46 protein-coding genes (1 of these 46 running past the window's edge) are annotated in these 57,671 nt (G+C 41.0%); 37 read left to right on the forward strand and 9 right to left on the reverse strand.

Annotated elements, in window-relative coordinates:
- Window positions 1-273 precede the first annotated feature (273 nt).
- Complete coding sequence (locus tag ACE1CC_RS03100; RefSeq protein WP_459563790.1) at window positions 274-1,908, reverse strand: SpoIID/LytB domain-containing protein; 1,635 nt, start codon at window positions 1,906-1,908, stop codon at window positions 274-276.
- Window positions 1,909-2,061: 153 nt separating this feature from the next.
- Between ACE1CC_RS03100 and ACE1CC_RS03105 the strand changes: the two genes are divergently transcribed.
- From ACE1CC_RS03105 to ACE1CC_RS03120, 4 genes are all read left to right on the forward strand, one after another.
- Complete coding sequence (locus tag ACE1CC_RS03105) at window positions 2,062-2,325, forward strand: ParB N-terminal domain-containing protein (RefSeq protein ID WP_413267530.1); 264 nt, start codon at window positions 2,062-2,064, stop codon at window positions 2,323-2,325.
- Between the two features lie 118 nt (window positions 2,326-2,443).
- The gene (locus tag ACE1CC_RS03110; protein WP_413269013.1) at window positions 2,444-2,938 is read left to right on the forward strand and encodes a Dps family protein; all 495 of its coding nucleotides are present in this window, start codon (window positions 2,444-2,446) and stop codon (window positions 2,936-2,938) included.
- 185 nt (window positions 2,939-3,123) lie between these two features.
- Window positions 3,124-3,777: a helix-turn-helix domain-containing protein gene (locus ACE1CC_RS03115; RefSeq protein ID WP_413269014.1), complete on the forward strand. Its 654-nt coding sequence runs from the start codon at window positions 3,124-3,126 to the stop codon at window positions 3,775-3,777.
- Between the two features lie 150 nt (window positions 3,778-3,927).
- Window positions 3,928-4,290 (forward strand): STAS domain-containing protein, encoded by a 363-nt coding sequence (locus ACE1CC_RS03120; RefSeq protein WP_413269015.1) that lies wholly within the window; start codon window positions 3,928-3,930, stop codon window positions 4,288-4,290.
- On the opposite strand, the gene ACE1CC_RS03125 is transcribed toward ACE1CC_RS03120, so the two are convergent.
- Window positions 4,291-5,424: a PP2C family protein-serine/threonine phosphatase gene (locus ACE1CC_RS03125; RefSeq protein ID WP_413269016.1), complete on the reverse strand. Its 1,134-nt coding sequence runs from the start codon at window positions 5,422-5,424 to the stop codon at window positions 4,291-4,293.
- Between the two features lie 187 nt (window positions 5,425-5,611).
- Here ACE1CC_RS03125 and ACE1CC_RS03130 point away from each other — a divergent pair, with 187 nt between their 5' ends.
- A complete protein-coding gene (locus tag ACE1CC_RS03130; RefSeq protein ID WP_413269017.1) occupies window positions 5,612-6,097 on the forward strand; it encodes an ATP-binding protein in 486 nt (161 codons plus the stop codon).
- Here the strand turns inward: ACE1CC_RS03130 and ACE1CC_RS03135 are convergent.
- Window positions 6,064-6,840: a DUF1350 family protein gene (locus tag ACE1CC_RS03135; RefSeq protein ID WP_413269018.1), complete on the reverse strand. Its 777-nt coding sequence runs from the start codon at window positions 6,838-6,840 to the stop codon at window positions 6,064-6,066. The genes ACE1CC_RS03130 and ACE1CC_RS03135 overlap by 34 nt on opposite strands.
- 120 nt (window positions 6,841-6,960) lie before the next feature.
- Here ACE1CC_RS03135 and ACE1CC_RS03140 point away from each other — a divergent pair, with 120 nt between their 5' ends.
- Window positions 6,961-7,776: a DUF1294 domain-containing protein gene (locus tag ACE1CC_RS03140; protein WP_413269019.1), complete on the forward strand. Its 816-nt coding sequence runs from the start codon at window positions 6,961-6,963 to the stop codon at window positions 7,774-7,776.
- Window positions 7,777-8,156: 380 nt separating this feature from the next.
- A complete protein-coding gene (locus ACE1CC_RS03145) occupies window positions 8,157-9,635 on the forward strand; it encodes a PAS domain-containing sensor histidine kinase (protein WP_413269020.1) in 1,479 nt (492 codons plus the stop codon).
- A gap of 51 nt (window positions 9,636-9,686) precedes the next feature.
- Here the strand turns inward: ACE1CC_RS03145 and ACE1CC_RS03150 are convergent, their stop codons facing one another.
- Window positions 9,687-10,616, reverse strand: a complete 930-nt coding sequence (locus ACE1CC_RS03150; RefSeq protein WP_413269021.1) for a hypothetical protein — start codon at window positions 10,614-10,616, stop codon at window positions 9,687-9,689.
- A gap of 579 nt (window positions 10,617-11,195) precedes the next feature.
- On the opposite strand from ACE1CC_RS03150, the gene ACE1CC_RS03155 reads away from it, so the two are divergent.
- The 11 genes from ACE1CC_RS03155 (at window position 11,196) to ACE1CC_RS03205 (ending at window position 25,246) form a co-directional block, all read left to right on the forward strand.
- Complete coding sequence (locus ACE1CC_RS03155; protein ID WP_413269022.1) at window positions 11,196-11,627, forward strand: hypothetical protein; 432 nt, start codon at window positions 11,196-11,198, stop codon at window positions 11,625-11,627.
- Between the two features lie 219 nt (window positions 11,628-11,846).
- Window positions 11,847-13,205, forward strand: a complete 1,359-nt coding sequence (locus ACE1CC_RS03160) for an O-antigen ligase family protein (protein WP_413269023.1) — start codon at window positions 11,847-11,849, stop codon at window positions 13,203-13,205.
- Window positions 13,206-13,248: 43 nt separating this feature from the next.
- Window positions 13,249-14,592, forward strand: a complete 1,344-nt coding sequence (locus tag ACE1CC_RS03165; RefSeq protein ID WP_413269024.1) for a flippase — start codon at window positions 13,249-13,251, stop codon at window positions 14,590-14,592.
- A gap of 47 nt (window positions 14,593-14,639) precedes the next feature.
- Window positions 14,640-15,578: a glycosyltransferase family 2 protein gene (locus tag ACE1CC_RS03170; RefSeq protein ID WP_413269025.1), complete on the forward strand. Its 939-nt coding sequence runs from the start codon at window positions 14,640-14,642 to the stop codon at window positions 15,576-15,578.
- 39 nt (window positions 15,579-15,617) lie between these two features.
- Entirely contained in the window at window positions 15,618-16,778 is a 1,161-nt protein-coding gene (locus ACE1CC_RS03175; RefSeq protein WP_413269026.1) for a hypothetical protein, read from the forward strand.
- Window positions 16,779-16,903: 125 nt separating this feature from the next.
- Window positions 16,904-18,133 carry an RNA-guided endonuclease InsQ/TnpB family protein gene (locus ACE1CC_RS03180; protein WP_413269027.1) on the forward strand — a complete coding sequence of 410 codons (1,230 nt, stop codon included), beginning with the start codon at window positions 16,904-16,906 and terminating at the stop codon, window positions 18,131-18,133.
- Between the two features lie 42 nt (window positions 18,134-18,175).
- Window positions 18,176-19,099, forward strand: coding sequence for an NAD-dependent epimerase/dehydratase family protein (locus ACE1CC_RS03185; protein WP_413269028.1), 924 nt, complete (start codon window positions 18,176-18,178; stop codon window positions 19,097-19,099).
- A gap of 455 nt (window positions 19,100-19,554) precedes the next feature.
- A complete protein-coding gene (locus ACE1CC_RS03190) occupies window positions 19,555-20,715 on the forward strand; it encodes a glycosyltransferase (RefSeq protein WP_413269029.1) in 1,161 nt (386 codons plus the stop codon).
- Window positions 20,716-20,727: 12 nt separating this feature from the next.
- Entirely contained in the window at window positions 20,728-21,633 is a 906-nt protein-coding gene (locus ACE1CC_RS03195) for a glycosyltransferase family 2 protein (protein ID WP_413269030.1), read from the forward strand.
- Between the two features lie 244 nt (window positions 21,634-21,877).
- Window positions 21,878-24,064 carry a GumC family protein gene (locus ACE1CC_RS03200; RefSeq protein ID WP_413269031.1) on the forward strand — a complete coding sequence of 729 codons (2,187 nt, stop codon included), beginning with the start codon at window positions 21,878-21,880 and terminating at the stop codon, window positions 24,062-24,064.
- 78 nt (window positions 24,065-24,142) lie between these two features.
- Window positions 24,143-25,246, forward strand: coding sequence for a glycoside hydrolase family 5 protein (locus ACE1CC_RS03205; protein ID WP_413269032.1), 1,104 nt, complete (start codon window positions 24,143-24,145; stop codon window positions 25,244-25,246).
- 115 nt (window positions 25,247-25,361) lie between these two features.
- On the opposite strand, the gene ACE1CC_RS03210 is transcribed toward ACE1CC_RS03205, so the two are convergent.
- On the reverse strand, window positions 25,362-25,625 hold the full coding sequence (locus ACE1CC_RS03210) for a hypothetical protein (RefSeq protein ID WP_413269033.1): 264 nt from the start codon (window positions 25,623-25,625) through the stop codon (window positions 25,362-25,364).
- Between the two features lie 326 nt (window positions 25,626-25,951).
- On the opposite strand from ACE1CC_RS03210, the gene ACE1CC_RS03215 reads away from it, so the two are divergent.
- From ACE1CC_RS03215 to ACE1CC_RS03225, 3 genes are all read left to right on the forward strand, one after another.
- A complete protein-coding gene (locus ACE1CC_RS03215; protein ID WP_413269034.1) occupies window positions 25,952-27,463 on the forward strand; it encodes a NupC/NupG family nucleoside CNT transporter in 1,512 nt (503 codons plus the stop codon).
- Between the two features lie 225 nt (window positions 27,464-27,688).
- The gene (locus tag ACE1CC_RS03220; protein WP_413269035.1) at window positions 27,689-28,297 is read left to right on the forward strand and encodes a DUF3318 domain-containing protein; all 609 of its coding nucleotides are present in this window, start codon (window positions 27,689-27,691) and stop codon (window positions 28,295-28,297) included.
- A 23-nt stretch (window positions 28,298-28,320) separates the two neighbouring features.
- Window positions 28,321-29,682, forward strand: a complete 1,362-nt coding sequence (locus tag ACE1CC_RS03225; protein ID WP_413269086.1) for a NupC/NupG family nucleoside CNT transporter — start codon at window positions 28,321-28,323, stop codon at window positions 29,680-29,682.
- Window positions 29,683-29,791: 109 nt separating this feature from the next.
- On the opposite strand, the gene ACE1CC_RS03230 is transcribed toward ACE1CC_RS03225, so the two are convergent.
- Entirely contained in the window at window positions 29,792-31,021 is a 1,230-nt protein-coding gene (locus ACE1CC_RS03230) for a glycosyltransferase (RefSeq protein ID WP_413269036.1), read from the reverse strand.
- 393 nt (window positions 31,022-31,414) lie between these two features.
- On the opposite strand from ACE1CC_RS03230, the gene ACE1CC_RS03235 reads away from it, so the two are divergent.
- The 4 genes from ACE1CC_RS03235 (at window position 31,415) to ACE1CC_RS03250 (ending at window position 35,223) form a co-directional block, all read left to right on the forward strand.
- Entirely contained in the window at window positions 31,415-32,413 is a 999-nt protein-coding gene (locus ACE1CC_RS03235) for a glycosyltransferase family 2 protein (protein WP_413269037.1), read from the forward strand.
- 4 nt (window positions 32,414-32,417) lie between these two features.
- Window positions 32,418-33,077: a TVP38/TMEM64 family protein gene (locus tag ACE1CC_RS03240; protein WP_413269038.1), complete on the forward strand. Its 660-nt coding sequence runs from the start codon at window positions 32,418-32,420 to the stop codon at window positions 33,075-33,077.
- A 220-nt stretch (window positions 33,078-33,297) separates the two neighbouring features.
- On the forward strand, window positions 33,298-34,500 hold the full coding sequence (cofH, locus tag ACE1CC_RS03245) for a 7,8-didemethyl-8-hydroxy-5-deazariboflavin synthase subunit CofH (protein WP_413269039.1): 1,203 nt from the start codon (window positions 33,298-33,300) through the stop codon (window positions 34,498-34,500).
- 192 nt (window positions 34,501-34,692) lie between these two features.
- Complete coding sequence (locus tag ACE1CC_RS03250) at window positions 34,693-35,223, forward strand: hypothetical protein (protein ID WP_413269040.1); 531 nt, start codon at window positions 34,693-34,695, stop codon at window positions 35,221-35,223.
- Window positions 35,224-35,452: 229 nt separating this feature from the next.
- Here the strand turns inward: ACE1CC_RS03250 and ACE1CC_RS03255 are convergent, their stop codons facing one another.
- Entirely contained in the window at window positions 35,453-36,562 is a 1,110-nt protein-coding gene (locus ACE1CC_RS03255) for an acyltransferase family protein (protein ID WP_413269041.1), read from the reverse strand.
- 520 nt (window positions 36,563-37,082) lie between these two features.
- Here ACE1CC_RS03255 and ACE1CC_RS03260 point away from each other — a divergent pair.
- The 6 genes from ACE1CC_RS03260 to tilS all read left to right on the forward strand — a co-directional run bounded on the left by ACE1CC_RS03260 (window position 37,083) and on the right by tilS (window position 42,703).
- Window positions 37,083-38,867 (forward strand): DUF3352 domain-containing protein, encoded by a 1,785-nt coding sequence (locus ACE1CC_RS03260; protein ID WP_413269042.1) that lies wholly within the window; start codon window positions 37,083-37,085, stop codon window positions 38,865-38,867.
- A 225-nt stretch (window positions 38,868-39,092) separates the two neighbouring features.
- Entirely contained in the window at window positions 39,093-40,142 is a 1,050-nt protein-coding gene (gene ccsB / locus ACE1CC_RS03265) for a c-type cytochrome biogenesis protein CcsB (protein WP_413269043.1), read from the forward strand.
- 272 nt (window positions 40,143-40,414) lie between these two features.
- Window positions 40,415-40,783, forward strand: a complete 369-nt coding sequence (locus ACE1CC_RS03270; RefSeq protein ID WP_413265081.1) for a response regulator — start codon at window positions 40,415-40,417, stop codon at window positions 40,781-40,783.
- Window positions 40,784-40,870: 87 nt separating this feature from the next.
- Window positions 40,871-41,176: a KGK domain-containing protein gene (locus tag ACE1CC_RS03275; protein WP_413269044.1), complete on the forward strand. Its 306-nt coding sequence runs from the start codon at window positions 40,871-40,873 to the stop codon at window positions 41,174-41,176.
- 80 nt (window positions 41,177-41,256) lie between these two features.
- Window positions 41,257-41,586 (forward strand): KGK domain-containing protein, encoded by a 330-nt coding sequence (locus ACE1CC_RS03280; RefSeq protein WP_413269045.1) that lies wholly within the window; start codon window positions 41,257-41,259, stop codon window positions 41,584-41,586.
- A 130-nt stretch (window positions 41,587-41,716) separates the two neighbouring features.
- Window positions 41,717-42,703 (forward strand): tRNA lysidine(34) synthetase TilS, encoded by a 987-nt coding sequence (gene tilS / locus ACE1CC_RS03285; protein ID WP_413269046.1) that lies wholly within the window; start codon window positions 41,717-41,719, stop codon window positions 42,701-42,703.
- 57 nt (window positions 42,704-42,760) lie between these two features.
- On the opposite strand, the gene hmpF is transcribed toward tilS, so the two are convergent.
- Window positions 42,761-44,527 (reverse strand): pilus motility taxis protein HmpF, encoded by a 1,767-nt coding sequence (hmpF, locus tag ACE1CC_RS03290; protein ID WP_413269047.1) that lies wholly within the window; start codon window positions 44,525-44,527, stop codon window positions 42,761-42,763.
- A 613-nt stretch (window positions 44,528-45,140) separates the two neighbouring features.
- Between hmpF and ACE1CC_RS03295 the strand changes: the two genes are divergently transcribed.
- From ACE1CC_RS03295 to ACE1CC_RS03315, 5 genes are all read left to right on the forward strand, one after another.
- On the forward strand, window positions 45,141-46,385 hold the full coding sequence (locus ACE1CC_RS03295) for a response regulator (protein ID WP_413269048.1): 1,245 nt from the start codon (window positions 45,141-45,143) through the stop codon (window positions 46,383-46,385).
- 128 nt (window positions 46,386-46,513) lie between these two features.
- Window positions 46,514-46,879, forward strand: coding sequence for a response regulator transcription factor (locus ACE1CC_RS03300; protein WP_413265076.1), 366 nt, complete (start codon window positions 46,514-46,516; stop codon window positions 46,877-46,879).
- An 11-nt stretch (window positions 46,880-46,890) separates the two neighbouring features.
- On the forward strand, window positions 46,891-47,424 hold the full coding sequence (locus ACE1CC_RS03305) for a chemotaxis protein CheW (RefSeq protein ID WP_413269049.1): 534 nt from the start codon (window positions 46,891-46,893) through the stop codon (window positions 47,422-47,424).
- A gap of 256 nt (window positions 47,425-47,680) precedes the next feature.
- A complete protein-coding gene (locus ACE1CC_RS03310; protein ID WP_413269050.1) occupies window positions 47,681-50,476 on the forward strand; it encodes a methyl-accepting chemotaxis protein in 2,796 nt (931 codons plus the stop codon).
- 162 nt (window positions 50,477-50,638) lie between these two features.
- Complete coding sequence (locus tag ACE1CC_RS03315) at window positions 50,639-55,882, forward strand: hybrid sensor histidine kinase/response regulator (protein WP_413269051.1); 5,244 nt, start codon at window positions 50,639-50,641, stop codon at window positions 55,880-55,882.
- Window positions 55,883-55,987: 105 nt separating this feature from the next.
- On the opposite strand, the gene ACE1CC_RS36700 is transcribed toward ACE1CC_RS03315, so the two are convergent.
- Complete coding sequence (locus tag ACE1CC_RS36700; RefSeq protein WP_459563789.1) at window positions 55,988-56,227, reverse strand: Sir2 family NAD-dependent protein deacetylase; 240 nt, start codon at window positions 56,225-56,227, stop codon at window positions 55,988-55,990.
- Window positions 56,228-56,309: 82 nt separating this feature from the next.
- Here ACE1CC_RS36700 and ACE1CC_RS03325 point away from each other — a divergent pair, with 82 nt between their 5' ends.
- A protein-coding gene (locus ACE1CC_RS03325) for a prolyl oligopeptidase family serine peptidase (RefSeq protein WP_413269052.1) crosses the window boundary here: on the forward strand, window positions 56,310-57,671 show its 5' portion. The gene runs 711 nt beyond the window's last position; only the first 1,362 of its 2,073 coding nucleotides appear in the window; the start codon lies at window positions 56,310-56,312; its stop codon lies off the right edge, out of view.

The raw sequence follows: 57,671 nt of genomic DNA on the forward strand, positions 1-57,671 counted from the left end.
TCTTCTGAAGCTGTTAAGCGATATATTGACTCCCAAAAACGACGCTAATTGTTAAAGGAGGGGGCATCGAACCCCCTCCTTTAACCGTGCTTTCATCCCCACCCACTCTTGGGATGGGGTTTTACGCACGTTCAATAAATACAGCGTAGGGGTAATTCATGAATTACCCCTACGACGGTGAGAGTGTCAAAATTTCAAACTTACTGGGTAATTGGTAAATCTCACCAATCACCGAATTATCTCTCTGGTGAAATTCTCAAATCTTTAATTGCATCAAGGTTCCTGCCAAAAGATAATTGAAGGATTGAGTTGTTCGAGTTGGGCACCCGGATAATAAAAATTGAGAATCTGCCGACTTGACCAACCAAGTCTAGCCAACCCAGAAGCACCAGTTTGACTTAAGCCAACTCCGTGACCAAAACCAGCACCAACAAAAGCATAACCGATCAATTCTTGGTTTTGATTTTTGAGCGGGTCTAAGTAGAAAAAGCTGCTGCGCGGAGGTTTAAAAGCGCTACGGACTTCTTCTTTATGTAATTCGACGACTCCTTTATCGGTGTAGATATTCATTTGCAAAATTCGCCCACTTTGAGCCCGTTCTGTCACCTCCATTTTTTGAATGCTTTGCAAGTTGGCGAGGGGATGTTTTTTCGATTCCAAGTAGTTTTGCAATTGCTGAGTAATATCGGGTAGTTTACTTTCGTAGCGCCAGCGAAATAGCGGTTCCTGTTCTTCGTTGAAACCTTGTTGCAGGCTAATAAATCGGCGGACATTTTCTTCTTTGGTTAAACTATAGCGCGATAAATCCCAAACATTTTTGGTGGTATCGAGTACGGATTGTAAATAAGGTCGATCGGGCCCATTCCACACATCACTAAATCCTGCTGTAATGCCGCCAGTAGTGGAAGAATAAAGGGCATCGACTAACTCATTATTGTAGGTGAGGACTAAACCTCTAGTGGCAGCGATCGCCCGATCGGTATTCGCAGTTGCGCCCTGCAAACCGTAATAAACTTGGCAATGAACATCAGCACAAAGTTCATAACCATCGATCGCAAACCGTCGCAAATTCCGCAGTGCATAAGTTCTGGCAATAATCGCTTGCGCTTCCACTGCTGCATTCGGAGCACCTGCACCTATTTCATAAGGTACAACACCCCGCAAATAAACTTCTAGGGGCACCTGATTTACTACAGTGTAATTGCCGTAAGCATTAGGCTGAATTGTGAGCGAACCATAGTATAACCGGGCAGTACGCGCCGTCTTACCTCTATTTACTCGAACTAAATTTCTTCCTGTCGAAATTTCCACATTTTGGCGATTGTAACCCAACCCATTTACCGCCCAAAACACTTTCGGAACTCGATCGACTACTTTTGTATCTATATAAGCCGTTCGCACACCTTGAGCTTGAATCGTTTGCAGCAACAACCGCCGCACTACAGCAGTGCTGTAAACATCTCGTCTGGCCCAAACTTGCCAACGGTTCGTCGGTTGAGCAATCTCCACGTGAATGCCTCGACTGCGCCATGTATTCGCTGCGTATTCCGCTGTTTCAAAGTTTGGGTGATTGCTTAAGACAACCCGTTCCTGCAAAATTGGTTCGGGTAAAGGCTGCATGGCAATTTGCAGTTGGATTTTCTCTACCGCTAGGGTGGTGGGTCTCATGTTTCCCGCCAGGAAGCGCAGGGTTAAGCGATCGCCCCCAGTCGCCTCCAAGGTAATCTGATCCTGGGGATCTTCCCCAAATCGCTGCACAATCCCCACTTGCAGTTCCACATCATCATTGACTCCCCTTTGTTGGGCCAGTCCAGGTGTCGCCATCCCCATTACACAAGTTACTGTAACTACGACACGGCAACTATTGATTAACCACGCCCAAGCACTTTGCTTAGTGCGCTTCTGCATCTCTTTGACATTACAGGTGCGAGTTTTCATGGCTGTTTTGCGATCGCTCACTTCCGTTTAGATTACCCGATACTTGGTCAAAAAAATACTTGCAATTTAAACTCATAACGACTATGATTTAGTTAAGAGAGAAAACAACCAGCAACCAATCCGATGGTAAGAGTACAGGAAATCCCGCTAAAGGACATACGTCGTCCATTGATTAGGCAAACAGACCCAACCAAAGTCATAAATTTAATGAAATCAATCCAAGAGATTGGTCAACTTGAGCCGATCGATATCTTGGAAGTAGAAGGAAAATACTACGGCTTTTCCGGCTGTCACCGCTACGAAGCCTGCCAAAAACTAGGCAAAGAAACCGTGCTCTGCCGAATCCGCAAAGCACCCGCTTCAGTCTTAAAAATGCACCTAGCTTAGAGTAAGTTTTGAGTTTTGAATTTTGAGTTTTGAGTTGGGAAGAAAGTTTTAACTTAAATAAACTTTCCCCAGTCCACAGTCCTCAGTTTCCAATCCCTATAAATTAAAGGAGAAAACCATGCAAGCCCAAGCACAATCTCTACCCTTGAATATTGGTATTGATGAAGAAGCCCGTCAAGAAATTGCCAGTGGACTTTCGCGCCTGTTAGCCGACACCTACTCACTTTACTTAAAAACACATTACTTTCATTGGAACGTCACAGGGCCAATGTTCACTTCACTGCACGCCATGTTTGAGTTGCAGTACACCGAATTAGCAGCGGCAGTGGATATAATTGCCGAAAGAATCAGATCTTTAGGTGTGTTTGCGCCCGGTTCTTACAGCACCTTTGCCGAGTTAAGCTCAATTCCTGAAACTAAGGATGTACCGAATGCAGAGGAAATGGTACGCTTGCTGGTGGAAGGTAATGAAGCAGTAGCTAAAACTGCTCGTTCTATATTTCCGGCTGCGGAACGTGGCGACGATCAATCTACTCTAGATATGTTGACTCAACGCTTGTCTGTCCATGAAAAAACAGCTTGGATGCTCCGTAGCATTCTCACTAATCAATAAACTCTGCATAATTTAGAGCAGGGGAGCTCTTGAGCAGGGGAGTAGGGGAGATAACTCTCCTTACGAGAAACTTACCCAACTCTCCCTAACTCAAAACTCAAAACTCTCCTTACGAGAAACTCAAAACTTCCCCAACTCTCTCCAACTCAAAACTCTCTCACTTAAAACTCAAAACTTTCCCAAGAATGAATCAGTCTCCGCTTCCAGACTACACCGATCGGCTGCAACAACAAATGCAGCTAATCGGTGTTTCCAGTTTTAAAGCACTGAGTCAAAAAGCAGCGGTATCCGAACGGCAAATCAAGCGACTGCGACGCGGTGAGGTGATGCAAATGCAAGTAGAGACTATTCTCAAGCTGAGTTCTACTTTGCAAATGCCGCTAAAGGAGTTTTTAGCCGCTTTTTCTGCTTCTCAGTTCCAGTTTACTGAGTCATCAGACAAATCAACAGCACTTGAACAGGAATACCAAAGATTACAAAAGCAACTCGCTCAACAGAAACTTACTTTAGAGCAGGAATTTCAACAAAAAAGCCTGCAAACTTTGGAATCTTGGCTGATACAATGGCCTACAGCAGCTTATCGTGCTCAACAAAACCCCGAAGCGCCAGCGGTGAAATTGTTACCACTGTTACGCCCTGTGGAACAACTTTTGCGAGAATGGGGAGTGGAGGCGATCGCTTCTGTAGGTGCAGAACTACCTTTCGCTCCCCAAGAGCACCAACTTATAGACGGAGTAGCACAACCAGGCGATCCTGTCAAGGTGACTCATGTGGGCTACCGTCAAGGTGACAAACTTCTCTACCGCGCTAAAGTAAAATCTGTTTTTTCTGCAAAGTAGAAGTTAACTAAGCACTCTTTGTGGTAAAGTCAAATGCTGATAGCTTCAGCTTTAGTGTTGAGCTATTACAAAAGAGCGGCTAAATTTGAGCGAAATTTTTAGCTTGGTTATCGTTCCTAAACATTTAGACAAAAACATTTGTTAGACAATATGAATGCTCACCCTGATTTTAAAATTGTTCAACCTAGTGGAATTTTAGATAATCCCAAAGGCACTAAATTCCGGGATGAAATAACTGATTTAATAAATAATGGAGCTAAAGTTATCTTGGTGGATTTTCAAGATGTTACCTTTATGGATAGTTCGGGATTAGGCTCTTTAGTATTAGCATTAAAAACAGTACGTGCTTCGGGAGCCAAGATATTTATTTGCGCGATTAATGACCAAGTGAAGATGTTATTTGAACTCACCAGTATGGATAAAGTTTTTACAATTTTACCCAACCGCGAGGAGTTTATGAATCAATTTGATTCAATAGTTTTAGCAAATTATGATGGCTCACCTAGCGAATAATTAAAAGTTTATTTCTAATATAGATAAGTCATCATCAAAAATTGGTTTTGGGTTAATCGAGCGCACTGCTTGCAAGATTGACTCTAAATTCGACTGACCAAAATTTCTCCTATTGGCTAGTAAATTAATAAATTCATCTAAAGACCAAATACTGCCATTTCGTTGGTGAATTTCATAAATGCCATCACTAAAAATGTAGAGAACACTAGGAGATTCAATTTTACATGACTTATCAGTAAACATCACATCGGGAAACATTCCAATCGGCATACCAGGAGTTTTTAAAGGTTGCACTTGTTGATTATTAGGGGAATTTCCTGAAATCAGGACTGCTGGTGGATGTCCAGCACTAGCATAAGTTAGTTGATGATTGACTTGATTGTAAACCCCGTACCAGATAGTAAAATATTTATCGTTTTGGTAGGCTAATTGGAAAGTTTGGTTTAAAGCACTTAAGACTTCACTGGGGCGATGATAGTTGAGATTAGGAATGGTACGCGATCGCAAAATGTTAAGTACAGAAATAGATGGTAACGTAGCTCTTAATCCATGTCCAGCCGTATCCAACAAATAAATCGCTAAACAATCCGAATCTAACCAAAAATAATCAAAACAATCTCCTCCCAACCGTTGCGAAGGGATAAATACAGACTCAATAGTTACTGGTTTAGTTAAAGATTCTGGTAACAGAGAACGGACATATTCAGCTGCTTCGGCCCATTCCGCTTCCAACATTCGCTTTTGAGTTTGTAAGTCGTGACTAAGTTGGTGTAGTCGTAGCCCCGCCCTTACCCTAGCTTTTAATTCATTGACTTCTATTGGTTTAGAAATGAAATCATCTGCACCAGCATCTAATCCTCTGACTCGATCCTCGATCGATCCCAAAGAAGTTAGTAAAATAAAAAACGTAGTGGAAAGTGCTTTGTCAGCTTTTACCCGCCGACAAACTTCAATCCCATCTAACCGAGGCATCATCCAATCACAAATAATTAGGGCTGGATGTAATTGCTTTGCTTGTTCTAAACCAGATTCACCATCGCTGGCTACTGCTACATCGTAACCTTGTTTTTTCAGCAACCTTGTCAGTATTAGCTGAACAGCCGGATCGTCATCAACTACGAGAATTTGAAACATGGACTAAGAATGATACTATTGCTTTAATATAGAATCCTTGACCAAAGTTATCCAAAATTTTTGTCTGAGTTGGGGAGATGCCAATTTAAGATAATACCACTAGCAGGAGGTCAACTAGAGGATACCCTGTAATTATACATAAAATTACCAATTTAATTGGAAAATTGGCTCGGTGTAAGCTAAATTAGTGACGGGAAATTTTCTTGAAGCTAAGGGTTTGGTGAAATTGTCAACTTTAAGCAAAAATTGCCTGCAACTGAAAACTGATTTAAAAGCTTTAACCGCTCTTCTGATTTGGTTCGATCGGTTATATAATTCCGTAATTCCGAGAGAAGTGTGGTTGCGCTGTCAACTTGCTTTGGCGGAAGTTTTTACTAATGCGGTGCGTCACGCGCATAAGAATCAATCTCCTGAAGTGCCGATTGACATTGAAGTTACACTCACAGAAAACTCTGTAGAAATGCGAGTTTGGGATTATGGTTCCCCCTTTGATTTGAAGGAAAAACTCAAAATCATGCCTGTGAATCAGGAAAATGATTCTGGCGGGGGAAGGGGTTTACGGTTATTAGAAGCTATAGCAGATCATCTCAGTTATACACGCAGTAGTGACGATCGCAATTGCTTACTAATGATCAAATATTACGGTAATGAAGACAAAGGATCGAGCCAGTGAGAAATTACAAGTTTTAACTGATTGAGCTCGCGATAAACTTCTTGTTTAAACCATTGTCCGATCGCATCAAAAGGAGTAAACACCTGTCCTGTTTGCCAATTAATATCTTGTCCTAAAGGTGTTAAGTGACTACCTTTTAATGTTCTGGCAAATACCATATCGGCAAAGAGTTTTTGTAACATTTCGGTTAAGGCTGGAGTTTGGTCAATCGTATCATCGGCGAATCTAATTAATAAATTACGTCGGACTTGGTAGCCTCTCAGGATAATATTTTTAGTTTCTAGAGGCGAGGGGGTAAATTCAACATTGAAAGAGTTAGTCAAATTTAATTGCTGGACTAGGGGAATGGCATCTCTAGCAGCATAGTTATTGAAGGAAATTAAAATATTACCAGCCCTGTCTACAGGGAATAGGCTACCAATTAATAAGTGTAATTTGCAACCCATACTATGCCCAATCCCATAAATGGGGAGATATCCTTGGCGCAGTAATCCTCGACGGCGCAATTGTTCTAAAGTGCGCTCGAAATTTAGCAGCACATCTTTAGCGATCGCAGCATGATCTAAAGTATTGACAAAAGGTGTAGCTATTACTAGATAGCCCTGTTTTCCCAAGTATTCTAATAATAAACGATAGGTGATTTGCGGCGCAGCTGCGACAAATGCACCACCTAAGAAATGTACGATCGCGATCGGACGTTTGGGAATCAGCACCCAGTTACCAGAAAATTCTTGCCAGTCCATACCCAGAAAAGGTAGTTAACACTTCTTTATATTAATGCTACGACACCGAATTTGCCGCCAATGTCGAAAATAGATGTTAATCTATTCGTAGATAAATTTTCTGCCTACCCATGAATAAAGATGCTTGAGTTAGCATTTGCCGTTATAGCTGTTATTGCTGCTATTTACGGCTTTCAATTAGCAATAAAGCTGATTTCACCTCTATTGCGGTTACTATTCGCATTAGTACTTGGTGTTACCTTGTTTTTGGCAAATATTCTGTTAATTGTTGTTCTCACTCAATGGTTGATCTGGTTTGTGTTTTATCCACTTCTGAAAAATCACTTTAATTGGTTGGCTTTCAGTATATCTCAATTATTCATAGTTATAACTCTTACTGGTATTGTAGCATTATTTCTAGTTATTGTATTTGGCAGGTCATCAAGCTTTAAGCAGTATGGAGCATTGGCTGCGATCGTCAATACTCTCATACCAATACTTGTAAATTTATCTATCTATCATATAGATTATAAACATAGAACACCTAGTTTAACAGAACCGAAGCTTGATTTCTTTTTCGCTCTTTTCACTCTATCTGTCTATTTGACCTTTATTAATATATCCACGTACTTATTTTATGGTTATGACAAATTCCGCGCTTGGATTTTTCCCAAACATGAAAATTATGGAGATCCTGAACTTCCCCCTTTAAATCACTGGGGACAAAAACTAGCGCGTTGGGTTGAGCGATTCGCACCTTGGGTAAAAACATCAAGAGTGCCTGAGTGGGTTTTACATTGGCACTCAATTTGTGGAGGAACTTTAGGAGCTTTCCTTGGTCAAAAATATTTTAGGCACAAAACTAGTAAGAGTTCATTTCAATTAGTGTATAGGATAACTGCACTAACTCAGATAGTTTTGCTTGTAGCTACTTTCTTCCTGATTCAAAGGATTTAAAATTTGTTTGATACGTTTTATTTGATCCAGATGATTTGTATAACTTTGTATGTAAACTCACAATTTGCCACTTTCATCAGAGATAGTGCGTTTTCTCACGGCATGGAATTAAAAAATACTTCGTATGCTAATATTCTTAAAATAAATTAATATCTTTTAAAAAAAGTTGTTGGTAATTTATTTTAACACCTAATAATATTTCTATTAAGCAACATAGCTTGACAGTAAATACTAAGGCGAGATTATGCTGGTAGAATAGGGCGCATTTGATGACACGCCAATCAGACAAAAGATCAAAGCGTGTAAATTTTGATCTGACTAGGTAAAAAATTTAAATATTAAGATAAAAATTTCCCATATATTTGCAGGAGCAAAGCCAGATGAAGCCAAAAAGAGTCAGTAAAGAAAATGTATTAAAAATCACAGATTTTCCGAAGGGAAAAATGCTAAACAAGAAAGAAGATGCGCTACAAGCTTACGCTGTTTCTGTAGCAAAGCACAAATATAGTGAAGAATTAATTAGGCAAACCATAAAAGAATTAGCAGACATCAAATTTGCATTAGATCGAGCAGCGATCGTAGGAATAACCGACGCAAAGGGAATCATCACTTATGTTAATGATACCTTTTGTGAAATTTCTAAATATTCGCCAGAAGATCTGATTGGAAAAGATCACCGAATCGTCAATTCTGGTTGTCACAGGAAAGAATTTTTCCGGCAAATGTGGTCAACTATTAGCGCCGGAAAAACCTGGAAAGGGGAAGTAAAGAACAAAGCGAAAGATGGAAGTTATTATTGGGTAGATACTACCATTGTACCCTTTTTAAATGAAGCAGGAAAACCAGTACAGTATTTGTCAATTCGATTTGAGATTACCGAACGCAAGGAAGCGGAGGAAGCGCTAAAGCGATCGCAAGCAGAATTAAGAGAAAAAGCCGAACAGTTGGAACAAGCAATGAATCAACTAAAACAAACCCAATCCCAACTAGTTCAAGCCGAAAAAATGTCATCTCTCGGACAATTAGTAGCTGGTGTCGCCCACGAAATTAATAATCCAATTAACTTTATTTATGGCAATTTGACTCACATCAACGAATATGCCAAAAGCCTATTTCACATTTTCGATCTATATCAACAATACTATCCCGATCCCGTACCGGAAATTAAAGCGGAAATAGAGTCACAAGAGTTAGATTTCGTAGCTGAAGATTTGCCAAAATTGCTAGATTCGATGAATTTGGGAACAAATCGCATCCTGCAAGTAATTGTTAGCTTGCGAAACTTTTCTCGCCTAGACGAAGCACAGAAGAAAGAAGTCAATTTACACGAAGGGATTGATAGTACGCTGCTAATTTTGCAAAATAGGTTGAAAGCAAGAGGAAAATATCCAGGGGTTGAAGTTATAAAAGAATATGGCAAATTGCCCTTGGTGGAGTGTTATCCAGGGCAACTTAATCAGGTATTTATGAATATAATTAGTAATGCGATCGATGCAGTTGCATCTCGCTTCACTAACGATGCTTTAGAAATCGAAACTGGCAAATTAATCACCAAGGATGGGAACGATCGCCAATCCTCTTTACTAAAACCAAAGATTTCCATTTCTACTGAAGTAGTGGGGAAACAATGGGTGAGAATTGCGATCGCAGATAACGGAATCGGGATGACAGAACAGGTAAGCCAAAAAGTATTCGATCCCTTTTTTACTACCAAACCTATAGGTTCTGGAACAGGACTTGGTTTGTCAATCAGCTATCAAATTGTAGTAGAAAAACACGGGGGAAAAATAACTTGTATTTCCACACCCAAACAAGGAACCAAATTCACCATTGAAATCCCAATTCAGCAGTCTAAATAAAGTACAAGGTACGTTGTTGCGCTTTAGCGCTAAAGCGCAACAACGTACCGATTAACTAGCAAACCTAGCTAACAACTCCTCACGAGATAATTGCAGCAATAATACTGTTGTAAATTCCTCTGGCGATAACTCCAACAAAGGCTGAACAATTCCCGATAATTCCTCATCCAAATCACCAAATCGCACACGCAAGAAATTTTCTATGATAGTGCGGCGTTCCATCCTTGCGCCTCGCTGTAAACCTTGCTGCAAACCTCGTTCTTCACCTTCCTGTAAAGCTTCTTCTCGCCATTGCAAAAGTAGTGGTGATAATTCCATAACTAACTCCTGATCTTCGATCTCGATATCTTTACTTGTTTGAATGGTTGCTTGCAAATTAACTAATAATAAGAGAGCGTTTGCACGTAAGGGATGATTCGGTAGAAGCGCACCTATTTCCTTAATAGCTTGTTTTTGTACACTTCCTTTACCTAAAAGTCTCAACCATAAAGTTTCTTCCCTGCACGGTAACTCGTGAATTGCCACAATTCCTGTCTTTAAGTATTCTCCCAAAAAGTAAACTCCAGGGAGCCAGTTCTTTGGGTTTTGTTCAGCTTTGAATCCATTTAAAACCGTTGCCGAAACAGTAGGCGAAAGAATCCACAACCAAGGTAAATCAGCTTCCTCAAGGCGGCTGTTTTCCCGCTGCCGCTGACGTTGTAAATTAGCGTGGATGTCAAATAGTTTACCCAGAGAACCGCGAATTTGGTAGGGGTTTATCTCATTGCGGAAGGGTTCAAAAATGGATGGGGTACTGGCGAGTTGTCCCAACAATCCTAACACTTTGGCATCGCCTCTTCTTTCTAATGGGTAAGGTGTGAACCATATATCTATTTCTTGCACTTCCCCAGGAACATCTCGGCTGGTTTCTACGTCCCCAAGAGGAGCCAACAATTCTTTTAGATAATCTTTGGCAAATTGATCGTAAACAAGTGTCGTCATTTATCGTCATGTTAACAACTGAAGTTTATTATCAACCCAGATTCCACATAACAGCAATTAGTATAAATATTTACCAGTATATTCCAGGAAATATTGTATACAAAAATTGGGAAAACTAAGTTGAGAAATAAATAATTATGTAATAAAGGACAGGTGGAAATAAAATCTAAAAAGGCGATCGAGCTTACCTTCCATCTACTGACTTTAGAGTGCGGAATGTGGGCGATCTAGGCGGTTTTCTTGTAAAGTTACGGAAAAGATGATAAGGTTCCGAAAATCCGATCGTCGAGCGAAAGGATGATTTATGTTACGAAAAAATGATAATCTCCAAAAAGGATGATAATCTAGAGAAAATATGATATGCTAAAAAAAATTAACCAAAGGGAATACCCTGAAGTTAACTTTCATAAGTAAGTTGAGTCCAGTGTGCATCAGTGAAATGGGGTGAGCTTTTGATGGTCATTTAGATCTCAGTTCCTCCTATAAGCTTCCTAATTTTTGCTTTAAATGTAGCAGAGGAAGTAAATTCAAGGAGATCGTGTATCAAAATTTGAAACATTGACCTAACGGTAGTACTCCATGCAAAATGACTCATCTTTGTTAACTTTGGAATGCCAAAATCGGGAACGGCACAAACGGAATCGGAAACGCTCTAAGCGACGTAGTATATACTGTCCTATTCATGCTTGCTATCTCGATAGTGTGAGCCAAAAACATCTACTTTTTGCCAGTCAGATTAGTGAACTTCGACAACGTGGTATTTCGCGAAAAAATGCTCTACTGTTGATTGCTGAGCGAACAGCAGTGCAATTGGACAAAGAGTGGTTAGAAGCTTTTTGGTGTGAGCATTGCCAGCAAAGCAAATGGTACTATATTCGCAAAGTAGATACCTCTTATGAGGTTTCAGTTGCACCTCCTGAATTATGGCAGTCAGTAACTGGTGTCATCGACCCATACGGTAATCCCTCTGTCAGCCAATTTACGAAAAGACAATCTCGAATGGCGAAGTAAAGGTAGTCGCTTAATCTATTAGGCAACTTAATTTCTGTATGGTTATATGGCAACATCCGCTGACAATCCCCTGATTTCAAAGAGGGGAGATTTGACGCTCCGGGGCTTGAAGGCATGAGGATTCTTGGTTCATCGACACTCCATAAGAATATACAGAAGAATACCTAGAAAAATTAGCTAAAGAAAAAAATTTTTTAAATTATCTTATTATATTTGCCCATGAGAAATTTGATTCTAAATCCACCAATTCTAATTATCTTAATAGGCATTTTTATTGTTTACTTTTTTTTATTACTTCGTTTGGCTAGGATAGAAAAGATAGCCGTAATTTTTGAGAAAGTTACTATTGTTTTATTTTTATTAGTTTTAGTTAACCCCACAATACCTCCTCTAGTCTATCTTCAACCGGATGCACTTGCTGGTCGCGACAAAAGTTTTATATCAGCAATTGTTCAGTTAGCAATATATGGCTTTTTCATAGTTTTATCTAAACCATTATTTCGGGATTTTTCCCAAAGCTTATTTTATCTGTTCAAAGATCCTTTTTTAGCAGCTTTACTATTAATTTCATTTTTGTCCAGCCTATTGTCAGAAACCCCTTTAGTCTCTCTTAGGTTTGCTACAGTACAATTTTTTATCAGTTTGTTTGCTGCTCAAATTGCTCGAAAAAATGACTGGGATGCACTAGGAAAATATGCTAGATGGATGTGTTTTGTGGCAGCAATTCTAAGTATTTTCACTGCTTTAGCTATGCCTTCAAAAGGCATCGGCATAGAAGATACTCCTCCCTTCGCAGTTCGTTGGGTAGGCATTTTCCCATTTCCAATTAAATTAGGAACAGGTATGGCTTTTAGTATTACGCTCTGGCTCAATTACTATTTATATGAAAAGAGCTTATTGAGCATTGGTGTAATTGCTCTCTCATTTTTTCTGTTAGTAAAAGCCGTTTCTGCACAAGCATTCTTTACCCTAATTGTACTTTTAGGCTTTCTCTTTGTGCTTAATTTCATCAAAAAGTTTCATCCAAAACAGTCTTTATTGATAGTGATGCTGCTAATTTTTGTCTCTGTCTTTGGCTATATAGTAGTGACTACAAATCTAGAAGCGATTTTTGGAGTTTTTGGTAAAGATACAACCCTGACAGGTCGAACAGAATTTTGGCCTCAAATGCTTGATGCAATTGCCAAACGTCCGATATTAGGTTATGGAGTACAAGGATTTTGGCAATCTTGGCGAGGAGACGAAAATCCGGCTGGACATATTAGAGCAGTTCGGGGATTTATTCCGCCGAATGGTCACAATGGGTTTCTAGATTTAGCTTTGGAAACGGGCTATCTTGGATTAGCACTGTTTTTAGTTTCAATGATGCTAAATTTGGTTCTGGCATTTAAATTTTGGGTGCGATCGAAATCCGCTGAATCAGTATTTCCATTGCTAATAATTCTATATGTCATCATGTCAAACGTTTCAGAAACTCAGCTTTTCCTGGCAAATTACATCTGGTTCTTCTATGTTATTATTGCAGTTAGATTAAACTTGGGAATGGTAAAACAGCCTTCATTAAGTGCCATTTTATAGCAAGCGATCGTTATAATAATTGCTAACTTATAGCAAAAACTCAATGCTTACTAAGATTCTAAAAATTCAGCAAAAACTAAGCCCAAATTTTCGTAAGGTCATCGCCAACATATTTTGGTTGATGGCTGATAATGTCCTACGTCTGGGCATTGGGTTGATTGTAGGGGTTTGGGTGGCTCGCTATTTAGGCCCTCAACAATTTGGACTGCTTAACTACTCAGTTGCTTTTGTGGGTTTATTCAGCGTTTTTGCTAAATTAGGACTTGACAGTATTGCAATTCGTGAACTTGTGAGAAATGTTGCCTCTGGAAATGAGATTTTAGGTACAACATTTATCCTCAAGCTGGTCGGAGGAATTATATCCTTTCTGCTGGCAATAGCTACTATTCTTTTAATACGAACTGACGATCCAGAAAGTCTATGGGTCACAGGTATTATTGCTCTTAGTTTAATTTTTCAGATATTTGATGGGATCAATTTGTGGTTTCAATCCCAGGTGCAATCGAAGTATGTTGTTTATGCTAAAAATGGTGCATATATTCTAGCTAATGCTATTAAAATTTTATTAATTCAAGCAAAAGCACCGTTGATCTTTTTTGCGGTCATAACTTTGGGAGAAGTTGTTTTCAGCGCCCTTGGTTTAGTCATTGTTTACCGTCTCACTGGACATTTATTTAAAACCTGGAAGTTTAACTTTCCTTTGGCAAGGGATTTATTAAAGGAAAGTTGGCCTAATATTCTCACTGGTTTTTCGATCGCAATTTATATGCGAGTTGACCAGTTGATGTTAGGTAGCATGATTGGGGATGAAGCAGTAGGGATTTATTCAGTGGGTGTCAGACTCGCAGAAATTTGGTATTTCGTGCCCGTTGCCATCTCAAGTTCTGTGAACCCAGCTATTATTCAAGCCAAGCAGGAAGGAGAAGAAAGTTACTATCGCCGGATTCAGAAAGCATTAAATCTTGTAGTGGTTTTGGGTTATGCTCTTGGTATCGGGACAGCATTTTTAGCAAAGCCAATAATTACACTGTTATACGGTGCAAAATTTATTGATGCAAGTGCAGTATTAAGTATTTATATATGGGCTGGAGTTTTTGTATCTTTAGGACTAATTAGAGCTATCTGGATAACGACTGAAGGTATGTTCCGCTTTGGCTCTCTAACAACATTTATGGGTGCTGGAATGAATATTTTGCTTAATTTTTTGTTGATTCCACGTTATGAAGGAACAGGAGCAGCCATTGCTACCGTTATTTCCTATGGTTTTTCCGACTATTTAGTTCTTCTAATTTACCCACCGAGTCGAAAAATAGGTTGGGCGATGACAAGAGCTTTGGCGCTTGATTTTATAATTAGTAAATTGCCTTTCTTCAGAAGAGAAGACTAATTATTTCTGTAATTCATACCTATTAGATATCAAAAAGAATCTCCATTATGATTGAACACCCATTTAATGTTCCAATAGCAGTAATTATCTTCAAGCGTCCAGATAAAACCAAACAATTACTCGAAATTATTCGACAGGTTCAACCAAGTCAATTATTTGTAATTGCTGATGCTCCTCGCCATGACCAGCCTGGGGAATTAGAGCTATGCAAGGCTACCCAGATGATTTTCGACAATATTGATTGGGATTGTCAGGTTTACAGAAATTACGCTCAAGAGAATTTGGGTTGCGGATTCCGCCCTGCAAGTGGAATTAGTTGGGTTTTTGACCATGTGGAAGAGGCTATTATTCTGGAGGATGACTGTATGCCAGATCTCAGCTTCTTTCAATTTTGCCAAGAACTATTGGAGAAGTATCGTGATGACCAACGAATTATGCACATCACTGGTAATAGTTATTGTGTTATGGATGAGCAGCAACCCTACAGTTACATATTTTCCCGCTACATTTCTTCCTGGGGATGGGCAACTTGGCGACGGGCATGGCAGTATTACGATTTTGATATGAAGAAATGGGACGAGATCCGAAAGACAAATTTTTTATGGGATATCTTAAATGGCGATCGCCATGCAATTAAGAACTGGCAAACTATTCTTGACACTGTTTATGAAAAACATGATGATTGTTGGGATTATCAGTGGATGTTTACTTGCTGGTTACAAGGGGGATTAAGCATTATTCCAACGGTTAATTTGGTATCAAATATAGGAGATGATGGTACTCATACAACGATTGATAATCAACCTTATCTTCTTAGACCTGCTCAAGCAATAGAATTTCCGCTCAAACATCCGATCGCAATGGTTAGAAATACAAAAATCGATCGGCAAATTCAAAATGATTTGTATGATTGGTATCCTCCTCTGTGGCAGAAAGTGCAACAACGTCTCAAGAGAATTTTTAAGAAAGTACCTCAGACTATTTAGAATTTTTATGAGGATAAAAAGGTCGTTAATGGAGTTTTTATGCAACCCCTGAAAATATTAATTATTCCTGGTGCTAATGCCATGCGGAATCCTATGTGTGGTAATTGGATTAATGGGCTGAAGCGGTTGGGGCATTCTGTAGTTACCCTGTACTGGGAAAATCAAAAATTAACTAATCAGCAGTTGCGTGACTGGGGAATTGATGATGGTGCTCATGTTTTTCAGTTCTTTGGCGAGTTATCAGACTCATTACGTCAAACAATTGTCTCTACTTTGGGAGGACAACCTGATATTTTATTCTGCTGGGAATCAATCCCCCCACTCAAGATTCTGCCAAAATTGACTCCGCTTTTCCCAACTGCAAAAGCAATTTTACTGATTGATAGTTATCCCAATGCACCTCATTTACTGACTGAACTATTACATATTCTACGTTATCGAAAGAGCGATCGATTAATTGATGGCTACATCTTCTATTCAAATGCTATGCGAGATGCCTTTTGTCAGCACATCCCTAGAGCGCTGAAAAAGCCATACTTGTTGATGGTTCATCCTTTCTTTGAATCTGCGTTCTACTCTAAAGAGGTCAGTCTTACTGAAGATTTGCAGCTGAAAAGGTTTGATGATAAACCGCATATTATCTTCACAGGAAATGCTCTTAAGCTCTGGAGTCGTCGCTATGATAATTATGCCAAGGATGCGCTGGGTGAGTTTTTAGCATTATTAGCATCCAAGGATGTTCATGTTTTTGTCAACCCAGTTGCTGATTTAAAGGGAATTAAGGGATTGCATCATTATCCTAATTTTTCTAATGCCAATATCCTCAATGGTCTATTCGCTAATTATATTTCCCAATTTGATGCTCATCTTATAGTCTATAGAGAGTATAATGGTACAAATCGTCGGCGCTCTGCTAGGAGTTTGTCTACACGATTCGCATTTTCTCTAACATCTACCTGCCCGATTATCGTCAGTCAAACCAGCCAGTTCGTCCATGAATATTGGGGAGACAAACCCTTTGGTTTCATGTTTAAAGATGTGGATGACCTCGTTGAGTCGTTACATAATTCACAGAAATTGAGTGTGTTGCGATCGAACATGGAACAGGTTCATCGATCGTTTTCCTTTGAAGCGCAGATCGATCGCATTCATCAACTATTTAAAGAAGTTATCTCAATGGAGCAATTCATCTCCCGTTAACCCTAGCGGGTGTAACGGGAGATGAATTGCGACCAAAAATTCAAATTGAGCGTAGCGAATCAATATAATTTGACATCGCTATTATCCCAGGCTACACTATTAACAATTCCCGAATCAATAGAGTGATGCTAACAGCTTTTAAGGTAAGACTATACCCGAACAAAGAGCAACAAGCAGCCCTGATCCAAAACTTTGGTTGTTGTCGCTTCGTTTGGAATTATTACCTAAACAAAAGCAACACTCAATATCAGGAAACAGGAAAAGGATTAAGCTATTGTGACATGGCGACGGATTTGACGCAGCTAAAAAAGCAAGAAGAGTTCTTGTGGTTAAAAGATGCGTCATCTTCGGCATTACAGCAATCACTGAATAACCTAGAAGTAGCATTTAAGAACTTCTTTGAACATCGGGCTAAATTCCCGAAGTTCAAAAGTAGACATAAGAAGCAATCGCTCAGATATCCAGCAGGTTGCTCAATCAAAGGTAATGGCATTCAACTCCCTAAACTGGGAATTGTGAAAGCAGTAATCTCTAAAAAGATAAGCGGCAAAATAAAGTCCGTGACTGTCTCAAAGGACAGCACAGATAAATATTTTGCCGCTATTTTGTTGGAAGTTGAAGATGTTTTAACTAACAAAGAGGGAAAGATTTCAGGGATTGATTTAGGTCTTAGCTCCCTCGTCACGGTGTTTGATGGGGAGACAACTTATAAAGTTGACCCGATTAAGCCTACTAGAAAATACGCCAAGCGATTAAGGTGTAGGCAGAAATCATTGTCTCGGAAAAAGCTTGGCTCTAGTAACCGGAAGAAACAGGTTAAGAGAGTAGCTAAGGTTCATCAAAAAATCGCAAATACTAGACAAGATTTCCGACCTAATCTCTCCCATCAGTTAGTGAGTGAAAACCAAACTCTTGTAGTAGAAAACCTTTGTATAAAGGGACTAGCTCGAACTAAATTAGCTAAATCTGTATTAGATGCTGGATTTGGGACGCTAGTTAATTTCTTGGGCTACAAACTGGAAAGAGTTGGCGGAATTATTGTAGAAGTTGACAGACTCTTCCCCAGCACTAAACTTTGTCATTGCTGTAAATACAAAAATGATTCTCTCACCCTAAAAGATAGAAAATGGGTTTGTCCGAAATGTCAAACCCATCACGACAGAGATGACAATGCGGCGAAGAATTTGCGGGAAGAAGGTATCAGGATTCTGTCAACAAATACGGTAGGGCATACCGAATTTCAAGCTTGTGGAGAGACAGTAAGACTCACTAGCAATTCTGCTAGAAAGCGTGTTTCTAAGAAACAAGAATCTCCCGGTAAGCTACGCTGTACCGGGAGAGTGTCAAGGCAGTAAGCCCATAGCCTAAGAACTATCGTAGGAGCGAGAATAGAAAGGTTGAAAACAGTTTTAGTTACAGGTGTAACAGGTTTCATTGGGCGATACGTGGCTCGGCAATTTTCTGAGGAGGGATGGAAAGTCGTTGGCTTGGGGACTCGTCCGGCTGAAAATGCCCCCATGCAGTATTTATCCTTTTATCAGCCCTTGTTACTACCTTCAAATGCTCTAGCTGATTTAGTTCAACAAATTCAGCCTGATGTCTGTATTCATTGTGCAGCAAGAGCCTCGGTTGGTCTTTCAGTCACCGAGCCAGACCAGGATTTCCAAGCTAGTGTTGACGTTACTTTTAATGTCGTCAATACTTTACGGCTCCATGCACCCCAGTGTAGACTGATCTACGTTTCCAGTGCGGCTGTCTATGGTAATCCCAAGACATTACCCATTAGTGAAAGCCAAAAGCCCCAACCTATTTCTCCCTACGGTTTTCATCGGCTGATGAGCGAACAGATTTGTGCGGAATTTTTTCAGATTTATGGCTTGCCAACCTCGATTGTACGAATTTTTTCTGCTTACGGCCCTGGATTAAGGCGACAAGTACTTTGGGATATGTGTTATAAGGCATTGACCCAACCAATCTTGAAATTGCAGGGTACTGGTAATGAAAGCCGCGATTTTATTCATGTTCGAGATATCGCCAAAGCGCTTTATTTTCTGGCTGAACAAGCTCCCTGTCAAGCAGAGGTCTACAATTTAGCCAGAGGTATTGAGACAACGATTAAAGAACTAGCAGACATGGTGCTCGAACATATAGAGCGAAAAATTCCCATAGAGTTTGATGGAATTATTCGATCGGGCGATCCACTAAATTGGAAAGCCGATGTGTCAAGTCTGACACAGATCGGTTTTTCGCCTGAAGTAAACTTACAACGGGGTATCAGTGTGTATGCTCAATGGTGTCGTGCTGAGGTGATGGGATGGTAAAACCGCCAAGGATGGGAATCCTTTCAAGTTTTCTTTCAATCGAAATCGAATGATGACAGAACTGTTTTTACGACAAAGAAGGCATTATAGCTAACTTTCAATAAACTTAAACTTACTGAGAGAGAAGATTGCCTATGTTGCACGCTACGACTCCAGATCCATTAATGTTGGGGTCAAGTTATGGGCAATATCAATCGCTTGCTCTTTCTTCATTCCACGAATACAAATCGCAATATGGTTTTTTTGTTAAGCAAGTTAGGCAGTTTATGGAGGAATTACTTTGATTAATGCCAACTTATCTTTAGGTCTCAAAAGCTGGTTAAAAAGGTTCCCAATGATTCAGGGAATTAAGAGTGGCTAATTCTTTTTGAATCTAGCGACTACATATTACCTAATCTTTGTGCGGCAAAATAAATATCACATACGAACTTGAAAAAAGGATGGTTGAAAATTCCATGAAAATTCTAAACTTGACAACAGCAATTCCCAGTAAATATGGCACAGGAGCAGATATTGCATCCCAGCATTTTATTAATGCGATGAAATCATTGGGACATTCTGTTTCTGTGGTTGGCTATCGACGTTGGGGCGATACTCACCCATATAGCGAGGGTACGATCGAAGTGGGAACACGCCATATTGAAACAAGAGCAGCTGGTTATTATCCCCTAATTTGGGGTGCGATCGCTCTAGTTCACCAACTACCTTATACATCTGCTAAGTATTATTCAAAGCAGTATATTCAAAATGTTAGAGCGTTGCTATCTAGAGATCGCTATGATGTAGTAATCCTAGAACATTCATCCCAACTTTATTGGCTGAAATCTGCCCTGAAAAATCACAGTCATATAGCAGTTTTAGCCCATAACTTAGAGCATCAAATTTACGAGGAACGGCTCAAGGATTCCTCAAATCCTCTGGGACAGAAAGTGTATCAGCGCGAGGCGCGATTAGTTAAACAAATTGAGGATGAGCTTGCTGTAACCAGTAAAGCAATTTGGGCTTTGAGTCCGAATGATGCAAATTACTTTATGCAGCCCGGTAAAGCAGCTAGTGTACGAGTATTTGAATTACCTAGTAGCGCTGCTGTGCCGATCAATCCAAACTATCCGAAAACATACGATATTGGCATGATTGGTAGTTGGATCTGGAAACCTAACATGGATGGATTAAATTATTTCTTCGATCGGGTTTATCCCCTTCTACCACCCCATCTATCCATTCGAGTTGCTGGACGAGGTGCAGAATGGTTAAAAGACAAATATCCCAATGTGGAGTATCTAGGGTTTGTGGAAGATGCTGAAAAATTTCTTGCCCAAGCGAAGGCAATAGCGATTTCTTCGATTCGAGGTAGTGGTGTCCAGATCAAAACTCTAGAAGCGATCGGACTGGGTAAACCTGTTGTAGCCACACCCTTTGCTCTACGTGGAATCAAGACTTTACCGACAACGGTGCAAGCAGCTGAATCACCAGAACTATTTGCCGAATATTTACACTCAGCTATCAATAAGTCTGTCACCCCTGACGATCTAGAATCAGTCAAAGCTTGGGTGCAAAATCGACACAGCCAATTTCTGCATAGTGTAGAAACAGCATTAGAGACTCTGGTTAACTAGGATTGAAGAACTATGCAGCCAACAAACATTGCCGTCCTCCTGACCTGCTACAATCGGCGCGAAAAAACCCTACCATGCTTGCAAGCTCTATACCAACAGAGCCTGACCACCGGAATCGCATTGAAACCCTACCTGGTTGATGATGCTAGCACCGATGGAACGGCAGAGGCAGTAGAGCAGGAATATCCTGAAGTTCATTTGATTCGAGGAACAGGAAGCTTGTTCTGGAATGGGGGGATGAGATTAGCCTTTGCCGCTGCACAGGTAGAAGATCCTGACTTTTACCTCTGGTTAAATGACGATACCGTGCTTTACCCCCATGCCCTGAAGACCTTGCTCGATGTTTTTACCCAACTAGCTAGTCAAGGACAGGATAAGGCGATCGTCGTTGGTTCTACTCTCGATCCTGAAACCAATATACCTAGCTACGGTGGGTTGAAGCAGACTTACTGGTGGCATCCCGTAAAGTTTCACCACATCCATTCCGACCCCAACCAACCACTTCTGTGTGATACTTTACATGGAAACTGTGTTTTGGTTCCGCGTGCCGTTGCCACCAAGGTGGGAAACTTCAGTCCAGAATACACCCACAACTTAGGGGACTACGATTATGGACTCAGAGCAAGGCGAAAAGGTTGCTCTGTGTGGATGGCACCGGGTTACTTGGGAACTTGCGCTGCCAATCTCCCCAGTAGTCGGATGATCGAAGCTGAACTGGCTCAAGCTAACTGGAATCAGGTCGATCGCCCTAAAGGATTACCCTTAGAAGATGTCACTTTGCATTCATTTCAGGAATGGAAAGCATTCTGCCGTGAACATGGCGGAGCTTTCTGGTTTTTCTACTGGTTATTACCCTACCGTAGATTATTCTGGTTAATGTTAACCAAACATTTATCCTTTGAAATGTCTGTTAGTTGATACATATCCCAATTTATGTCACTGTGGAAAGACTACTTCCCTGTGAGTCTTTCCATTTTAGTTCCTTGATCTGCCTTTTCCTCCCCGGATAAATCCTCAAACATTAGCAGCGGAACTAATCCACATTCAGATCCTCCACTTCCCCTGACACAGTTACCTAGCCAATAACGATTATTATTATAATTGGGCCGATCTACAGATATATCTCACTTGTTATGCGTACTTAATTTAATTCAAAACCAAGATGGATAGACAGCCAGATTCTTTGCCAACACTGACCAAAACAAACGGTAAATCGCCCTACCCTCCAATGCAGAATGCTGATGCTACTGACACTGAGGAGGAAAAGTGGGACTTAGGTTGGCTGGTAGCCGTCACCCGCCGTCGGGCGCTATTGATGGCAGGAGTTGTAGTGGGAACAACCCTGTTAGCTGGAGGACTATTCTTATTTTTAACGAGGTTAACCCTCCCTGAATATGAGGGGAAGTTTCAACTCCTGGTTGAACCAATTACTACGGAAGAACAACTGGCGCGTTCTTCTACCCGTGCTCAGGGTTCAGATGTTGACATACAAAGAATTAATATTGAACAGTCCAACCTGGATTACGAGTCACAAATTCGGATTCTGGAAAGTCCCAAGCTATTGGATAGTTTGATTAGCCAGGTACGCCAACGATATCCAGATATAACCTATGAAACCTTAATCAAAAACTTAAAGATTTCGCGAATCACCAGCCTGTCATTAGATAAGAAAGAACAAGGCACGAAACTGATTGAGGTTCGCTACCAGGACACCGATCCGGAGAAAGTCAAATTTATCCTTGATAAGTTGTCCCAGATTTATCTAAATTACAGCCTGAAGGAACGACAATCTACAATTCGACGCGGCATTGAATTCATTGACACTCAGCTTCCCCCTCTGCGCCAACGGGTTGATTCCCTGCAACAACAAATTCAAGCTCTCAGGCAACGCTACAACATTTCCGATCCCGAACAACAGGGTAAACAGTTGATCGAAACCATTGGGCGATTAGATCAACTCAAAGCGGAAAACCAAACCCAGCTTGCAGAAGCACAAGCCAAACGCGATGCCCTGGTACGATTATTACAGAATGCCCACCCCCAGACGGTTTTGGGCAATCAACCTCTTTTGGGCGAAAAAAGCTATTATGAGGAATTATTAAAACAGTACCAGCAAGTTCAGAGTCAAATTGCTTTAGAATCTTCTCGGCTCCTACCAGAAAACCCAGCAATCCAGGAGCTATTGGAGAAACGGAAAAATCTGCAAAACCTTTTGAAACAAGAGGCAAATCGAGTTATAGAAACGGCAACGGACTCGATTACTGTTGCACAAGCGCGTCGTCAGGCAATTAACCAGGCGGAGGCAGAAACGAATCAGAAAATTCGACAGTTGTCTGGGATTACCCGCCAGTATAGTGATTTGCAGCGCGAGTTGCTCTTGGCAATTGATAGTCTTAATAAGTTTGCGGCTCGCCAGGAGGCATTGCAGATTGACGCGGCTCAGCAAGAAATTCCTTGGGAGTTAACCATTCCCCCAAGATTAGAACTTGATAGCTTAGGTCAACCTCTTAAGGTCAACAGTGTTAGTAAGGTTCGGTTTTTGGCATTAATTTTTGTACTGGCGGTGTTGTTGGGTGTGGGAGTAGGATTCCTGGTGGATATCAGCCAGGATTTGTTGTACACCACAGATGATGTTAAACGAGCCACCCGTTTGCGATTGTTGGGGGTGATTCCCCATAACAAATCCCGGTTTCTGGCGGTTTCAGTTCCAGCAAAAGAGGCTTTTCGATCGCTGTCGAAAAATTTACGCCTCCTGAGCAAAAACCACACTCCACTCCGTTCTCTGACTATCACCTCAGCCGAAGAAGGAGATGGCAAATCGACCATCGCTCTACATCTGGCAATGACCGCAGCTGCAATGGGGCAGCGGGTGTTACTAGTTGATGCCGATCTTCGCCATCCCAAAATTCACGAACTATTAAACTTGCCCAAGCAGCCAGGATTCACTAACCTGCTTCAAAGCGACCAAGATATACAAAGCTTACTCCAATCGCCTCCCGAGTGCCCTAACCTGATGGTTTTGACTGCCGGAAATCCTGCTTTTGACCTGGTAGAGCTTTTCACCGCTAATCGAGTCGAGCCTCTGTTCCAAAAACTGCACACAATGTTCGATCTGGTGATTTTCGATACGCCGCCCCTGTTGAGATTGGCAGATACGGGGTTAGTGGCGGCTCAATGCGATAGTTTAGCTCTGGTGGTGCGCTTAGGCAAAACCAGTCGTCCATCTGTCCTGGCAACCCTGGAGGAGTTAAAATTTTCCTCTACAGCTGTGGTGGGGGTGATTGCCAATGATGCACCCGAAACGGCATCCTTGACTCACAGCCATTACCATCTCGCCGGCAAGTCCTGATAGACAAGAATTGGCTAATTTAATCAAGCTCCCAATGGCAGGAAAACTAATGTCCGTTGTCGATGTCACGACAATTCTATGAACGCAAACATTCCATTGTTATTAACTGCCCTGTTGTCCCTGACTATGCTACAGGGAACCAAACTGTCCGCTCTCTCCAGTTCACTTGTCAGCGATCGTCCGCGAGTTGCGATCGTACAGAACAAGTTTGGCAAGTCCGTGCGTGCCGCAGATGGCACAGTGCTGCGAGGTGGGGCAGCCTGGGTGTATCAATACGGGCGAAAGACAGGTGCTACGAACTACATCAACGATGCTGCCTATTGGAAGGCTATACAGGACAAAGGACTCAACGCAGTACGCCTCATTGCATTCGACCCCTGGCAACGCGCCCACGGCGACCCCGCCCAATATCCCAATGGTTATGAACACGCGGATTTGCAGAAGCCAGAAGATGTCGCCGCGCTTTTGAAAGACATAGACACAGTGGTGGATATGGCCTCGCGTCACGGCTTGTATGTGCTGATTAATTACCATGATGTGGGCGGCTACCGCGACCCAGACCGGAAAAAACAGGGCAGTTATGGCCCGACTATACACTACATCACCCGCTTTTGGAGTTTAGTTGCACCGCGTTATGCCAACCGCACTCATGTCTTCTATGAGTTAACCAACGAGCCAGTGCAATGGTATCCCCAAGATTACAAAGACGAACACCTGCGGGATTTCAAGGTACTCTACGACCTGGTGCGGCGTTACGCGCCCCAGACGCATATCGTGCTGCTCTCCTTTGCCAACACTCACTCTGATAACCCCAATGTTTCTATGCTCACCGTTGCCCGACGGCTCAAAGTACTTGGAGTGAACTTTACAAACGCCTCAGTCGGCTTCCATCCCTACAACACTGGTGGCACGAGTGCGCCGATTCTCGCCTTGATGAAAGAGTTTCCAGTCATCAATACGGAGCAGAATTTTCCTGACAACTTTGGCGTAGTTACAGATGGTGATTCGGATTCTCTGGATGGGGAGTTACTTGGAGTGCAGACAATGGAACGCTTGGGCGTTAGTTGGTTCCACTGGAAGATAGATGGTCCAAAAAATCTGAAGAATAATCTAGAGAAACTGCGGCAAGACGCACAAGAAAAGGGTTATCTCTGGCGGCTGGTATCACCGCTTCGGCGGTAGGTATGTTGTTGCGCTTGATCGCTAAGATTTTAAATCCCCAAATTTCATTTCGGGAATAGATAATTTAGATCCCCGACTTCTTCTGTGAAGTCGGGGATCTGGGTAGCAAAGTTATTTATTCTGGGATATCAATCCGATCGCGATTAGCAAATTCTGAAGGTGGACGTTCCGTACTCCAAGCCCACCAAGCAGTACCACAACGGCAGTGATAAAATTCCTGCCATTTTTTTCGATAATCTTCAGTGTAGACAGGCGATCGACGATTGATCCAAACTCGTTGCGCCTCCATACTGGTAGCTTGACAAGTCGGACAACAGAAATTTTGTGCGTGAGTCGCTTTTTCAGTCCATTCGGGCGGAACAGGGGCAAAAGCTTCCATGATTCATTTATCTAGGGTCTTATCGCCCATTATTAACTTTAGTAGACTAGATCTGCTACTGAATATTGCCTTGCCAGTAAAAGAGCCAAATCCTAGTTTACAAGATTTAAGCGAAAATTAGCTAAAAATTTGCTCAAAGTTAAATAACAAATTCATCAATCATACCCTGTTTCGCATTTCGTAAGTTAAAAGTTAAAGAGTATAATTTTTCTCATCTTTGACCTGTCTGATGCTGTACCCTCTAATAAGGCAATCTTTCTGGTAAACCCCGGAACTTTTGTTTTCGGGAATTTATCATCCAGATTATTCTCAACAACGGTGTCATCATGTCTCACCCGATTTACCTAAACTTAATTTCCTTTTTGGGAATATTCGGATTGTGTGTAGTCGCTTGGATCTTCTCCGAACATCGTAAAGTTATCCCTTGGCGAGTCATTATTGGCGGCATACTATTACAATTAGTTTTGGGTTTTTTAGTATTTCAATTCCCCCTGACTAGAAAAATATTAGAAATATTTAGTAGTTTACTAGACAGTGTATTTTTAGCAGCAGATGTAGGGGCAAACTTCGTTTTTGGTAAAAATATAGTCCCTTTACCAGGAAGACCAGCAGATGTAAATTTAGGCTATATTTTTGCCTTTCGCGCTTTACCTGCGGTAATTTTCTTTTCGGGATTAATGGCATTACTTTACAATTTAGGAGTCATCCAAGTAATTACCAACATCTTTGCCAAAGTATTCTACAAAACCATGAGATTAAGCGGCGCAGAATCTCTCAGTGGTGCGGCTAATATTTTTGTGGGCATAGAAGCAGCGATCGCAGTTAAACCATTTATTGCTAAAATGACTCGCAGCGAAATCTGCGCCATTTTAGCCTGTTGTTTTGGAACGGCTGCTTCCTCTACATTAGCAATTTATGTGAATTTCCTCAGACCAGTATTTCCCAACATTTTGGGACACTTGGTATCAGCATCAATTATGGCGATACCTGCTTGTTTTGTCTTATCAAAAATCTTAGTACCGGAAACACTAGTTCCGGTGACAGCCGGAGGAATTCCAGTAGAAGAAAAACCCAAAAAAGCAACAACAGAAGCAGAAGAAAAAGCCCCAACTGAAACAGTAGGCGGAGAACCAATTGAAAGAGTTAGCCCAATGGATGCAGCAATTTTAGGCGCACTTGATGGCGTGAAAATGGCTGTTTCTATTGCGGCGGTATTAATTTTAATTCTGGGTTTGGTTTCTTTAATAAATCAAATCTTTGGCGGGTTGGCTACTTTGCCCGGTTTGATCGGACAAATTTTTACTGTAGTCACTTTACCAAATATTTTGGGAGTTCTTTTTTACCCACTAACATTATTAACGGGAGTTCCTTTTGATGAAAGTTGGACAGCTTCGGTAATTATTGGACGCAGACTTTTAGAAACAGCAATTCCACCTTATCAAGCATTAGCACAGGCAGCAGCGGAAGGAAAGGTGAGCGATCGCACGGTGTTAATTGTCAGTTACGCCCTTTCCGGTTTTGCTCACATTGCTTCCGTTGGCATCTTTGTTGGTGGTACGATCGCTTTAGCACCCTCCCGCAGAAAAGACATTTCTGAGTTAGGTTGGAAAGCTTTATTTGTTGGTACTTTAGCAACTTTAATGATTGCTTGTATCGCAGGTTTTTATGACACTGGTAATCCCAGTATTCTAGGAGACAAGCAAGCACCCGCCCCTGCTGTCGCCCCAGTGAAAACTCCCGCACCCACCAAACCACCCGCAGCTAGTTCGACACCCCAAGCTGCACCCCCAGTCACCCCCAAACCTCAACCCACTCCCACAGTTAAACCTTCTCCTTGATTAGTTGTTAATCTTTTAAGCAGCAGGCACTCTCGGAGATGGGGAGATGGGGAGATGGGGGGATGGGGGGAATTTAACTAACTCAAAACTCAAAACTCAAAACTCAAAACTCAAAACTCAAAACTCAAAACTCTCCCCACCTCCTCTAACCGAACCCACCTCCTCTAACCGAACCCAGTTCCCAGTCCCTAGTCCCCATTCAAAACTCAAAACTTTCTTCTTTTCATGGAGCCAAAAACGGAAATTAGTCGCCTTCTAGATATTATGCCTGCCTCTGGTCGGATGATGTGTAAAATCATCAGTAAACCAGAGCAAAAAACAGTCATAGAAAGCCCATTACCTTTACCTTGGACTGGAACAAGAGAAATTTGGATTAACTTTGATTTGTGGAGTCGTTTATCTCTACAACAACGAGATTTATTGTTGTTGAGAACGGTTTCCTGGCTGATCGGAATTAAATGGTTTAAACCTGATGTTTATCAAGGTTTGGTCGTGGCTTCACTTTTGGGGGGAGTATTTGAACTGGTACAGCGGGATGTAGTTGGTGTAGTAGTTGCGGGTGGATTAACTGCATTAGCAAGTAGGCAAATTTGGCGGAGTAATCGCAATTCTCAAACTCAACTTTCTGCCGATGAAGCTGCTATTAAAGTGGCAATTCGTCGGGGTTATTCGGAAACCGAAGCTGCCCAAAGTTTAATCCGTGCGATCGATGCGGTAGCGCAAATTGAAGGGCGTTCTACCTTAGATTTTATGGAATTATTGCGCCGTCAAAATTTAAGAGCGATCGCAAATCTTTCCCCAATAGGTGTCCCAGAAACAATCAAAAAAGATTGAACAACATTATTTATAACTTGGAAATGTCTCATCCGATTTACCTTAATTTAATTTCCTTTTTGGGAATATGGGGATTTTGTCTCATAGTTTGGTTCTTTTCCGAACAGCGCAAAATCATTCCTTGGCGAGTCATAGTAGGCGGCATATTTTTACAATTAATTTTGGGATTTTTGGTATTTCAATTTCCCCTAACTAGAACAGCTTTAGAAATATTTAGTAGCCTATTAGACAGCGTATTTTTAGCTGCTGATGTAGGAGCAAATTTCGTCTTTGGCAAAAACATTGTCCCTTTACCAAATAGACCAGCAGATGTAAATTTAGGCTATATTTTCGCTTTTCGTGCCCTGCCAGCAATCATATTTTTTTCGGGTTTAATAGCATTACTTTATAACTTGGGAATAATTCAAATTATCACCAACTTTTTCGCAAAAATTTTCTACAAAACCATGAGATTAAGTGGCGCAGAATCTCTCAGTGGTGCAGCCAATATATTTGTAGGAATTGAAGCAGCTATAGCCGTTAAACCCTATATTCCCAAAATGACACGCAGCGAATTATGCGCCATTTTATCTTGTTGTTTTGGGACTGTTGCTTCTTCCACATTAGCAATTTATGTGAGTTTCCTGAAACCTGTATTTCCCAATATTTTAGGACACTTGGTATCAGCATCAATTATGGCGATACCCGCTTGTTTTGTTTTATCTAAAATCTTAGTACCAGAAACGGAAATTCCTCTGACAGCCGGAGGAGTACCTGTAGAAAAGAAGCCGGAAAATGAGGCGGAAAAAGTACCAACAGAAACAGTAGCCGGAGAATTAATTGAACGAGTTAGTCCAATGGATGCCGCAATTTTGGGTACACTTGATGGGGTGAAAATGGCTGTTTCTATTGCAGCCATATTAATTTTAATTTTAGGGTTAGTTTCTTTAGGAAATCAAGTATTTGCAGGGTTGGCTACTTTGCCTGGTTTTATCGGAGAATTTTTTCGGTTAGCCACATTACCAAATATTTTAGGAGTAATCTTTTTTCCTTTGACTTTATTAACGGGAATTTCCTTGGATGAAGCTTGGGTAGCTTCGGTAATTATTGGAAGGAGATTGTTAGAAACAGAAATTCCTTGTTACTTAGCTTTAGCAGAAGCAGCGGAGGCGGGAAAAATTAGCGATCGCACTATCCTAATCCTCAGCTATGCTTTAAGTGGGTTTGCTCATATTGCCTCAATTGGCATCTTCGTCGGTGGTACAATTGCTTTAGCACCTTCGCGTCGCAAAGATATTTCCTCAGTCGCTTGGAAAGCATTATTTGTTGGCACTTTAGCAACTTTAATGATTGCTTGTGTCGCTGGGTTTTATGATACAGGAAATCCCAGCATTTTAGGCAAATAAATAATAGGTCTGTTGTGAGGACTTTAGTCCTTTTCCGCTTAAGCGAGGAAGCACTGAAGTGCTCACAACGAACCAAGAGGTAGCACTGAAGTGCTTACAACGAACCTGATTATTTATTTACTGCTGTGACTCGCCAACTTAATTTTAAGTTAATCCAGAAATTCCAGAAAGTTACTATTCCAATGGCAATGAAATTTGCTGCATAGCGACCGTAGGGTAAGCGATCGAAGCCAAAAATATTATACAACAAATTCAGCAGTAACACATTTAAAATTAGTCCTGCTAAACAAACCAAATTGAATTTTAAAAACCTTTGGAAACGTTGGCGGTTGCCTCTTTGTTTTCGGGAGATGTCGCCAAAAGTCCAAGCATCATTCCACAGGAAATTATTCACAATTGCTAACTCGGAAGCGATGATTTTACTGCGAGTTAACCCCCAACCTAAAGTGCTTGGATCGCTTAAAAAGTAAAGCATTAGCATATCAACAAATACGCCGCTAAAACCGACTATAGCAAAGCGCAAAAAGCGACCCACAGGCCAAAGGGAAAAGCGCAATCTGAGCAAATGTTGAATATATTCTATGTATTCTTTTCCGGTAACTTTACTTTCACCATGTTGGCGTTCTTGGAAAACATAGCCGACTTCAGCTATCCAACGGATTTTTCCTCTACCTAACACTTCAATGAGGATTTTATAACCCAAAGGATTCATTTCTCGACCAGCAACACAGGCGCGACGTACTAAAAAATAACCTGTCATGGGGTCAGAAACTCGACTTACCACTTCTGGACAAATAACTAATCCTAAAAGTTGTGCGCCACGAGATAAAAACCGCCGAGTAATACTCCATTCACTCACACCACCGCCTTCTACGTGACGACTGGCGATCGCTAAATCTGCCCCCCCTTCAATTTCTCCCCAAAGCTGCAACAATAACTCTGGGGGATGCTGAAGATCGCCATCTATCACTCCTAAAACATATCCCCTCGCCACTTGCCAGCCACGAATTACCGCTGTTGAAAGTCCCCTTTCTTCCACTCGTCGCATCACTCGCAATTGTGGGTACTCCGAAATTAACTGTGCTGCCAATTCCCAAGTACGATCGGGACTATTATCATCCACCACAATTAGCTCATAAAGTCCCGGCATCACTTCATCGAGCAAATGGCACAATTGTTTAATTAGCCGCTTAATGTTTTTCCCTTCGTTATAAGTCGGAACAACCAAGGAAAACAACAGCGACTCACCCCCCACAAACACAGGCGCAGGTGGTAAAGCCGGAACTACCAAAGCGCCTGAAGGTGTTGTTACCAGTAAACTAGATTGGCTAATATTCATTAGAGCCAGATTTTAACTATCCAAAAATACGAATTCAGACTTTAACGATAAACCAATCCAGGTTCACAATGCTACTTTTTTTCCTCTTGCGACAATTTAGAGGATAGAAGACAAAGATAATTTGCAGTTTTTAGTCTGAATTTTCATGAGGCTAACAAAAATCTGTATAAAGATAGATTCTCCAGTTTTTATTTACTCATATTCTTATTTTATTTAGTCGTATTGTTTATTTTTTTTCGGAATCATCACTTATTAGATAAAGAGGTACTGCCTGTATAGTGACATTGGTTATTAAGGTTCAAGGTGATTAAAATTGATGAGCTAATCAAGTATTATTACTTGGCTGATGCTGGGAATTTTCGGTACAAAGACTGTTTTCTAGAGATGTTTACCATGGCTGATCGCACTAATCCTCCACAACTGTCTATAGTAGTGCCTCTGTACAATGAGGAATTGAATATTGATTATCTATTTCAACGTTTAGAATCGGTACTGGAACGGTTGGGAAGTACTTATGAAATAGTTTGTGTAAATGATGGCAGTAGGGATAATACTCTTAAATGTTTGATAGACCATCATTACCGTAATCCAGCGATTAAAGTAGTCAATTTGTCTCGCAATTTTGGTAAGGAAATTGCTTTGACTGCTGGGATTGATTACGCTGTTGGTGCAGGAGTAATTCCGATCGATGCTGATTTACAAGATCCGCCAGAATTAATCGGTGAATTGGTAGATAAATGGCGATTGGGTTATGATGTGGTTTATGCGACTAGGCGATCGCGCCAAGGAGAAAGTTGGCTAAAACGCTTTACTGCTCTAGCTTTTTATAACACAATTGGTAAAATGAGTCGCGTTCCCATTCCTTCTAATACAGGCGACTTCCGTTTATTAGATCGTAAAGTAGTAGAAGCCTTGAAACAATTACCAGAAAGAACGCGATTTATGAAAGGTTTGTTTGCTTGGGTAGGTTTTAAACAAACGTCTGTAATGTTCGATCGCCTTCCCCGATTAAAAGGTAAAACTACTTGGAATTATTGGAAACTGTGGAACTTGGCGATCGATGGCATTACCTCTTTTAGTTTATTACCTTTAAAAATTTGGACTTATATAGGTTTCGTTATTTCTTTAATTTCCTTCCTTTACGCCTCATTCTTAGTAATTCGTACCTTAATTTATGGAGTTGATTGGCCTGGTTATGCTTCATTAATGGTAGCTGTACTTTTTTTGGGCGGCATTCAATTATTAACGCTAGGAATTATTGGCGAATATTTAGGTCGAGTTTATGAAGAAGTCAAAAATCGACCACTTTATTTAGTAAGAGAATTGTATGGTATTGAATCACAAACAGAACTAATTACTCCCAAAAGTCATATAGTTATTCACAAGGAGTAGTAAATTGAATTGGAAAAGCAGTATTTTTTTATTGACCTTAATCTGTCTAGTAGCGACAGGTTTGGCGATTTACTTATTGGGTGGAATTAACCCAAATCAATTACAACTTTGGGTGAAACAAGCTGGAATTTGGGCACCAATAATTTACATACTAATTTATACGATCGCCACCATTTTAGTCATGCCATCCACAGCATTAAACCTCACAGGCGGCGCAATATTTGGCCCTTGGTTAGGTACACTTTGGACAAGCATTGGCGCAATAGTTGCAGCGATAGTAGCATTTATTTTTGCCCGCACCTCTGGCAGAGAATTTGTCGCCCGCAAACTCGCAGGAAAAGGGGAAGCAATGGATGCTCAAATGCGTCAAGGTGGCTTATTTTATATGTTTGCCATTCGCTTATTACCCATTATTCCCTACGGATTAGTTAACTTTGCTGCTGGCTTAACTTCAATTAAGTTTCGTGACTATCTTTTAGGCACAATTTTAGGCACAGTTCCCGGAATTTTACCCTTTGTACTATTAGGAAGTTCGGGTTTACAAGCCATTAGAACAGGTGATATTCTACCTTTATTTGGTGCATTGGCATTAACTGGAATCCTAGTAGGTGGCGCAACTTGGTATCGTCGTCGTCGCCGCGATCCGAGAGCAAAATCAAAATAAATCTTCCTAGATTCAACTGCTTTTTCTGCTCAAGTTAAGTCTAGGGCTTGTATCCTGCTTAGGATTTGGTCAAAATGAATAAACTTAGATCTTGCAGCAATGGAGGTTCTACCTCCTTTCACCTCGTTCCCTGGTTGAACAAATGGAAAGAGAAACTCCAGGCTCCGCTCAGGAGTGCGCTGATCTCAGTAAAGAAGTTCCGATCTCCAGAAGATATGCCATGATTACTAAAACAGTTGATGCAATTCTCGATCGCGCCCTCGCAGGTTACGATATATCAGAAGCAGAAGGAATTTTACTTTTGCAGCAAACAGACGCAGATATTATTGCTGCTATTCGTGAAACTGCTGACGAACTGCGAAAACGCCAAGTCGGAGACACAGTAACTTACGTCATTAATCGCAACATTAACTTTACCAATATCTGCGAACAGCATTGTAGTTTTTGCGCCTTTCGCCGCGACGAAGGAGAAACAGGCGCTTATTGGTTAGATTTACATCAAATTTTAGAAAAAACTACTGATGCAATCCAAAGAGGTGCTACCGAAATTTGTATGCAGGGAGGACTTAACCCCAAAGCTAAACTTAATGGCACTTCTTTAGATTACTATCTTAACATAATTAAAGGCATTAAAAACGCATTTCCCGACTTACATTTACACGCCTTTTCCCCGCAAGAAGTACAATTTATTGCTAGAGAAGATGGATTAACATATACTGAAGTAATCGCCGCTTTGCGAGATGCGGGAGTTGGTTCAATACCCGGAACCGCTGCGGAAGTTTTAGATGATGAAATCCGAAAGGTAATTTGTCCTGAAAAAATTGATACTGCGACTTGGTTAGAAATTATTGGTACTGCACATAAATTAGGATTGCCTACAACTAGTACCATGCTTTCGGGACATATTGAAAAACCCGAACAGCAAATCAAGCATTTTAGTTTATTACGAAAATTGCAACAAACTGCTAAAGAAAAAGGATTGATTGGTTTTACTGAATTTATTCTTTTGCCTTTTGTGGGACAAGAAGCACCGAAGCCACTACGCCGCCGAGTTGGAAGAGATCAACCAGTTTTGTCAGATGCACTTTTACTAACTGCGGTAGCGAGAATTTTTCTAGGAAATTGGATTATTAACCATCAACCGAGTTGGGTAAAACTTGGTTTAGCAGGTGCAACAACTGCCTTAACTTGGGGTTGTAATGATATTGGTGGGACGTTGATGGAAGAACATATTACCACAATGGCAGGTGCTCAAGGTGGTACTTGCATGGAAGTAGAAACTTTACAAGCTGCAATAAGTTCTTTAGGACGTAATGATCAGCAACGAGATACAGTTTATCAGCCATTAACAAAAAGCACATTTTCTATTCCAAATGGTGCGTTACGCTACGCTAACACACCCTACGGTGACTTTGGGGCGTAATTATCAGCAACAAGATACAGTTTATCAACCACTAACAAAAAACAAATTTTGTAGGGTGCGTTAGCGCAGCGTAACGCACCATTTGGTAAAGGTCCATTACGTTAAGCAGTTTTAAGAAGATTTGATGAAGTTGTTAGCGCAGAGATGCAACCGGGAATTCTAAGAGTGTGACACTCTAGTTCGGTTTTTTGTATGTCCAAGTTGTTAAAGTTTGCCTTATTAACTCTAGCGCTACAACCTTTACCAGCACTAGCCCAAATTCAAACAGAATATGGTTTTCCCATCACGGAAACTTCAAGGTGGGATTTACCATGTCACATGATTACTAGTAAGGGAAATACTCTCGACTTGGCAAGGTTGTGTGGTGGTACTTCCAGTACTCCCAGAACAGTAACAAGATCTGTAACTCGAACGGCGCAGCGTGTTCCTGTTCGCAGAAAAAGACTTGGTTCTTCTGAATATGCAGCGCAATATGAGAAGTTGGCGGAAACTTATCCAGATGAAAGGGTGAGAAATATGCTTTCGTCCAGTTCTTCCGATCCTGAATCAGTATGTAAGCGATTGGAAGCAGGTAAAACTGTTGAGGAAATCCGAACTGAGGATATAGGAGAGTTAAGCCGAAATCCTTCCGGTAACTCAACTCGTGATAATGCGCGGAAGCAGGATATAGAAATTACTTTGAAAGTAGCACCTCAATATTATTGTCCAGAAGACAGAGATTAGGTTTCTGCGAATACGCTACGAAAATCGATTAACTTTTGGCAAAATCCGAGTAAGTACGATCGCGCAAACTGTCTCTTAGGCTACTGCGCGATCGTTTTTTTTCATCTATTTCAGGACTTACGCAGTCAGTCGGAAAAATTCTAAATGTACTGTCAATTCATGAATTGACACTACATTTAAATATTCTGCGTAATTCCTCTATTTTTTCCTAGCAAAATCGTAGGGTGCCTCAGAAAGAAACTTCCGATTTCTTTTGCTTCTCTGCTATAAATTTTTTGAGAATTTTGTTACTTTTTAACGGCAACCAAAGCAGGGCTAAGTAGTCATTCTTTTTGACTAACTCCCAAATAAGTAAAGGAATTGCACAAGCAATAATGAAGGCACTAACGTTATTGAAGTAGGTGTAATCATGAAATATCTTGGATAATAAACCCGATGCTTTCAATTGAAAGAATTCATGGAATATTAAAATAAACATACTTCCAGCACCAATGTATGAAAGTGTCTCTCTTATGGCTTTATATTGGGAAATTAACTTAGAAAAACATAAGACAATATATATTCCACAAATTGCCTCTAAGGTAGATATTAGCAGATTGTCGTATCTTCTTTCACTCAGATCCATTGTATAGTTAAAGTAATAATGGCAAAACCAAAATCCGAACAAGCTCAATGCCAAATATTGGTTTTTAACCTGGAAATCAAAAACCTGTTTTTTTAGCATAAATCCTAACAAAAAGAAAAATAAGCTAATTAGCAGGATATCCAAACTAAGAGGAAGACCACGCAGTAAATGTTCGCTAAAAATTTTGTCCAGAATAGTTGTATTATCAATCGGAATTTCCCAGAAACAATTAATACTGAGTATTCCTATTAATAGGACAAATGACATCACACAAATCTGCAATAATTTGTTAATTTCACACAGATTAGTTACCTTTATAAGCAACCAGGAAAATATGAAAATAGCCCAAAGATGTGGGAGAAACCACAAAGGAGCCCATTCAGCAAGAATTGTATTCTCAGTTTCATAAACGAGTCCAGCGAGATATCTTATTGGTGAATAATTATGCGACGGTACATAAATGGCTCCCACTATCATCAATGTCACTAAATATGGTTTGATAAGTGAGTCAAATTTGACCAGCATTAATTCTGTTATTTTGCCATTAACCTTAAAGAACAATCCTGCTATAAAGAAGAACAATGGCAGATGAAAGGAATATATTATGTTGAATAATTCTCCTTTTTCGTTTAATACAATCTCGTTGTGACCAAATACCACCAATAAAATTCCTAAACCTTTGGCTATATCAATATACTGTAGTCTACCATTCATCACTTTTACCTCAAAATCTCACATTTGTGTTCCTGTTTGGTAGTTGCACTCTAGAATGAACAATACTTATTTATGTGTATATATTACCAGGTTTGCTTACAGTATGTATAAAAAGTTACGAAGATCCATTAAAGAAATGATTCTAAATATAAGATTTTTTTAAAGTTATAAATATAGGGAAATTTCTCGAACAGCTACACCAAATATACAATCTCTTAACCAAATTTTTGGGAATCTAAATACATTGACGAAGGAATTTTGCTTGGGTTTGAGTGCAAGCGTAAAAGCCAGCTTGGTATAATTGTTTCAAGTTAATTACCGAAGATTGTTGTTGAGTCATTGGCTGATAGATTTTAGGTTTTAGATTTTCATTCCTTCTACCTTGGAGCCGGGGAGTCTTGGAGCCTTGTTGCACCAATTTTGGGATGACTTTGGCTTGGGAATGGTAACATTATCAGGATAAGCCGATTCTATTGAAGTAAAAATCCCAAGCTTTGTCGGCAGTGGGAATTTCTTGATAATGAGGAAAAAAAATAAATCTTCTCTAATCCTAACTGTAGCTGCGATCGCCGCAATTATTAATGGCGGTGTTGCTGCTTACTGGGTAATAATGCAGGAAAAATCAATGCAGGAAAACTTACCTGTAGGTGCTGCAATAATTCCCCAAGATGCTTTAATGGCGTTATCTGTTTCGACAAATGAGCGACAATGGCAACAGTTGCGCGAGTTTGGTACCTCACAAAGTCAAGCTGGTTTTGAGCAAAGTTTAGCGAAGTTGCGCTCGCGCTTTCTCACTGCCAATGGTTACAATTATCAGCAACATATCCAACCTTGGCTAGGTCAACAAGTAACTATAGCTTTTTTGTCACCGCCGAAAAAAACCTCCCAGGGGAAACTTACTAAACAAATTACCCCTGCCACAGAATCAGAAAATTCGGAAACAGAAGCGCCAGAACCAGAAAAACAATCAGTGGTGATGGTATTACCAATTGATCACCCACTTCAGGCAAAACAAATATTAGAACAACCCCAAAGTCCGGTTAATAAAAATCAGTGGACTCAACGGGAATATCAAGGTGTGACGATTAAAGAAACCAAAGTAAATGAGGATGAAAGTTACTCAACAGCCGTTATTGATGGGCAATTTTTAGTAATTAGTACAGATAGTAGAGGGATCGATCGAGTAATTGATACCCACAAAGGAGGAGCATCTTTAGCCAACACTCCAGGTTACAGCGAAGCTTTGCAAAAAATCGCTGACAACCAATCTTTTGCTAAATTATATGTGAATATTCCCGCCGCCGCAGTAGCCGCAAACATCCCGGGGCAGGAAATTTCTCCCCAAGGATTAGCACAAATTCAACAACAGCAAGGTTTGGCATCAAATATTATTTTAGAATCTCAAGGGATTAGGTTTAAAAATATTTCCTGGTTAAAACCAAATAGTCAAAGGAAATACCAAATAACCAATAATGCTGGAACGATGCCTCAACTATTACCAGCTAATACTTTAATGATGGTTTCGGGCGGAAACTTCAAACTGTTTTGGCAAGAATATGTCCAAGGTGCCGAATCAAATCCGATGACACCTTTTAAACCAAAGGAGTTAAGAAGTGCGGTAAAAAGTTTCACTGGGCTAGATTTAGAGCAAGATTTGGTTTCTTGGATGGGAGGAGAATTTTCTTTATCATTAATTCCGGCAAAGCCAGCAAATCAAGAAAATTCTCAATCGCCAAATATTGGCCCAGGTGTGGTGTTTATGGTGAAAACTAGCGATCGCCAAACTGCCGAAAAAAACCTGGCACAACTCAATGAAATAATGAGTGATAAATACAAATTTAAAGCTGAAAAAAGTCAATTAGCTAATCAACCAGTAGTTAATTTAGTCTCTCCAGAATTAGGAGTAAAAATTTCTCAAGGTTGGTTAGATGGCAATATTGCCTTTCTAACTTTAGGCGCACCAATCACAGAAGAAATTCTGCCTCGACCCAAAAACAATCTAACTCAAAACGAATTATTCCGCAGCACAGTTCCTTCAGAACTTAAACCGAATAACGGTCACTTTTTCCTAGATATTGAACGAATGGGGGTAGATACTACAGCTAACTTGCTGAGTTTTCTATTGCGACTTTCACCCGATATAACTACTCAAAATAACCTGAGAAATCAGCTTTCTCCCATGCAAGCAATAGGCGTTACCGCAGCAGTCAGCGACGAACGCAGTAGCCGCTTCGACATTTTCGTGAAGTTGAAAAAAGTCAACGAAGGAGGAACTTTGCCAGCGCCTAATGCGCCGCCGAAGTAGGGGAGATGGGGAGATGGGGGGATGGGGAGATGGGGAGATGGGGAGATGGGGGGATGGGGAAGTTTATTAACTCAAAACTCAAAAAACGAAGCCAAGAACTCTCCCTACCTCCCTACCTCCCCTAACCGAACCCACCTCTTCTTCCCAGTCCCTTATATCTTTGTGGTAATAAGCTGCCAGAATTAATACAGCGACAGATAAGACAAGATGGGGGAGAACACTTTTATGAATCTGGTTTTACTCCAGAATTGGTTGGATAACACCAGTTTTGCGATTTTATTCATTACCATGCTGGTTTATTGGGGTGGGGCAGCATTTCCCAATATTCCGGTTTTACCAGCATTGGGAACAGCGGGGATGACTGTAGCCAACATGAGCATCGCCTGCTTACTGGGGGCACGCTGGATAGAAGCGGGATATTTTCCCTTAAGCAACCTCTACGAATCTCTATTTTTCCTGACTTGGGGAATTACCACAATTCATTTAATCGCGGAAAATATGAGTCGTAGTCGGTTGGTGGGAGTTGTCACCGCACCTGTAGCGATGGCGATAACTGCGTTTGCTGCATTGTCTTTACCCGCGCAAATGCAAACCGCAGAACCTTTGGTACCCGCACTCAAATCAAACTGGTTAATGATGCACGTCAGCGTCATGATGTTGAGTTATTCTTGTTTGATGGTTGGGTCGTTATTAGCGATCGCATTTTTAGTTCTCACCAGAGGAAAAAACATCGAATTGCGAGGCAGTTCTGTAGGTACAGGGGGCTTTCGGAACAACCATTATCAACTGCGTCGTTACGGAGATTTAGTAACACAAACCGCAGGTGGTAAAGTCGAACAAACTGCTGCCATCAGTAGCGAAATTCAATATAACAGCAACAGTAAAACAGCGGTTTTAGAGGTAGTCAAAACGGCAGCAAAAGAAACAACAGTCGAACCACTTTCGCCCCAACGTTTGAACTTAGCCGAAATATTGGATAATATTAGTTATCGAGTAATTGGCTTAGGATTTCCGCTGTTAACAATAGGGATCATAGCTGGGGCTGTTTGGGCCAATGAAGCATGGGGTTCTTATTGGAGTTGGGACCCGAAAGAAACCTGGGCATTAATTACTTGGTTAGTATTTGCAGCTTACCTACACGCCCGAATTACTCGTGGATGGCAAGGGAGAAAACCCGCAATTTTAGCAGCTACAGGCTTTGTTGTCGTCTGGGTTTGTTACTTAGGAGTTAACTTGCTAGGTAAAGGTTTACACAGCTACGGCTGGTTCTTCTAATCTTCAAGTTTAAGCGATCGGCACTCAATTATTGTTAATTGTCAGCTGGTCGCTAACCTTTTGCAAATTTATGCAAAATTACGCAGAAATATAGAATAATTTAAATATTTGTGAGTTATTCTAGAAAGTTGTGTATTTAATTTGCTAATTAGCTGTCACCGAGAATTGAGCGCAGTTGTCTTCCTAGCTGCAAAAGCTGATCCCTCTTACTGACTAAGGCGTAAATTAAATCCTAAAAAGCTGATTAACGTTCAGCTAAGTGTAAGCTCCTTATGATTACAATTCTACTGGTCGATGATAGCCCTACAGTCAGGGTTATGGTTTCAGAACTACTTAGAAGTAAAGGTATAAACGTTATTGAAGCAGGTGACGGCATTGAAGCAATGGAAAAAATGCAGGTTCAATGTCCAGATTTAGTAATAACTGATATTGTTATGCCTAGAATGAATGGTTATGAACTTTGTCGTTGGATCAAGACACAATTTAAGGATAAATATATACCAGTAATTATGTGTACAAGTAAAGATCAACAATTCGATCATTACTGGGGAATTAAGCAAGGTGCAGATGCTTATATTACTAAACCATTTGAACCTGTGGATTTGATTAGAGCAATTAAAAAGCTTTTAGTTAGGAATTAATAAAAAATTACTAAATGACAGGTAAATCAATTATAATAAACAGCCTATGTGGTAGTTCATTAATTAAATTATACCTAAACTACTGTTATGGAAAATAAATTTGAACCCCTAGACCTAGAAAATGACATTGTATCTGGAATTACTGAAAAAATTCTGGGTGGTCGTCGCACTTTTACAGCCGAAGATTTACTGAAATCTCTCAAGGAATACTTGAGTACTGAAGGCTACAAAGGTTTCTTTGAGAACGGAATAGATTGTAAAATTTTGAAACCTGGCAAAAATTGGCAAAAAGGAAAAATTAGAATTACCCTAGAATTTTGCCCAGACGAACAAACCCAACCACCCTCTCCACTCGATGATCTTCGTAAACAATTGAAAGAAACCGAAAACTAACTCTTCTCTTCTCTCTTCATCTTCCTTCGTGCCCTTCGTGTCTTCGTGGTTCAATCTCAAATAAAATAGGAGTGTTATAAATGGATAATTTTGAGGAACTTAACAAAAACGATGTAGTCTCAGTTGAGAATTTTAATGTAATTAGAATAGGTGTTATACCTCAACAAATGCTAAAAGTAGAGCTATTTGAAGAACAAGTAATAAGACATCTCATAGGAAATCCGGGAGATCAAAGGATAGAACAGTGGCTAAACAAAGGAGTGAAATGTGAAGTATTACAACCAGGGGGAGATTGGCAAAAAGGGAAAGTAAGGATGAAAATAACCCTAGAATTTTGCCCAGATGAACCTAAACAACCACCTTCTCCACTAGATGATCTTCGTAAACAAATGAAAGAAACCGAAAACTAACTCTTCTCTTCCTCTTCCTCTGTGTCCTCTGCGCCTCTGCGGTTCAAAAAAAGCTATTTCCCAAATCAATAAAATTAACTCTTTCTCTTTCTTAGCGTCCTTTGCGTTCTTTGCGGTTCAAACCTCTTAAATGCTTTCCTCCCAACCTTGGACACCCATTCACGCACAAATACATCGCACCTTGCGACAACGCCGACTATTACCCAAAAACCAAAGCATATTAATCGCAGTATCCGGGGGACAAGACTCCCTTTGTTTAACCAAATTACTAATAGACTTACAATCAAAATGGCAATGGAAACTAGCAATTTGTCATTGCGATCATCGGTGGCGGAAAGACTCAGAAGCTAACGCCAATCATGTAGAAAAACTTGCCCAAAATTGGCAATTACCCTTTTATTTACAAATCACAAACCAAGAATTAAAGAGTGAAGCAGCAGCGAGAGAATGGCGTTATCAAGCATTAATAAATATTGCCCAAACGCATAATTACAATTATATTGTTACTGGGCATACAGCGAGCGATCGCGCCGAAACCCTACTCTACAACTTAACTCGTGGTAGTGGTGCAGATGGATTACAAAGTTTAACTTGGCAAAGATCTTTAACCCAAAAAATCCAATTAATTCGCCCACTGTTAGAAATTACTCGCCCAGAAACAGCCCAATTTTGTGCAGATTTTCAACTACCAATTTGGTCAGATTCTACTAACGAAGAGTTAAAATATAAGCGAAATCGCATCAGATTAGAATTAATCCCTTACTTAAAACAAAACTTTAATCCCCAAGTGGAAAAAGCCCTATCTCAAACAGCGGAAATCCTGCAAGCAGAAGTAGAATTTTTAGAAAATACTGCTCAAGAAATCCTGCAAAAAGCTACTTCTAACTCTCCTATTCCGCAGATAAATCGTTCAATTTTACGCTCTACATCTTTAGCGATTCAAAGGCGAGTGATGCGACAATTCTTACAGCAAAATTTAGGATTTGCTCCTAGTTTTGAGCAAATAGAAAAAATAACAGCTTTAATTAGGGCACCTAATCGTTCTTGTAGCGATCCATTTCCCGGAGGTGCGATCGCCCAAGTAGAAAACGACTGGATTTATTTGAAAAGAGTCTAGACTTTAGATTCTGGTTAAAACCTCAATCTAACATCTAAAATCCTCTCATCCAAAATCTTAGGAGACTGCCAATTGTTGTAACTCACTAGGTATCAAATTATAGATAATTTTTCGCATTTCAGCGATGCCATGAAATTGATAATCGCCAACTTCTTGGACATGATTAAGCAGACCAGCGATCGCTTCTAACTTTTGCCGCATTTCGTTAACTTTATCTTGAATCTGTTGCAAAAGTTCCTCATAGAGTCGTACTTTGCCCCAAGATTCTGCTAAAAAAGCCTTTTGACTTTGGGTATTTTGTTCGCTGCTTTGTAACTCTTGGCGTTGATTTTCCTGTTGCTGTACTTGAGCATCCACCATTGTTTGAGCTTGCCCAATACTAGAGCGCATTTGCTCAATTTCCCGTTCCAAGCTTTGTAACTCATCTGCCAGTTGTTGACGAACAGATTCGATCTGAGATAAAACAGGCCCTAAATCAATTTTTTGTCCATCGATTACTCCAGTATCAGCTATTCCTTGACGACGGCGTAACACCTTCAGATGTTGAGAGAAAATTTCCTCTCTTTCTCGAAGAGTTCGACGTTGACCAACCAAAGTTTCTTCTAACATTTGGTAACGGTCTTGTTCATCTATTAATTCTGTTTGTAAGCGCTGACGTTCTTGGTCATTACCCTGTTGTAGCTTTTGTTGTAATTCTGCGATCGCCTGACGTTCTAACTCCAACTCTTCTTCTTGATCGCTCACAAAACGCTTCGCCTTATCCAACTCCAACTTCAGATTTTGGACAACTCCTTGTAGTTCTCCTATCGCCATCCTTTCTAAAGCTTCCAAATCCATTTCTTGGCTAATCTTCACCTCAGAAGACATCGCCGCCAAACGTTGTACTTGTTGATACAAATCATCTTGATTTCGCAAGCGAGCGCCCAATCTTTGAGCATATTCTTGCTTCAAAGATAAAGAATTTTGTTGGATCTTTAAAGCCTCCCTTGCTTGCTCCACAGAGCTCTGAGCTTGGTAGAATTCTTGCCAACGACTTTGGAGATTGCTAGCTTGGCGATCGACTCGTTCTTGGAGAGCAGTCGCCGCTGCTCTTTGTTGCTCCAACTGTTGCCAATGTTGATCTAAGATAGCTTGTTCTTGATTGAGTGCCTCAAAAGCCCAACCTAGCTCTTCCCGAATTGGTTCTGGAGAAGCGATCGTCTGGGATAATCTTTCTAAAATCTCTTGAATTTGCCTTGCTTGCTGCTCGTCGAGTACCGCTTGCGGTTTATATTGAGCTTCCAACTCTTTGATGCGTTCTTGTTCACCCTTCAAATGTGCCCAAGCGCCTTCCAACTCCAAGCGATTTCGCTCAATTTCTTCCTTTAATCGCTCCGTTTCCTCACGGGAACTATTAATTTCTTGTCTTTGCTGTTCAAAGCGCTCTACCTCCTGCTCCATTTGCGCCAACTCTTCTTGACGAGCTTGAATTTCCATCTCTCGACGGTTCAACTCATGAGCTTGGTAAGTCAGCGACTCCTTCCACTGTTCAATCTCTTCTTCCTTAGTTTTGTACTTTTCTTGTAACCGCGAGAAATTTTGCAGAATCCCCACTAAATCTCGCCCCGGATTAATGCGCTGCACCTGACGATTGCCACCGAGTTCTACTAAAACCAGTGCCCCGTCACCGTACTTACTTCCCTCTTCAGGAGAAAGAGCAATTACTTCATCACCTGTTATGGCACTCCAACTGTCGCTTCGCTGACAAGCCAGCAGTTTCAGATCCGTTTTATTGCCCCCGAACGGGCCAGATTTTTTTTGTAATACTTCCGCTAGATACAGCACGCCTATATTCCTCTTGATGTGTCTAGGTTCGAGCTTTGGCTAAACCTTTACCGGATATTATTTATTTCTACTAACCCTAGTTTAGGCAGACAACGCTCATAAAACAAATTGAATTGACTTGTCCGCATATTCCCCGCCCTCTTCAATCGACCCAACCCATCGAACGGAATCAACCTTGACTACTGGTTAAATTTAGCGCGAAACGGCAGATGAAAACACCTTACCGCTAGAGCCGTGAATTTTGCCTACGAACTGCCATGATTATCTGCACTTATGACCACTAAGTAAAGTTAAGAACTGTGAGTTGAGGACCATAAGTTTAATTTTTGTAAACTTGTCACTTCAACTCCACACTCTTTACCCAGAGGGCAACAGTAGCAGGCGAATAAAGTTTACAGCTTTCGTTAAATTCTAACCTAGACTAAATATATCTATACTGCACTAGCCAGACATTCAAGTGTGGTAAGTAAACCAAAAATTAGCCAGACTTAACAAATTCTAGGAGATACTCATCCACAATTAAAGGGTAACTTTTATAATTTTTTGGGCTGGGAAACTCAGTAGCAGCACGAAATTAGTAAGAAACACTTTATTAGGAGAGCGTTATAGTTCCATGCAGGGAACGTTAAGTGAAATTGATATTCGTAGTATTCTGCAACTTATCGAATTAGGTCAACGAACGGGGTACTTAGAAGTACAGGCGTTTCGTGACTCAAAATTCCGAGTAGCAGAACAGTTTTGGATTGTATTTTTCCTCAATGGGCAAATTGCCTACGCGGCAGACAGCGACAGCAGTTTGTCTCGCTTGCGGGATTATTTGCGTCGTTATCGGTTGGATTCTGCCGTAGATCAGCTGTATGTACCTGCGATCGCCACCACCAATGCACCCGAATACGGCTACCTGTGGACATTACTAGAAACTCACGTCCTCACGCCAGCCCAAGGCAGGAACATCATTCAAAGCATGGTACAGGAAACCCTGTTCGATCTGCTCAGTTTACACCAAGGCTCCTTTGTTTTTGAAATTGGCCCCGCCCTTGCCCCGCAACTCACCACCCTGGAAATTGGCCCGCTTGTCACCCAAATTATGAAACAGGTACAAGAGTGGAAACAATTTCATCCCCATATTCAATCCCCAGAACAATGCCCAGTGCTGGTAGAATCGTCACTTTTACAGCAAAAATTACCAGCACGCACCTTTAGAATTCTGGAAAGTTGGGCAGATGGTCAAAACTCCCTGCGGCAATTGGCACGTTACCTAAATCGACAAATCCACCCAGTTGCCAAAGCCATTTACCCATACATCAAAAAAGGTTGGGTGCAACTAGTTTATCCTAGTAATCCCAGCACCAATCCAGCGCCGGGAGAATTCACAGCCGAGGCGAAAACTGGGACACACAGCGTAGTGTTCATTGATGATGGGATTGCCACCTGTAAAGCTGTGGAACAAACACTCAAACAACATGGTTACGCTGTATCTGCCATCAGCGATCCCCTGAAAGCACTGAGCTTGGTATTCCAGATGAAACCAGACCTAATTCTTTGTGACATTATTATGCCTGAATTAGATGGATTTGAAATTTGTGCCATGTTGCGACGGTCTACAGCCTTTCGCCAAACTCCGATCGTCATGTTAACAGGTAAAGATGGCTTTATCGATCGCGTTAAAGCCAGGATGGTAGGTGCAACTGACTACCTCACCAAACCCTTTGGCGAGGGGGAATTACTGATGCTAGTAGAGAAATATATTGGTAAGAGCAACAACGATGTAACCAAAGCCACCCAATTATTGATCGATGCGTTAGAAGAGGAAATAGGACTAACCAACAATTCCGACTTGAATGTAAGTTGGTCATAGTGGGGAATACTAAACCAAGGTGCCTAATACTTGACTAAATTGATAGGTGGAAAGCGGCAACCTTGATTGCTTGATAGATTTTTACTGTAATGTAATGCACGCAAATCAGTAGGTCAGGTAAAAAAATTATGAGTACAGTTCTAGTGGTAGAGGATAGCGTTACCCAAAGAGAGATGATCTCCGAGCTCTTACGTGGCAGTGGACTTAACGTTACAGTTGCCACTGATGGAGAAGAAGCACTCCAGTTCATCCAAGGTCGTTGTCCCGATCTAGTAGTCTTAGATATTGTCATGCCTAAAATGAACGGCTACGAGGTTTGCCGTCGCCTCAAAGCCGATCCGAAAACGCAAAAAGTCCCTGTAGTGATGTGTTCTTCTAAAGGCGAAGAATTCGATCGCTATTGGGGCATGAAACAGGGTGCAGATGCCTACATTGCCAAACCGTTTCAGCCAAAAGAACTGATCGGTACAGTTAAACAACTATTAAGAGGATAGGGAAAACCATTATGGTTGGTAGCCCGGACTTTTTAACCGGAAAAGGTCAAGACCAAAGTTCAGAATTTCAAGAATTAGAAAGCCCAGAAGGTGAGTTACATCTGCGGTTTTATATTACACCGACCACAGAATTAGCTTTACCCGCAATCGGCATCAAAGAAGTAATTTCTCGGACACCAGATACAATTACACCCATACCCAATGCCTCTCCCTTACTTTTGGGAACACTCAACTTTCGAGGTAGAGTGATTTGGGTAGCTGATTTAGGTCAATTCCTGGGAGAATCTACATCATTAAATACTGACCGCCCAGAAATTCCAGTGATTGCCATAGAAGACCAAGATACTATGCTAGGCTTGGCAGTCGATCAGATTGTGGGCATGGATTGGTTGGATGTAGAAACAGGTTTTCAAATGCCAAATAATGCACCAGATAGTATGGCACCCTTTCTCCGGGGTGAATGGGTATTAGACACCCAAAACAATAAAACTCTGCAATTATTAGACCAAGTGGCGATTCTGCGATCGGCACGCTGGGCAGCATAAAATTCTTTCGAGCAGTGTTGAGTGCCGATCTAAAAAACAGATATTCTACTCTGGTCGAGAAATTTAGAGTTCAGTTAATAACTCTTCTTTCTGCCTTTAAAGCTCAATTCAATTCTTGAGTTCAAAATCAGGAAAGACAAATTTGGTAAATAATTATTGGGTAACAGCAAATGATTTATGAGTATAAAACCCGCTCTAAATAATTTCCTACTAACTCTAACTCAGCACTCAGTACTCATTTAGCGGGAGGAGGCAAATGCCATTTAGCACACACACACAGAAATACCAACAAGCTCAAACAGCATATATGCAGGGTAAAGACGAGGAAGCGGCAGAAATTGTCGATCAACTCGTTTCGGAGTTCCCAGAGGAACCCAGTATTCGATTACTCCGAGGTCATATTTATTGCAACCTGAGAGAGTTTGATACAGCCAGGGAAGAGTATGAATATGTGTTGACCCTGACAGATAATCCAGAATATATTGATTACGCCAACAGTGGTTTGGCTTACCTGAGTGAATGTGAAAATTCCTCAAGTTCCAATGGTGCTGGGGAAATGGATTATGGAGCGGATTATCTTCCGCCAGAAGATGAAGAATGGAATCAACACGATCGGGCTACTCTAGCTAATGATTTTGGCTTAGATGACCTGGGTTTAGACGATATTGATGATATTCCCTCCATGCCATCTAACTATCAAAGTGGCAGAGGTGGACAATTCGAGCATGACAACCCCTTTGGCACTAATCCTAGTGTCAATGGCTACGATAACGGCAATGGTGCTGATGCTGGAGAACTGTTTGTCGATCCCTTTGCAGTAGGTTCCCCAGAACAAACATACTTCGATCAAGAATCAGCAGATGTATCCTCTGGGTGGTTCGCCCCAGATCCAAATCAACAAGATAATTACTACCAAGAAGAAGAATCAGAAACCAATAATTACGTATTTAGTGCTGATTCAGCCGCCTATAGCGATGAAGTGGCATTTGACTCCCAAGCTGATGCTTTTGACCAAGAATACAGCAATGAATACAACAATGAGTACAACAATGAGTACAACGATCGAGACATAGCATATCCCTCTTCAGAATCTCCTGGCTGGTCAAACTCACAACCGACTTTTCCCTCTGGGCATCCAGTAACAGGTAGCCAGGGAAATTCTCGTCCGCCTTATTCTAGAGGTGTGGTTGGTGATGATGAAACAATTCTCCTGGGCAATGAACTAGGTCCCAATAGTGACGAATTTGATGCCTTTAATGTGGCTTTTGGGGAAGAAAACGACGATGATGCAACTTTTGCTATGCCTGTTTCCGGCTCCCGGCAGCGAGTTAACAATGATATTCTCCAAGAATTCGATGAATTTGATGATGATTTAGGGAATCTGCCTAATTTTGACAACTTGGAAGATTCAGCAGCCCTAGAACCTCATCCGCAAACGGGTTCTTTTGGGATAACAGGGGGAATTTCTACCGGGGGAATGCGATCGAACTTAACTGATGCAGGCGATCCATCGGGCTTTACTTATGATGATAATTTCCCCACCACAGAACCCCCAATATTTGTTCCCCCATCAGCCAGCGGCAGCACAGAACCAACTGTTACTGTCGATCAGGGTTTTTTAGCTTTCTTTGAAAATGCTCCTCTAGCCCGCAAACGCACTTATTCCGCCATCACAGTAGGCATTGTATCCGCAATTTCCGTCGCTGCGGTTAGTTTAGGCTCACAACTGGCTTTCCGTCCCCCAAGTAAAGAAAGCCTCACCCAAATGCAGTTTACAGGTTTGGCAATGGCGGGAGTCGCCGGAGTAGTCAGTTTTGGTACTACCATACTCGTTGGGGGGTTAATGGCTCGGCAAATTCGTCGCCAAACCGTAAATTTACAAGACCAATTTGATTCGGTTTCTCAAGGCAATTTGTCAGCCCAAGCTACAGTTTACTCGGAAGATGAACTGGGCAGATTAGCTTCAGCATTTAACCAAATGACTCGGATTATGCTGACTCAAACCAGCGAAGCACAACGGAAAGCGGAAGAACAAGAACAGGCAAAAGAAGATTTACAACGGCAAGTTATTCGCTTGCTCGATGATGTGGAAGGAGCCGCTAGAGGTGATTTGACTGTTCAAGCTGAGGTAACTGCTGACGTGCTGGGTGCGGTGGCTGACTCGTTTAACTTGACAATTCAAAACCTGCGGGAAATCGTAGTTAAGGTAATTGAAGCGGCTAAACAAGTTAATAAAGGTGCTTCGGAAAACGAGAAATTTGCCCGTCAACTCTCGGCTGATGCTTTGCGCCAAGCGGAAGAGTTGGCTGTCACCTTGAATCAGGTGCAGGGAATGACGGAGATGATTGCTAGAGTAGCCGATAGTGCGGCTGAGGCGGAAAAAGTCGGACGAAGTGCTTCGGCAATGGCTCGTAAAGGCGGCGATGCGGTAGAACGGACTGTGGGCAGTATTTTGGGGATTCGGGAAACTGTGGCAGAAACTACCCGCAAGGTGAAACGGTTGGCGGAGTCTTCCCAGGAGATTGCTAAGATTGTAGCTTTGATTGCGGCGATCGCATCGCGTACCAATTTGTTAGCATTAAACGCTAGCATTGAAGCAGCAAGAGCAGGCGAGGCGGGTCGGGGTTTTGCGATTGTGGCTGATGAAGTACGACAGTTGGCAGATCGATCGGCAAAAGCACTCAAGGAAATTGAGCAAATCGTTTTGCAAATTCAAAGCGAAACTGGCTCGGTGATGATGGCAATGGAAGAAGGTACTCAGCAGGTAATTGAAGGAACAAAAGTTGCCGAGCAAGCGAAGCGGAGTTTGGATGACATTATTCAAGTGTCTAACCAAATTGATGTTTTGGTGCGATCGATTACTGCTGATACAGTTCAGCAAACTCAAGCGGCTCACAATGTAGCACAGGTAGTTCAATCTGTGGAACTTACCGCCCAAGAAACCTCCCAAGAAGCACAACGGGTGTCAGGACAACTACAAAATCTGGTAGGTGTGGCACGCAATTTGTTAACTTCTGTGGAGCGTTTCCGTGTAGAAGCAAGCGATCGCTAAACAAACTCTCTCTAACCTGGCTATATTGAATAAATTAACGCTAGGAAAAACTGACAATTATTACTTTTGATAGTTGAGTTTTGCCAAAAATAAAAACGGTGTAGGGGTAATTCATGAATTACCCCTACACTCAAAACTCACAACTCATTGAGGAACAGAGCTATGCTGCCAGAACAACAACAGCGCATCCTGGGATACTTTATTGAAGAAGCTAAAGACCACCTGAATACTATTGAGCAGGGTTTGCTGACTCTCCAAAATACAATTAATGACCGAGAATTGTTGAAGGAGGTCTATCGTGCTGCTCACTCTGTTAAAGGGGGAGCAGGAATGTTGAGCTTGCAAAGTATTCAGAAAACCTCCCACCTTTTAGAAGATTGTTTTAAATTACTTGAAGAGTCGCCAGTGCAAGTAGACCAAAAATTAGAGTCTCTGTTCTGGCGAGTATTTGATGCTCTCAAAGAGCTATTAGAACAGCTACAAGGGCCTTTTGGTTTAACAGAAGATGTCTCAAATAATGTGATGGCATCTGTAGAGTTAGTTTCTAATGAACTCAGACAACACTTAGAAAAATTAGTAAGTTCTTCGGCTGCTAAAGTAAGCACAGCAGCCAAGCAAAGGAATTCACAGCAAGAGTTGTTAATTTCTACATTTAAACAGGAAGTGATGGAGCAATTGCGGCAAATGTTGCAATTGTTTAAACCACCAGCTTGGCCCAACAGTCGCCCACAACTAGAAGGTTGCTGTGATACTTTGGCGCAGATGGGCAATCACTTTGAATTGTCTAATTGGTGTAGTTTAATTGAAACGACAAAAAGTGCGATCGCTAATCAAGAAAACACCTGCCAAACTCTAGCTCCCATTGTCATTAAAGAAATTAAAGCGGCTCAAGAGTTAGTTTTGACAGGAAAAGCCACCCAAATTTGCGTAGGCGAACAATTGCTAGCACTTTTACCTGTGATACCTGATCAAGAAGAAGAATTAGACTTTAACGATTTATTCATCGAAGAGTCAGTAGCTAGCAGTGAAGCAGATGTTGATTTAGCAGAAATTTCCTCAGAACAAGAAGTAGATGCTGACTTGTTCGCTCAACCATTAGAATTTACTGAATCTGAGCCATTAACAACTACATCTAATTTGGGGAGAACAGCAAAAGCGACTAGATCGATCGCAGACCATACCCCCCGGATGGATGCGCCAGAAAGCAAAAAAAATCCAAGATTTGCCGACAGACATGGCCCAGAGGTAGGAGCCGAAGAACTCAATACCTTAGCAGACCTATTTCAAGAAGCAGTAGACCTCGACGACAGCTGGCATCAAGAAGAAAGTTTTAGCGAGACTAAAGTTGAACCAGTAGGTTTAGAAACAGCAATAGGCTTAGAAACAGATAGCGAATTTGCCGATCTGTTTGATGATATTTCTGCCGAACAACAAGCAACAGATGAAGACATTTTAGATTTTTTCAATGATGACTTTGAAGCAGAAACATCTTCAGTTAGCAGCGCAAATTTAACAGATTTGGGTTTAGATGAGACCAAGGATAGTTTCGGTGAAAAAACATCAGGAGAAGCTGAAGATAATCTCACAGAACTATTTGCTGATTTACCAGAAGAATCGGCAACTTGGGATGAAATTACAGAAATTAATGAAGCTAATTTAACAGCAGAAATTGACCAATTTGATGGAGGAGAAACAGCAAATAGTTGGGATGAAGCAGATTTGGCCACAATAGAAGAGGTAGAAAATGTAAATTACGACAATTCTTTAGAGATTTTGGACTGGGATACCCAGGCAGATTTTAATTGGGAAACCGAAACTACTGAAGCAACAACAGCCACAGATTCTCAGCCTGAAGCAGAATTTGATTTAGCCAATCTGTTCGATACAGATGAAGAGATATTAGATTTTGCTATGGAAACTTCTCCCACAAGTGAATCAGAAGTAACGGAAGCAGCTTTAACAGAAGATTTTGGATTTTTTGCCTCAGCAAATGAGTTGTTGAATGGCGAAGTTGCTGAGGAGGAATCTGTAGCAGATACCTTTGATTTTGGTGCAAGTAATGATGAATTTTGGAGCGAAGAAACTCCAGAAGCGATCGCCACAACAGAGGAATTAAACGAAAATTGGTTCGCCGAAGTCGCCAATGGAAATAACCAAGAAATACCTGTAACAGTAGATGATTTCTCCTTTGATGCTTTTGATCCCTTTGCTTTAGATACCTCAGCTAGTAACCAACAATCAGACGATCGGTTTTCTTGGGATGTTCCAATTACAGCAAATAGTACTGGAACTTTAGAAGATCTGTTTGTCTTGGAAACAGAAGATTTCGGCAATTTTGCGGCGGAAAGCATCGATTTTGGTGATGATTTATTTGGTGTCGATTCATTTACTGAAAACCCAAATTTAAACAACACAGCAAATGTATTGCCTGCCGATGAATTTACCACTAATATCCAAGATTTCGACAACGAAATAGGTGCTTATCTGGCAGAAGAACCGGAAATCGAATGGTTAACAGACAACTCGACAGAACCATCTTTAGAGTTGTTTGAGTCAACACCAACAGCCGAAGAAACTTTTGATTTTGGCAATTTTGATGAAGAATTAACCGCCAATTTAGAATTGAAAACAGATAATTTATTGGCAGATATTTCTGATGATGGTGGTTTTGATTGGGATGCTCAGTTAACTGAGGAAATACCGAAAACGTCAGAAGCTACTGTGTGGCAAGATTTAGCAGAATTGTCCACAGATGAAAGCTTTGATTTTGATGGGTTAAGTGGGGAAACAACGGAAAGTTTTGCCGAATTGTCCACAGATGAAAGTTTTGATTTTGATGGGTTAAGTGTTGAGCAAACAGAAGAATTTGCTGATGTTGATGGATTAGAAGCTAACGCTTTGGATCTCGATAGTAATAGTTTGGATAGTTTCGATAATTTTGATTTGGAACTACCGGGAGAATTAGACACAGGATATGGCGCTGGCGATTTTGATTTTGCTGCTGATGTGGGCGGAACAGATGAATTTAGCGATTTAACGGCGTTGTTGAATGAGGAAGAAGCGCCAGCTGCCCGCACCGAAGAAGTTGCCAATTTTGCTGATTTAGAAGCAATGCTGGGTGATGAAGAACCTGCGATTGCTGCTGCGACAAATAATAATGTAGATGCAGGTGATGATTTAGATTTTGCTGATTTGGAAGCAATGTTGGGTGATGAATCGCCAAGTGTTACTCCAGCGATTTCTACAGCAGCGGCGACGGCGGCGGTAGCAGCGGTAGAGAGTCAAAAGTCAGATGATGTTGACTTTTCTGACTTGGAATTTATGCTAGTGGACATGGATAAAAAACCGGGTTCGCCTGCGCCTAAACCTAGACCTACCCAGTCTGCAACGCCGAAGCGTTTGACTAGAGGAATTCTGGAACAAACGATGAAAGTGCCAGTTAAACAGATGGATAATCTGAGTAACTTGGTTGGGGAATTGGTGGTAAACCGGAATACTTTAGAACAGGAACAGGAAAGGTTACGGCAATTTTTGGATAATTTGCTGACGCAGGTGCAGCAACTCAGCGATGTGGGGGCAAGGATGCAGGATTTGTATGAACGATCTTTGCTGGAAGCTTCGCTGTTAGCTTCAAGGCGGCGCGATCGCTATTACACTTCTAGTTTTAGGAGTTATAATGACAGCGATTCTGATGATTCATCTAATAACGAGAATTCCAATCATAACGATCATTCGGTAGATTACGATCCTTTGGAAATGGATCGATTTACTTCTTTCCACACCATTTCCCAAGAGATGATTGAGTTGATTGTTCGGGTAAGGGAATCAACAGCTGACATTGAATTTGTGACTGATGGAACTGAACAAGTTTGTCGTCAGTTCCGCCAAGTTACTACTCAATTACAAGAAGGTTTAACTAGGGCAAGAATGGTGCCTTTTGGGGAAATTGAGCGAGTTTTCCCGTTAATTCGTTATGTGCGTGATAAGGCGGCGGAATTTGGTAAACAGGCAGAAATCAAGATTGAAGGGCGAGAAACGCTGATTGATAAATTGATTTTGGAACATTTTTCCGATCCGTTAAAACATTTGGTAAATAATGCGATCGCTCACGGAATTGAAACCCCAGAAGTTCGCCAAAAAGCTGGTAAATCTCCGATGGGTAGGATTACAATTAAAGCCTTCCACCAAGGGAACCAAACGGTAATTTCTTTCTCGGATGATGGTGGGGGAATTAATGTCGATCGAGTTAAGCAGAAAGCGATCGAAAAACGCTTAATTTCTCGCGCCGATGCTGAAAGTATGACCCGCCAAGAAATTTACCAATTGATTTATCATCCTGGTTTTAGTACCAAGGATGAAGCAGATTTACTCTCTGGTAAAGGTGTGGGAATGGATGTGGTTCTTACGTCTTTAAGCGAAATTCGGGGGACTATTACCACTGATTCTAATCAAGGTAAAGGTACAACTTTCACGATTCGTTTACCACTGACTTTGAGTATTTGTAAAGCACTTTGTTGTTTGAGTGACAAAGCCAGAGTTGCCTTCCCAATGGACGGGGTGGAAGATGCTTTAGATATTCCTAAAGATCGGGTTCAAATTAATGCCGAAGGGAACCCTTGTATTCCTTGGCGCGATACAACTTTACCCTTCAAACCACTCAGCGAATTGTTGGCTTACAATCGGCAATTAGGTCGGGCTGGTGTGTATGGTGGGACTAAAGAAGAAGATGTAATTTCGATCGTGGTTTTGCGGAGTCCTAACAATTTAATTGCTTTGCAAGTGGATCAAGTTTTGGGCGAACAGGAAATAGTAATTAAGCAATTGGAAGGGCCAATTCCTAAACCATTGGGCATCGCTGGTGCTACAGTCCAAGGGGATGGTCGAATTATGCCGATCGCTGATGTACTAGAATTAGTTGACCTGTCACTCGGACTAATCCGCAATGAAGGCATTAAAGGCTGGCTTTCCGATACAGATGCAAATTTAATACCAGATCAACCCAAGTCAGATCCTACAGTATTAATTGTCGATGATTCGATTACTGTTCGGGAATTGTTGTCCATGACATTTAATAAGACTGGCTACCGAGTTGAACAAGCACGCGATGGTCAAGAAGCTTGGGATAAACTAAAATCTGGTCTACCTTGCGATATCATTTTCTGTGATATTGAAATGCCCAGAATGGATGGTTTAGAATTACTTTCCCGCCTGCAAAAAGACCCAGAATTAAATCATTTGCCAGTGGCAATGTTAACTTCTCGCGGTGCAGATAAACATCGTCAAATGGCAGTTCAATTAGGCGCAAGTGGCTATTTTACTAAGCCTTATCTGGAAGATTCGCTGTTAGATGCAGCCTCAAGAATGTTGAAAGGTGAGAAGTTAGTTACTAGCAACGCTAGTGCTTGATTAAGTGTTGAATTTTGAGTTTTAAATTCGACTCAAGACTTTGGTAGCATTGGGGTAGGTCTGACCAATAATGGTTGAGTACCTACCCCTTAAAACTTTTCTCAGCTACGCTGCATTCGGGGTAGCTTGGGAAGCAGTTATCCGAAAGTTGCTAAAGTACTGCCACAAACCAGCCGGATCTTCTTCGACTGCCTGAACCGATGTATATTTTTTTAAGGAAGAGTCTTCACCTAAACTGCCTTCTTTGCGAAAGGTAGGCAGTCCTGATGCTACCGAAATCCCCGCCCCGGTTAACACAACAATATTTGCATAGCTGGAGAAATCGATCGGAATAAGCTCACTCATTGTCAATACCCGCGTTGGCGTTTAGATAACTAGTTAAAAGGTGCGTTACACTGGCGTTAACGCACCCTACATATTTCATGTTATGACTGATTCAACTTGGTCTTTTAATTATCCGAAAAGCACAAAAATCGATGTAGTTGATGATTATCACGGTACGAAAGTTGCCGATCCTTATCGTTGGTTAGAAGATCCTGATTCGGATGAAACAAAAGCTTGGGTAGAAGCACAAAATCAAGTTACTTTTGGCTTTCTTAATGAAATTCCTGTTAGGGAAACCCTGAAGCAACGCCTGACTAAACTTTGGGATTATGAAAAATATAGCATTCCGTTTAAAAAGGGCGATCGCTATTTTTACTTTAAAAATGATGGGTTACAAAATCAAAGCGTGCTCTACACTTTAACTTCACTTGATGGCGAACCTAAAGAACTACTCGATCCAAATAAACTATCTGAAGATGGAACAGTTGCACTTTCGGGAATTGCTATTACTGAAGATGGCAGTTTAATGGCTTATGGTTTATCAACTTCCGGTTCAGATTGGCAAGAATGGAAAGTGCGAAATGTGGAAACAGGGGAAGATTTACCAGATCATATAAAATGGATTAAATTTTCTGGTGCTGCTTGGACTAACGACAATCAAGGGTTTTTCTACAGTCGCTACGATGAACCGAAGGAAGCAACCAAATTAGAAGATGTTAACTATTACCAAAAACTCTTTTACCATCGGTTAGGAACTCCGCAATCAGAAGATATTTTAATTTACCATCGTCCTGACCAAAAAGAATGGGGATTTAGTGGTGATGTCTCTGAAGATGGCAAATATTTAATTATTAATGTTTGGCGGGGAACCGATCCAAAGAATCTAATTTTTTCCAAAGATTTGACCGATACAAATGCCAAGGTTGTTGAACTAATTAACGAGTTTGAGGCTAGCTACGGTTTTATTGATAATGATGGCGAAACTTTCTGGTTCCGCACTGATTTAGATGCACCCAAGGGAAAAGTAATTGCGATTAATATTAACAACCCAGCTAAGGAGAATTGGCAAGAAATTATTCCCCAAGCTGAGGAAGTTTTAGAAGGTGTGACTTTACTAAATAATCAGTTTGTCACTGAATATTTAAAAGATGCCCGCATTCAAGTTAAAATCTTTGCATTAAACGGTGATTTTGTCCGAGAAGTCCAATTACCCGGAATTGGTTCTGCGGGTGGTTTCGGTGGGAAACGTTATGACACGGAAACTTTTTACAGTTTTACGAGTTTCACTTTTCCGACTATTATCTATCGCTACAACATGGTGACAGATGAAAGTACCGTTTTTCGCCAACCAAATGTGGATTTTAATCCCGAAGATTACGAAACTAAACAGGAGTTTTACACCAGTAAAGATGGTACGAAAGTGCCAATGTTTATTACTCACAAGAAAGGTTTGGAATTAAAGGGA

The sequence above is a fragment of the Floridaenema aerugineum BLCC-F46 genome, from assembly GCF_041929345.1.
In the GTDB taxonomy this organism is placed as follows: Bacteria; Cyanobacteriota; Cyanobacteriia; order Cyanobacteriales; family Aerosakkonemataceae; genus Floridanema; species Floridanema aerugineum.

Excerpts from the sequence above, each read along its gene's own strand:
- ACE1CC_RS03100 (WP_459563790.1), bottom strand. The coding sequence starts at position 1,908 with ATGCAGAAGCGCACTAAGCAAAGTGCTTGGGCGTGGTTAATCAATAGT.
- ACE1CC_RS03105 (WP_413267530.1), top strand. The coding sequence starts at position 2,062 with ATGGTAAGAGTACAGGAAATCCCGCTAAAGGACATACGTCGTCCATTG.
- ACE1CC_RS03110 (WP_413269013.1), top strand. The coding sequence starts at position 2,444 with ATGCAAGCCCAAGCACAATCTCTACCCTTGAATATTGGTATTGATGAA.
- ACE1CC_RS03115 (WP_413269014.1), top strand. The coding sequence starts at position 3,124 with ATGAATCAGTCTCCGCTTCCAGACTACACCGATCGGCTGCAACAACAA.
- ACE1CC_RS03120 (WP_413269015.1), top strand. The coding sequence starts at position 3,928 with ATGAATGCTCACCCTGATTTTAAAATTGTTCAACCTAGTGGAATTTTA.
- ACE1CC_RS03125 (WP_413269016.1), bottom strand. The coding sequence starts at position 5,424 with ATGTTTCAAATTCTCGTAGTTGATGACGATCCGGCTGTTCAGCTAATA.
- ACE1CC_RS03135 (WP_413269018.1), bottom strand. The coding sequence starts at position 6,840 with ATGGACTGGCAAGAATTTTCTGGTAACTGGGTGCTGATTCCCAAACGT.
- ACE1CC_RS03140 (WP_413269019.1), top strand. The coding sequence starts at position 6,961 with ATGCTTGAGTTAGCATTTGCCGTTATAGCTGTTATTGCTGCTATTTAC.
- ACE1CC_RS03145 (WP_413269020.1), top strand. The coding sequence starts at position 8,157 with ATGAAGCCAAAAAGAGTCAGTAAAGAAAATGTATTAAAAATCACAGAT.
- ACE1CC_RS03150 (WP_413269021.1), bottom strand. The coding sequence starts at position 10,616 with ATGACGACACTTGTTTACGATCAATTTGCCAAAGATTATCTAAAAGAA.
- ACE1CC_RS03155 (WP_413269022.1), top strand. The coding sequence starts at position 11,196 with ATGCAAAATGACTCATCTTTGTTAACTTTGGAATGCCAAAATCGGGAA.
- ACE1CC_RS03160 (WP_413269023.1), top strand. The coding sequence starts at position 11,847 with ATGAGAAATTTGATTCTAAATCCACCAATTCTAATTATCTTAATAGGC.
- ACE1CC_RS03165 (WP_413269024.1), top strand. The coding sequence starts at position 13,249 with ATGCTTACTAAGATTCTAAAAATTCAGCAAAAACTAAGCCCAAATTTT.
- ACE1CC_RS03170 (WP_413269025.1), top strand. The coding sequence starts at position 14,640 with ATGATTGAACACCCATTTAATGTTCCAATAGCAGTAATTATCTTCAAG.
- ACE1CC_RS03175 (WP_413269026.1), top strand. The coding sequence starts at position 15,618 with ATGCAACCCCTGAAAATATTAATTATTCCTGGTGCTAATGCCATGCGG.
- ACE1CC_RS03180 (WP_413269027.1), top strand. The coding sequence starts at position 16,904 with ATGCTAACAGCTTTTAAGGTAAGACTATACCCGAACAAAGAGCAACAA.
- ACE1CC_RS03190 (WP_413269029.1), top strand. The coding sequence starts at position 19,555 with ATGAAAATTCTAAACTTGACAACAGCAATTCCCAGTAAATATGGCACA.
- ACE1CC_RS03195 (WP_413269030.1), top strand. The coding sequence starts at position 20,728 with ATGCAGCCAACAAACATTGCCGTCCTCCTGACCTGCTACAATCGGCGC.
- ACE1CC_RS03200 (WP_413269031.1), top strand. The coding sequence starts at position 21,878 with ATGGATAGACAGCCAGATTCTTTGCCAACACTGACCAAAACAAACGGT.
- ACE1CC_RS03205 (WP_413269032.1), top strand. The coding sequence starts at position 24,143 with ATGAACGCAAACATTCCATTGTTATTAACTGCCCTGTTGTCCCTGACT.
- ACE1CC_RS03210 (WP_413269033.1), bottom strand. The coding sequence starts at position 25,625 with ATGGAAGCTTTTGCCCCTGTTCCGCCCGAATGGACTGAAAAAGCGACT.
- ACE1CC_RS03215 (WP_413269034.1), top strand. The coding sequence starts at position 25,952 with ATGTCTCACCCGATTTACCTAAACTTAATTTCCTTTTTGGGAATATTC.
- ACE1CC_RS03220 (WP_413269035.1), top strand. The coding sequence starts at position 27,689 with ATGGAGCCAAAAACGGAAATTAGTCGCCTTCTAGATATTATGCCTGCC.
- ACE1CC_RS03225 (WP_413269086.1), top strand. The coding sequence starts at position 28,321 with ATGTCTCATCCGATTTACCTTAATTTAATTTCCTTTTTGGGAATATGG.
- ACE1CC_RS03230 (WP_413269036.1), bottom strand. The coding sequence starts at position 31,021 with ATGAATATTAGCCAATCTAGTTTACTGGTAACAACACCTTCAGGCGCT.
- ACE1CC_RS03235 (WP_413269037.1), top strand. The coding sequence starts at position 31,415 with ATGGCTGATCGCACTAATCCTCCACAACTGTCTATAGTAGTGCCTCTG.
- cofH (WP_413269039.1), top strand. The coding sequence starts at position 33,298 with ATGATTACTAAAACAGTTGATGCAATTCTCGATCGCGCCCTCGCAGGT.
- ACE1CC_RS03250 (WP_413269040.1), top strand. The coding sequence starts at position 34,693 with ATGTCCAAGTTGTTAAAGTTTGCCTTATTAACTCTAGCGCTACAACCT.
- ACE1CC_RS03255 (WP_413269041.1), bottom strand. The coding sequence starts at position 36,562 with ATGAATGGTAGACTACAGTATATTGATATAGCCAAAGGTTTAGGAATT.
- ACE1CC_RS03260 (WP_413269042.1), top strand. The coding sequence starts at position 37,083 with ATGAGGAAAAAAAATAAATCTTCTCTAATCCTAACTGTAGCTGCGATC.
- ccsB (WP_413269043.1), top strand. The coding sequence starts at position 39,093 with ATGAATCTGGTTTTACTCCAGAATTGGTTGGATAACACCAGTTTTGCG.
- ACE1CC_RS03270 (WP_413265081.1), top strand. The coding sequence starts at position 40,415 with ATGATTACAATTCTACTGGTCGATGATAGCCCTACAGTCAGGGTTATG.
- ACE1CC_RS03275 (WP_413269044.1), top strand. The coding sequence starts at position 40,871 with ATGGAAAATAAATTTGAACCCCTAGACCTAGAAAATGACATTGTATCT.
- ACE1CC_RS03280 (WP_413269045.1), top strand. The coding sequence starts at position 41,257 with ATGGATAATTTTGAGGAACTTAACAAAAACGATGTAGTCTCAGTTGAG.
- tilS (WP_413269046.1), top strand. The coding sequence starts at position 41,717 with ATGCTTTCCTCCCAACCTTGGACACCCATTCACGCACAAATACATCGC.
- ACE1CC_RS03295 (WP_413269048.1), top strand. The coding sequence starts at position 45,141 with ATGCAGGGAACGTTAAGTGAAATTGATATTCGTAGTATTCTGCAACTT.
- ACE1CC_RS03300 (WP_413265076.1), top strand. The coding sequence starts at position 46,514 with ATGAGTACAGTTCTAGTGGTAGAGGATAGCGTTACCCAAAGAGAGATG.
- ACE1CC_RS03305 (WP_413269049.1), top strand. The coding sequence starts at position 46,891 with ATGGTTGGTAGCCCGGACTTTTTAACCGGAAAAGGTCAAGACCAAAGT.
- ACE1CC_RS03310 (WP_413269050.1), top strand. The coding sequence starts at position 47,681 with ATGCCATTTAGCACACACACACAGAAATACCAACAAGCTCAAACAGCA.
- ACE1CC_RS03315 (WP_413269051.1), top strand. The coding sequence starts at position 50,639 with ATGCTGCCAGAACAACAACAGCGCATCCTGGGATACTTTATTGAAGAA.
- ACE1CC_RS36700 (WP_459563789.1), bottom strand. The coding sequence starts at position 56,227 with ATGAGTGAGCTTATTCCGATCGATTTCTCCAGCTATGCAAATATTGTT.